This is a genomic window from Pseudonocardia acidicola (assembly GCF_012911935.1).
In the GTDB taxonomy this organism is placed as follows: Bacteria; Actinomycetota; Actinomycetes; order Mycobacteriales; family Pseudonocardiaceae; genus Pseudonocardia; species Pseudonocardia acidicola.
On sequence record NZ_JAAXLA010000060.1, the window covers coordinates 1 to 43,242 of the forward strand.

Sequence of the window (43,242 nt, forward strand, 5' to 3'; positions counted from 1 at the left end):
GCGGGTAGCAGCGGGAGCTGGTCGGTGCGGGTCACCCGATCACCTTGCCCGGGTTGAGGATGTCGTACGGATCCAGGGCCGCCTTGATGGCCCGCTGCATGGCCAGCGCGCCCGGCCCGAGCTCGCGTTCGCCGACCTTCGGGTTCACCGGGACTGCGGGAACCCCGGCGGCGAGGGCGGCGACCACCCCGACCGCCGTGTGCAGGCTCGGGGTCGCCCACACCGCGACGCGGGTCCGCCCGGCGAGCTCGGCGGCCAGCGCACCGGCGACGGAGGCGAGCTCGCGGTAGGTCAGCCGGTCGCCGGCGAAGTCCAGCGCGGGGCGGTCGGTGGGGTCGCGCAGGGCGGGTAGCAGCGGGAGCTGGTCGGTGCGGGTCACCCGATCACCTTGCCCGGGTTGAGGATGTCGTACGGATCCAGGGCCGCCTTGATGGCCCGCTGCATGGCCAGCGCGCCCGGCCCGAGCTCGCGGCGCATGCCGGACCGCTTGAGCAGTCCGACGCCGTGCTCCCCGGTCACGGTGCCGCCGAGCGCGATCGCGGCGGCGACGATCTCGTCGAAGGCGGCCTGCGCGCGGGCCTTCGCCTCCTCGTCACCGTGCGGGACGATGATCAACGGGTGCAGATTGCCGTCACCGGCGTGCGCGAGGTTCGCGATCAGCGTCCGGTGCCGGGTGGCGATGTCCTCGACCTGCTCCAGCATCTCGGCCAGCCGCCCGCGGGGCAGGCAGACGTCCTCGGTCAGCACCGCGTCGCCGCGCTGCTCGATCGCGGGGTAGGCGAGCCGGCGGGCGTCGAACAGCGCCTCGGCCTCCACCGGGTCGGTGGACATCATCGCGTCCTTCGCGCCGGCCGCCACGAACTCGGCGTGGATCGCCTCGGCCTCGGCCGACGCCGCGGGTTCGGGCAGGTCGGTCTGCGCGAGCAGCAGCGCGGCCGCGCCCTCGGGCAGACCGGCGCGCTTCCACTCGTTCACCGCGCGCAGGCAGTGCCGGTCGATCAGCTCGAACGCGGCGGGCTGCAGGCCCCGCGCGGTGACGGCGGCGACCGCGGCCCCGCACTCGGCGAGGGTGTCGAAGAACCCGACGACGGTGCGCGGCGGCGTGGTGCGCAGCGGCCGCAGCTTCACGGTGATCTCGGTGATGACGCCGAGGGTGCCCTCGGAGCCGACCATCAGCCCGGCCAGGTCGTACCCGGCGACCCCCTTGGCCGTGCGCCGGCCGACCCGGACGACCTCGCCGGTCGCGGTGACGACCTCGAGGGCCAGCACATAGTCGCGGGTCACGCCGTACTTCACGCAGCACAGCCCGCCGGCGTTGGTGGCGACGTTGCCGCCGATGGTCGACCACGGCGCGCTGGCCGGGTCCGGCGGATACCACAGGCCGTGGCCGGCGACGGCGGCGCGCAGGTCGTCGTTGACGACCCCGGGCTGGACGACGGCGAGCCGCTCACCGGGATTGATCTCGACGATCTCGCGCATCCGCTCGGTGCACAGCAGCACGCAGCCGTCGATGGCGTTGGCCCCGCCGGACAGGCCGGTCCCGGCACCGCGGGTGACGACGGCGACCCGGTGCCGGGCGCACGCCGCGACGACGGCGGCGACCTCGGCGGTGCTGTGCGGGCGGACCACGGCGACGGGGCGGCCGTGCTCGGCCCACTCCGCCTCGTCGCGCACGTAGGGCGCGACGGTGTCGGGATCGATGAGCACCCGGTCGGCCGGCAGCGCCGTGACCAGCTCGGCCAGCACCGCGTCCGCGGCGGGGTCGGGCGCGACGGCCGCGGCCACCTCGGGCGGCGGCCCCCCGAACGGGCGGGCGGTACGCACGTCAACGGGCTCCACCATGCCGGCGACGCTATCCGGCGACGCGCCTGCGGGCCACCTCCCGGCCGAGCAGGGTTCCGGACCGCCAGGCCGTCTCGATGCGCGAGCTGCCCCAGCTGTCCCCGGCCAGGCCGATCCCGTCGGTGGTGAGCAGGAACGGCCGGTCCCGGTCGGACTCCGGGGCGGCGAACGTCCACCGGTGGGTGCGGGTCCACACCGGGCGCCGGTGCAGGTCGAGCAGTTCGCGCATGGCGGCGACGACCTCGGGCACCGCACGGTCCGGGTCCGCGAGGTGCCGGCGGGCGACCTCCCCGGTGGTGTGCGCGACGAGCACCGGGGCACCGTCGCCCCGACGGTCCCCGTCGTCGGCGATCAGCGACAGCACCGGATGGTCGTTGACGAACGCTGCGGGCAGCTCCCCCCACTCCCGTGCCGGGAAGCGGGCGGTGACGGCCAGCACCGGACGCCAGGCCCGGCCGGTGACCGCCGCGGCGGCACCCGAGTTCAGGTCGAGCAGTTGCCGGGCCTGTGGATCGGGCATCGCGAGCACCACGACGTCGACCGACCGGCCGTCGATCACCGGGCCGGGGCCCACGTGCCGCACCTCGTGCCCCAGCTCCACGTCCAGGCCGTCGGCCAGGTCGGCGACCAGGCTGCGCAGCCCGTGCGGGGTGGCCCAGCGCATCGGGCCGGGCGAGCGCCCCCGGCCTTCCGGCCCGAGAACGGCGAGTTCACAGGTCCACGGCCGGGCCAGGCCGGCGGTGCGCCAGCGGGCGACGACCTCGGCGAACTCCGGATCGCGCACCGTGAAGTACGCGGCCCCGTAGTCGACCGCGCGGCCCTCCATCATCGCCGTGGCCATCCGGCCGCCCACGGTGTGCGCCCGGTCGAGCACGCGCACAGGCACCCCTGCCGCCGCCAGCTCGACGGCGCAGGCGACCCCGGCAAGGCCGGCGCCCACGACCACAACGGACATGATGAGGTCAGCCTAGGCGCCCGGCCTGGGCACACGCCCCTCGATCACCCGGCGGGGGGAGCGCTGAGCCGGGCGGAGACCCGCGCGAACCGCTCGATCCACCAGCGCGTCCGCTCCGGGTCTGCGGCGACCTCCGTGCGGCGGACCGGCTCCGGCGCGGTCCGGAGTACCGGCAGCCAGCCGTCGACCGGGCGCAGCTCGTCGGCCGTGGCCACCACGTCGGCCCGCAGCAGCGCACCGGTGCCCAGCCCGCACGCGAAGTCGAGCTGCGGCAGCGCCGCGGCCAGGGCGATCTCGGCGGCGAGCCCGACGCTGGTCTCCAGCGCCGAGGACACGATGCACGGCAGCCCGCACGCCTGCGCCACGGCCAGCGCCCGGCGCACCCCGCCCAGCGGCGCGCATTTGAGCACCGCGACGTCGGCCGCCTCGGCGACGGCCACCCGCAGCGGGTCCTCGGCGCGGCGGATCGACTCGTCGGCGGCGATCCGCACGTCGACGCGGCGGCGTACGGCGGCCAGCTCGTCGACCGTGACACACGGCTGTTCGACGTACTCCAGCCCGCCCGCCGCCCGGTCCAGCGCGCGGATCGCCGTCACCGCCTCGTCGACGGCCCAGCGCGCGTTGGCGTCGACCCGCACGGCACCGCCGGGCCCGAGCGCGTCCCGGACCGCCGCGACCCGTTCCAGGTCGGCGGGCAGCGATCCCGGCTCGTCGGCGACCTTGACCTTCGCGGTGCTGCACCCGGACGCGGCCACGAGGGCGCGTGCGCGCTCCGGGCCGACAGCGGGGACGATGCAGTTCACCGGCACCCGCTCACGCACCGGCGCCGGCCAGCCCTCGTTCGCCGCCTCCAGCGCCGCGGCCAGCCACGGCGCGGCCTCGGCGTCGTCGTACTCGGTGAAGGGACAGAACTCGCCCCAGCCGGCCGGGCCCGCGAACACCAGCCCTTCGCGCACGGTGATGCCGCGGAACCGGGTGGTCATGCCGATCGCGTAGACGTCCGGGGTCACGACGGGACAACCTACGCGCGCGGCTCAGACCAGCAGCTCGTGGTCCGCCGGGTCGATCTTCTGCGTCCGCTTGCGGAAGTTGAACGTGTAGTCCGGCCAGAGCGTCCGGTTCTTGCCGTGCTCGTCGAGATACCAGCTCGCGCAGCCGCCCTGGGTCCATACGGACTTGTCGAGCTTGCGCTGGATCTCGGCGTTGAAGGCGTCCTGCCGATCGCGGATCGTGTCGATGGCCCGCGCCCGGTGCCGATCGGTCACCCGCATGGCGTCGACGATGTAGTTCACCTGGGACTCGATCATGTAGACCATCGAGCTGTGGCCGAGGCCGGTGTTCGGGCCGACGATGAGGAACAGATTCGGGAAACCGGCCACGGTGGTGCCGAGCAGCGCCTCCATGCCCTCGCGCCAGACGTCGCCCAGCTTGACGCCGTCGCGCCCGGTCACGGTGACCTGGCTCATCCCGTCGGCGACCTTGAACCCGGTACCGAAGATGATCGTGTCGACCTCGTGCTCCCGGCCGTCGGCGGTGACCACGCCGGTCTCGGTGATCCGGACGATCTTGTCGGTCTCGACCGCCACGTTGTCCCGGCGCAGCGCCGGGTAGTAGTCGTTGGACATCAGGATGCGCTTGCAGCCGATGGTGAAGTCCGGCGTGACCTTGGCCTTGAGCTGCGGGTCGCCGGCGAACTTGCGGTCGAGGTAGCTGCGGCCGAACCGCTCGACCAGCCTCATGACCTTCGGGTTGAGGAACCCGACGACCAGGGCCTCGTGCCGCCAGTACAGCGCCGTGCGATTGAGCTTCTGCAGCAGCGGGAACCGGGCGTAGAGCTCGCGGGCGCGCGCGCTGATGGGGCGATCGGGCTTGGGCAGCACCCACGGCGCGGTGCGCTGGAACAGCGTCAGCGAGGCGACCTCGGGGGCGATCGCCGGCACGAACTGGATGGCGCTGGCGCCGGTCCCGATGACCGCGACGCGCTTGCCCGCGAGATCGTGGGAGTGGTCCCACTGTGCGGAGTGGAAGGCCGTGCCGGTGAAGCGGTCCAGGCCCTCGATCTCGGGGATCGACGGCTCGTGCAGCGCGCCGGTACCCCAGATGAGGAACCGGGCGCGGATGGCCGACCCGTCGGCGAGGTGGACGTCCCAGTGCGTGCCGTCCCACTCCGCGCCGGTGACCGTGACCCCGAACCGGATCCGGTCGCGCAGCCGGTAGTGGTCGGCGACGTCCTCCAGGTAGGCCCGGATCTCCGGCTGGCGAGCGAAGGTGCGCGTCCAGTTGGGGTTCTGCCGGAACGAGAACGAGTACAGGTGCGACTCGATGTCGCAGGCGCAGCCGGGATAGGTGTTGTCGCGCCAGGTACCGCCGAGGGTGTCGCCCTTCTCCAGGACGACGAAGTCGCGGCGCCCCGCCTCGTCCAGCTTCACGGCGGCACCGAGCCCGGCGAAACCGCTCCCGACGATGGCGACCTCGACAGCCGCCGGGACCTGGTCGGTCATCTCGCGCTCCTCCCGATCTGGTTACCGACGGTAAGTTACCACGAGTAACTTACCTACGGTAGGGTCTTCTCGTGGAGACCAGCACGCCGCGCCGCAGGCTCGGTCGCGCCGAGCGCGAGCGGCAGATCCTCGACGCCGCCGTCGCCGTGTTCTCCGAGCGCGGGTATCAGACCGCGTCGATGGACGCGGTGGCCGAGCGGGTCGGCGTCACCAAGCCCGTGCTCTACACGCACTTCGGCTCCAAGGAGGGCCTGCTGCTGGCCTGCATCGCGCGGGCCCGCACCGAACTGCTCGAGGTCACCGCGGCCGCCGCGGCCGCCGCCGAAGGGCCCGAGGAGATGCTGCGACAGGGCACCAAGGCGTTCTTCGACTACCTCGACAGCCAGCGCCCCACTTGGACGCTGCTCTATTCCGAGGCTGCGATCTCGGCCGGCGCCGCGTCCGCGCTCGAGGAGATCCGGGCCCAGCAGACCGACTTCATCGCGGCGCTGCTCGCGACCCAGGCTCCCGATACCGACCCGCAGCGCCTGGCCGGCTGGGCGCAAGTGATCGTCGGCGCGTGCGAGCGGTTGGCGCTGTGGCGCGGGACGGGGGGCGGTGAGCCTGCGGTGAGCAGTGAGCAGGCCACCGAGTATCTGATGGACCTGGCCTGGACGGGGCTGGCGAACCTGCGGTGAGCCGGTGACCGGCACAATGTCGGTCGATGACGACGACGGCACCACGGCTGCTGCAGGTCCGGCGCAGCGAGCAGATCACCCCGCGGATGATCCGCGTGACCCTGGGCGGCGACGAACTCGCCGGCTTCCCCGGCGAGGGCCCGGACCGCCGGGTGAAGATGTTCTTCCCCGTCGAGGGCCAGGAACGCCCGGCGATCCCGCGCGCCAGCACCGGCGGCCCGGTCTGGCCCGCCGGGGAGCCCCGGCCGGCGATCCGCACCTACACCGTGCGTCGCTTCGACGCCGAGGCCGGTGAGCTCGACGTCGACTTCGTGCTGCACACCGGCCACGGCCCGGCCGCCGCGTGGGCGCGTGCGGCGGCGCCCGGGGCCTGGGTCGGCGTGTCCGAGCCGGGCGGGCGCTACGTCCCCGACCCGGCGGCCGCGTTTCACGTCGTGATCGGTGACGAGTCGGCGCTGCCGGCCGTGGCCACCGTGCTGGAGGCGCTGCCCCCCGGGGCACCGGCCATCGCGTTCCTCGAGGTGGCCGATGCCGAGGAGGAACAGCCGCTGCCCGGCTCCGCACAGATCCACTGGGTGCACCGCGGCGATCGTGAGGCCGGCACCGCGCTGGTCGAGGCCGTCCGCGACGCCGAGCTGCCCGCCGGCCGCGGGCAGGCCTGGCTGGCCGGGGAGTCCGCGGCCGTGCGCGACCTGCGCAAGCACCTGCTGGACGACCGCAAGCTCGACCGCCGCGCGGTCTACGCCACGGGGTACTGGCGCCTGCGCTGAGACGCGCGACCCGGGTCCGATCAGATCCGGTCGACGACCACGTGCGTGTCGCCGACCGCAACCCGCACCCGGCGCCCGACGACCTCCGAGCCCGCCCCGTTCGCCGGCCCGTCCGCGTAGAGCGACAGGGCCTGCGCGCTCGCCGCGTCGCCGGGGGCGGTCTGCGCGGCGAACCGGGCGCCGTCGGCGGTGCGGGCGATCAGGAACGCCTGTGCCGGGGACCCGTCGCGGCGGTGCTCCACGGTCGCGGTCTCCACCGTCGCGTCGCCGCCGGCCGGCGGGACGACCCGGGGGGCCGGGCCTGCGGTGTCCACCGGAGCCGGATCGCCGATGTAACCGCCCGGGTGCGGTTCGCGCCCCAGCAGGACCGCGTGCTGGTAGGTGAGGTAGCCGCCGTTGGCGTGCACCAGCGCGGTGCCCCTGCCCGCGCGCAGCCGGCCGGCGGCCGCCACCACGGCGTGCAGGCTGTAGCTGCTCAGCGGACCACCGAACGCCGAGTGGCCGCCGGTCACGCTCGGCACCGCGGTGCGCGGCAGCCCGAGGTGCCCGGCGACGAGCTTGGGCACCACCGGGAAGCAGCTGTACACGTCGACGACGTCGAGCGCGTCCGCGGCGACCCCGCCCGCGGCGAGGCAGCGGTCCAGCGTGGACTCCAGCGCCGCGGACCGGCCGTAGCCCGGCCGGGCCAGCACGTCGAGGGCGTCGACGGCGCCGGCGCCACCCCACACGTGCACGATCTGCTCCTCGTCGACCCCGTACTCGCGGGCCGCGGCGAGCGAGGTGACGATCACCGCCGCGGCCTGGTCCACCAGCGGCATCGCGTTCACCGCGAGCGGGTAGGGCTCGCAGACCATCCGATTGCCCGGACCGACCTCGGCGATCTCCGCCGCCGGGCGCACCTCCGGGTTCCACGCCACCGGGTTGTCCGCCGCCACCCGGGAGAACGCGGCGTAGAGCTCCGCGGCCCACGCGGCGGCCTCGGCCGGGGTCTGCCCGAGCCGGTGCCGCAACGCGTTCTCGAACAACGGGTAGACGCGCGTGGGCAGCACCAGACCGGCGGCCTGCATCGCGGGGCTGCCCAGCTCGTCGGGGCTGAACGCGGGCGGGCCGCCCGGCTCGGCACTCCAGCCGAGGTCGGTCGCCGGGTCGACGCCCGCGCGGGCCAGCGCCGCGACGCTCGCCTGCGCCTCGCCGCCGACCACCACCGACACCCGCGACTCCCCGGCCGCCACCCGGGCGGCGGCCCGATCGAGCAGCTCGGCGGGCCGGTGTCCCCCGACCGGGGCCCCGAACGTGTGCGGCGGCCGGGCGGCCACCCGCTCGGCGAGCATCCCGGCCAGATCGTGATAGCCCCAGCTCGCCACGTGCACGACGTCGATCGCGTCGACCTCGCGGAGCAGCCGGCATCCGCCGGAGCCGGCGGCGTCCGACGCCGCGGCGCTGAGCGCGTCGAGGATCAGCCGAATCGGTTCCCGGGCACCCGCGACCGTCCGGTCCCGGTTGCCCCGCACCTGACCCACTCCGACAAGCACGGGAAGTCGATTCTCGTCGCGCACCGTGACGACGCTAATACAGAGTGATCATCCTGCGGTGGGTGCCCCGATCACGCTCGAATCACACAGCAGATGCACAGGAAGTGCCCAGAAGTGCCACATCCGCGCGCGCAAGGCTGGCTAGCATGTTTCCGGTGAGTGAACAGGCTCCGGCTCTGCGCCGCGCTGACGGCAGTCCGGTACGCGTCCTGGTCGTCGACGACGAGGCCACACTCTCCGACCTGCTGTCGATGGCCCTGCGCTACGAGGGCTGGGACGTCCGCAGTGCCGGCGATGGCCTCTCCGCGGTCAAGCTGGCCCGCGAGTTCCGGCCCGACGCCGTGGTGCTCGACATCATGCTGCCCGACCTCGACGGCCTCGAGGTGCTGCGCCGGATGCGCGCCGACACCCCCGAGGTACCCGTGCTGTTCCTCACCGCGAAGGACGCCGTCGAGGACCGGGTCGCAGGGCTGACCGCGGGCGGCGACGACTACGTGACCAAGCCGTTCAGCCTGGAGGAGCTCGTCGCGCGGCTGCGCGGGCTGCTACGCCGGGCCGGGATGGCCGCCGCCCGGCAGGGCTCCGAACTCGCCGTCGGCGATCTGGTGCTCGACGAGGACAGCCACGAGGTGCGCCGCGGCGACACCGACATCGAGCTCACCGCCACCGAGTTCGAGTTGCTGCGCTACCTGATGCGCAACCCGCGCCGCGTGCTGAGCAAGGCGCAGATCCTCGACCGGGTGTGGCACTACGACTTCGGCGGCCAGTCCAATGTGGTGGAGCTGTACGTGTCCTACCTGCGTAAGAAGATCGATGTCGGCCGCCCACCGATGATCCACACCGTGCGCGGGGCGGGTTACGTGCTCAAACCCGCCACCGGCGAATGAGGGCGCCCGCCCCGGTGCGCAGCCAGGGGCGGACCCTGCGGGCGCGGCTGGTCGCCACCGTGCTGATCCTGCTGGCCCTGGCCTGCGCGGTGATCGGCGTGGTCACCGCGCTGGCGCTGCGCCAATCCCTGATCGGCCAGCTCGACGACGACCTGCGCTCGGCGACCCAGCGCTTCGCCCACTCCGCGATGCAGCACCCGCCGGGAAGCCAGCCGCCGCCACCGAGCGGTGACTACCTCGGCCCGGGCCAGGTCCTGGGGACACTGGGCGCCAGGATCCAGGACGGCCAGGTCGTAGGAGCCCGGGTCAGCAACCGCGGCGGGGAGTACCAGGCGCTCGACCCGATGGACTATCCCGCGCTGCTCGCGGTGCGGCCCGGCGCGCACCCGGTCTCGGTGAGCCTGTCCAACCTCGGCTCGTACCGGATGGCCGCGGTGACAGCGCCCGACGGATCCACCCTCGTCGTCGGGTTGCCCGAGGCCCGCAGCCACGACGTGCTCAACGAGCTGGTGACCATCGAGCTCGTCGTCATCGGGCTGACGCTGCTGGGCGCCGGCGTCGCCGGCGCCGTGCTCGTCCGCCGCGAGCTGCGTCCGCTGGAGCGGGTCGCCGAGACCGCCGCCAAGGTGAGCGCCCTGCCGCTGGACCGCGGCGAGGTCGAGCTCGTGGAACGGGTGCCCAACGTGGACCCGGCGACCGAGGTCGGCCAGGTCGGCGCGGCCCTGAACCGGATGCTGGACAACGTGGGCGGGGCGCTCGAGGCGCGCCAGGAGAGCGAGATGCGGCTGCGGCAGTTCATCGCCGACGCCAGTCACGAGCTGCGCACTCCCCTTGCAGCCATCCGCGGCTACGCCGAGCTGACCCGGCGTGACGGCCCGGCCGTTCCGCGCGACACCGCGTACGCGCTGATCCGGATCTCGTCGCAGGCCGAGCGGATGACCACGCTCGTCGAGGACCTGCTGCTGCTGGCCCGGCTCGACGCCGGCCGGCCGCTGGAACGCGCGCCGGTCGACCTGACCCGGCTCGTACTCGACGCCGTCAGCGACGCGCACGCGGCCGGCCCCGGACACCGCTGGCAGCTCGCGCTGCCCGACGAGCCGGTGACCATCCTCGGCGACGGGTCGCGGCTGGCTCAGGTGCTGGCCAACCTGCTGGCGAACGCGCGCACCCACACCCCGCCTGGGACGTCGGTCACCGTCGGGCTCGCGCAGGAGACGGACAACGGCGGCGGCGCCGTCCTCACCGTCAGCGACACCGGCCCCGGCATCCCCGCCGCGCTGCTGCCGCACATCTTCGAGCGCTTCGCGCGCGGCGAGAAGTCCCGGTCGCGGGCCCAGGGCAGCACCGGCCTCGGGCTCGCGATCGTGCACGCGGTGGTCGCGGCGCATCGCGGCGCCGTCGGCGTACGCAGCGTCCCGGGCCTGACCGAGTTCACCGTCCGGCTGCCGGGCGGCGGCCTCGGCGCCGCGGACGCCCCGGACCACGCCGCGCCGGCGGGCACCCCCGTCTGACCGGCCCGGCCGTCAACGCGTCGGGCTCGCCGCACTCACAGCAGACGCACAGGTGACGCACCGGGCCGGCACAGCCGGGCTGGCCACGGTGGGGTGGCGTGACCACGACCATGCCCACGAACTCCCCCGATCCGCCGCGGGCGGTGCACCGGTGGCCGGCGGGGTACGGCCTGCGTGCGGGCGCGGCGCCGTGATGACCGACTCACCCGATCGCGGTGGTCGCACAGGCCGCGCACAGGATCGCCACAACGACCCGACAGCGCGGTCCCCGATGGTCGTGCCCATGAGCGTCGACATCGCTGAACCAGAGCGGTTGGCCCCGCCGGGGGGGCGTCCCGACCGGACCGTCCTGGACGTCGTCGTCCCTGTCTACAACGAGGAGATCGACCTCGAACCCTCGGTACGACGGCTTCACACCTACCTCAACGCCCAGTTCCCTTACACCTTCCGCATCACGATCGCGGACAACGCCAGCACCGACACCACTCCGGTGATCGCGGCCCGGCTCGCCGCCGAGCTGCCGGCGGTCCAGAACGTCCGGCTGGAGCAGAAGGGCCGCGGCCGGGCGCTGCGGGCGGTGTGGTCGGCGTCGGACGCGCAGGTACTGGCCTACTGCGACGTCGATCTGTCCACCGACCTCGCGGCGCTGCTGCCGCTGGTCGCCCCGCTCATCTCGGGGCACTCCGACCTGGCCATCGGCACCCGCCTCGGGCGTGGTTCACGGGTGGTCCGCGGGGCCAAGCGCGAGATCATCTCCCGCTGCTACAACCTGCTCCTGCGCGGCACGCTCAGCGCCGGGTTCTCCGACGCGCAGTGCGGGTTCAAGGCCATCCGCTCCGACGTGGCACGGCGGCTGCTGCCGCTGGTCGAGGACACCGGCTGGTTCTTCGACACCGAACTGCTCGTACTCGCCGAGCGCTCCGGGCTGCGCATCCACGAGGTGCCGGTCGACTGGATCGACGACCCGGACAGCCGCGTCGACATCGTCGCCACCGCGCTGGCCGACCTGCGCGGCATCGTGCGGGTGGGCCGGGCGCTGGCCACCGGTGCGCTGCCGGTCAGCGAGCTGCGCGCCCAGCTCGGCCGCGAACCCCTGGAGCCGCCCGTGGCCGGAGTGCCGAGGGGCATGACCGGCCAGCTGGCCCGGTTCGCCGCGATCGGCGTCGCCAGCACCGTCGCGCACCTGCTGCTGTTCGTCCTGCTGCGCGCGGCGATGGGCGCGATCGCCGCCAACGTGATCGCACTGCTGATCACCTCGGTGGCCAACACCGCGGCCAACCGCCGGCTCACCTTCGGCGTGCGCGGCCGCACCGGCGCCGCACGGCACCAGTTCCAGGGTCTGATCGTGTTCGGCCTCGGGCTCGGGCTGACCACCGGTGCGCTGGCACTGGTCGGGATCTGGCTGCCGGGCGCCGGGCGGATCGCCGAGCTGACGGCGCTGGTCGTCGCGAACGGGCTGGCCACCGTCCTGCGGTTCGTGCTGTTCCGCGCCTGGATCTTCCGCGGCGCGCAGGCCCGCCGCTCCCCCGCCACCGACGCTTCCCAGGAGATCACCGCATGACCGCCACCCTCGATTCCGGGCCGGCCCGCCAGCCGGCGGACGGCTCCGGACTGCGCGAGGCCACCCCCGCCCCGCCGGACCGGCCCCGCTGGGAACGGCCCACCCTGCTCCTGCTGCTCGTCGGCACCGCCGTGCTCTACCTGTGGAACCTGAGCATCAACGGCTTCGGCAACGCCTACTACGCCGCCGCCGTGCAGGCCGGCACGAAGAGCTGGACGGCGCTGTTGTTCGGCTCCCTCGATCCGAGCAACTTCATCACCGTCGACAAGCCGCCGGTCTCATTGTGGGTGATGGCGCTGTCCGGACGGATCTTCGGCTTCTCCTCGTGGAGCATGCTGGTGCCGAACGCGCTGATGGGCGTGGCGACGGTGTGGCTGCTCTACGCCGGGGTGCGCCGGGTCACGGGCCCGGGGGCCGCGCTGCTGGCCGGGGCCGCGCTCGCGCTGACCCCGGTCGCGGTGCTGATGTTCCGGTTCAACAACCCCGACGCCGCGCTCGTGCTCCTGGTGGTGGCCGCCGGGTACTGCACGGTCCGGGCGATCGAGAACGCCAGCACGCGCTGGCTGCTGGTGGCCGGGGTGCTCCTCGGGTTCGGCTTCCTCGCCAAGATGTTGCAGGCGTTCGTCGTCGTGCCCGGCCTCGGGCTGGCCTACCTCGTCGCCGCGCCGGCCGGTCTCGGCCGGCGGATCCGCCAACTGGTCGCGGCGGGTGTGGCGATCGTGGTCGCCGCGGGCTGGTGGCTGGTCGTCGAATGGCTCTGGCCGGTGACGGACCGGCCCTACATCGCCGGGTCGACGAACAACAACTCGCTGCAGCTCGCCTTCGGTTACAACGGGCTCAGCCGGATCCTCGGCGGCGGCGGGAACCACATCGGTGGCGGCGGCGCGGCCCGCGCCGCCGACGCCGGGGGTGCCGCGGGTGCCGTGCCCTTCGCACCGCCCGGTGGTTTCGGCGGCTTCGCCGGCTTCGGCGGTCAGGCCGGGCCGACCCGACTGTTCACGGCCGCCATCGGCGGTCAGGTGACGTGGCTGCTGCCGGCAGCGATCCTGCTGCTCGTCGCCGGACTCTGGACGACGCGCCGGGCTCCGCGGACCGACCGCACCCGGGCGTCGCTGCTGCTCTGGGGTGGCTGGGCGGTCGTCTGCGCGATCGTGTTCAGCTTCATGCAGGGGATCTTCCATCCGTACTACACGGTCGAGATGGCCCCGGCACTCGCCGCCCTGGTGGGGATCGGCGGGCACGAACTGTGGAAGCACCGCGGGTCGGCAGCCGGCCGGATCAGCATGGCGGCGACCGTCGCGCTGACGGCGGCCTGGGCGTGGATCCTGCTGGACCGCACCCCCACCTTCGTGCCCTGGCTGCGCTGGGTCGTCGTCGTGCTGGCCCTGATCGCCGTGATCGGGCTGCTGATCCCGTCCGGGGTGCGCCGCGCGGCGGCGATCGTGACCGGAATCGCGCTGCTGTCCGGCCTGGCCGGCCCGGCCGCCTACGCGGCGCAGACGGTGGGGACCGGCCACGCCGGCGGCATGGTCAATGCCGGCCCGGCGGCGCAGGGCGCCGACGGTTTCCGGGGTGGGCGCCGGTTCGGGGCCGGGGGCCGGCCAGCCCTGGCCGGGACGGCTCCGGGCGGCGGCGCGAACGCTGCAGGCCGTGGGACTGCGGGCTTCGGCGGCGCGGCCGCGGGCTTCGGCCCCGGCGGGCCGGGCGGTATGCACGGCTTCGGTGAGGCCGAGGCGACCGATCCCGCGCTGGTCAACCTGCTGAAGTCCACCGGGACCCGGTGGTCGGCGGCGACCATCGCCGCTCAGGGCGCGTCGTCGCTCGAGCTCGCCGGAGCCGGGCCGATCATGGCCATCGGCGGGTTCTCCGGCACCGATCCGGTACCGACGCTGGCTCAGTTCGAGGCCTACGTCACCGGCGGCCAGGTCCGGTACTTCCTGCCCGGCAACCGGATGGGCGGCTGGGGCGGGCGCGGCGGCCGCGGCGTCGGCGGCGAGATCACGACCTGGGTACAGCAGCACTACACCGCGACGACCGTCGGCGGGCAGACCGTCTACGACCTGAGCCGGCCCACCGGCTGACCCGGGAACGACGATCGCCGCCCGGGCGGGAGGACTCCCCGCCCGGGCGGCGATCGCGTTCTCCGGGTTCGGTCAGTCGTGGACCCGCGTGATGCGGGGGTGGGTGCAGCGGGCGCAGTCACGCCCGGGGCGCAGGTGCTCCTGGACCGCACGCTCGGCGCCGCAGCGGCACGTCGTGGCGACCGGACCGCGGCGCGATGCGCGGCGCGCGGGCCGGGTGGCGGCGGTCGCGCGCCCGCGGCGCGGCAGGACAGAGGCGCTGTAGAGCAGCATGAAGATCCCCGGACGATGTCGTGGATGAACGGCGCGGCGAACCCGGGCCCACCCCCGACGTCGTCATCTGGTCGCCCCATGTTGCAGGTGCTGGCGGTGACGTTGCACACAGCGACTGTCCCGGTGCTCGCTCCGCGGGGTCGGTTACCCCTATTCGGTCGTATCCGACTTATCGCCGGTGGATCTACCGTCCCGCGCAGCCGGGCGCATCCAGCGCGGACGTCGACTCAGCGGAGAGACCGATGACCACAGCTCCACCTCAGGACAGCGGGAAGCTCGACGAACGATCGATCCGCAAGATCGCCGGCCTGAGCCTGGTCGGGGCCAGCGTCGAATGGTTCGACTTCTTCCTCTTCGGCACCGCCGCCGCGCTGGTCTTCCCGCGGCTGTTCTTCCCCGCGGACGCCGACCCGTTCCTCGCCACGCTGTCCTCGTTCGCCGTGCTCGGTGTGGGCTTCGTGGCCCGCCCGGTCGGCGGCATCGTCTGGGGGCACTTCGGCGACAAACTCGGCCGCAAGAAGGCGTTCCTGACGGCGCTGATGACGATGGCCGTGGCGAGCGTCCTGATCGGGGTCCTGCCGACGTACGCGGCGATCGGGATCGCGGCGCCGATCCTGCTCACCGTGCTCCGCTTCGCCCAGGGCCTGGCGGTCGGCGGACAGTGGGGCGGCGCGGTGCTGCTGGCCACCGAGTTCGCACCGAAGAGCAAGCGCGGGTTCTACGGCAGCTTCGCCCAGATCGGCGTGCCGATCGGCGTCCTGCTGGGCGTGGTCGCCTTCTTCCTGATCGGGACGACGATGGACCAGGCGACGTTCGACAGCTACGGCTGGCGTATCCCGTTCATCGCCAGCGTCCTGCTGGTCGCCGTCGCGGTCTACGCCAAGAACCGGCTCGAGGACACCCCGGCGTTCACGCAGCTGCAGCGGCTGGCCGCGGAGGACCCGGCGGCGCAGAAGTCCCCGGTGCTGGAGGTGCTGCGCCACCACTGGGGCCGCATCCTGCTCGCGGGTGGCGCGTTCACGGTCGTCAACACCACGTTCTACATCTACATCACCTTCATGCTGACCTACGGCACGAAGACCGTGCGGGTCTCCTCCGGCACGATGCTGATCGCCATCGCGATCGCGTCGATGGTGCAGATCCCGGCGCTGGCCGGGTTCGCCGCGATGTCGGACCGGGTCGGGCGCCGCACGATGTACCTGGCCGGGTCGGTGGCCACCGCGGTCTGGGCGTTCCCACTGTTCTGGCTGGTCGACCTGGGCGCGACGTGGAGCATCGCGCTGTCGCTGATCGTCGCCCAGCTCGCGCTGTCGATGATGTACGGGCCGTTGGCGGCGTTCTTCTCCGAGATGTTCAGCGCGAAGCTGCGCTACAGCGGGGCCTCGCTGGGCTACCAGCTCGGGGCGCTGCTCGGCGGGGCGATCGCGCCGCTGCTGTCCGTCGCGCTGCAGCAGGCGACCGGGGGGACCGCCGCGATCTCGATCTACATCATCGTCGTGTCGGTGATCGCCATCGGCTGCACGCTGGCGCTCACCGAGACCTACCAGAACGAGATGGAGGACGCTCCGGCCGGCGCCCGCCCCTGAGACGCCGAGGGCGTCCGGCGCGTGGCGCGTCCCACCCTCGCTCCGGGAGCCGCGCTGCCAGACTGGAGCCCGTGATCGACGCACTCCGCTCGGCCGCAGGCTCCGCCTTCGAGAAGACCACCGGTACGGTGCGCGCTCTCGGCGCGCTGACCCGCTCCGGGGTGGTCCGCCCCGTCCGCCCGGACCGCCTGGTCGGACTGGCCGGTGGGCTCCTGCGCTACGGGCTGAGCGTGACCGGTGGGTACGCCGTCGGCGCGGCCCGGCACCCCGCCCGCACCGCGATCGTCGACGACGCGGGCGCGCTGAGCTACGCCGAGGTGCACCGGCGGACCGATCGGCTGGCCCGGGCGCTGGCCGATGCCGGAGTGGGTACGGGCACCGCCGTCGGGGTGCTGTGCCGCAATCACCGCGGGCCGATCGAGGTGATGGTCGCCGTGGGCAAGCTGGGCGCCGACATCGTCCTGCTCAACACCGGGCTGTCGGCCGGACAGCTCGCCGCGGTGGCCGCCGAACTCGATCTACACACCGTGGCGGCCGACGCGGAGTTCGTCGAGTCCGGGGTACTCGCCGAACTGCCCGAGGGCTGCACCGTGATCACCTCGTGGGGGCAGGCCCAGGACGGCGCGACGACGCTGGCGGACCTGATCGCCCGCGGCGGGAACTCGGCCCTGCCCGTGCGGCCAGCCGGCGGCCGCACGATCGTGCTCACCTCCGGCACCACGGGCACACCCAAGGGCGCCCGCCGACCGCACCCGTCCAGCCTTGCTCCGGCCGCCTCGATCCTGTCGGAGATCCCGCTGCGGGCGGGCGAGACGGTGTTCATCGCCGCGCCGCTGTTCCACACCTGGGGCAACGCAGGCCTGCTGCTCGCCGTGCTGCACGGCACGACCGTCGTGCTGCGCCGCCGGTTCACCCCCACGGCCATGCTGGCGGCGGTCGACGAGCACCGCTGCGACGTCGTGTTCGCGGTGCCGGTGATGCTGCAACGCGCGATGGATGCCGACGGCGTCGACGGCTGGCGCGGCAGCCACCGGCCGCGGGTCGTCGCGGTCAGCGGCTCGGCGCTGCCCGGCGGGCTCGCCGTCGCGTTCATGGACCGCTTCGGGGACCTGCTCTACAACCTCTACGGCTCCACCGAGGTGTCCTGGGTGTCCATCGCCGGCCCGGCCGACCTGCGGGACGCGCCGGGCACGGCCGGTCGCGCGCCGGCCGGCACCAGGCTGATGATCCTCGACGACGACGGCCGCCCGGTCCCGCCCGGCACCGAGGGGCGGGTGTTCGTCGGCAACGACCTGCCGTTCGACGGGTACACCAGCAACGGCGTCGAGGTCGAGGAGCACGACGGGTTGCTGGGCACCGGCGACATCGGCCGGCTCGACGACCGCGGCCGGCTGCACCTCACCGGCCGCGCCGACGACATGATCGTCTCGGGCGGGGAGAACGTGCACCCGGGCCCGGTCGAGGACCTGATCGCGCAGCGGGACGAGGTGCGCGAGGTGGCCGTGATCGGGGTGCCCGACGAGCAGTTCGGGCAGCGACTCGCCGCCTACGTGGTGCTGGCAGCTGGCGCGTCGCTGGACGCCGACACGGTGCGCGACCTCGTCCGCGGCAAGCTGGCCCGGTTCGCGGTCCCCCGCGACGTCGTCTTCGTCGACGAGCTGCCGCGCAACAGCACGGGCAAGGTCGTGGCGCGGGAGTTGCCGCGGCCGGAGTGAATCCACCCAAGCCGGGCTGAGACCGGCCGGGTGACTGCGCCGGAACAGCGCCGGAGTGAGCCGGGCGCGGCTGTGCCGGGCTGAGCAGCCCCGCACGGCGGCGGGCGTCGAATCCGGCTCCCGGTCTCCCTCGTGCGCGGTCGCGTAGCGTCGTCAACCGTGCCGTCCCCCGTCGAGGAGCTGTTCGCCCCGCCGCCTGCGATCGCCGAGCATCCTGCGGTCCGCGCCGCGGCCCGCCTCGCCGACGACGTGCTGGCCCCGCACGCCGCGGCGGCCGACGACCCCGCCCGCGGTGTCGACCCGGGCCACGTCGCGCGGCTCGTCGACGCCGGATTGCTGAGCGTCAAGATTCCCCGCGACGAGGGCGGTCACGGTGCCGACGACCGGATCGACGCCGAGACCGTCGAGCTGACCAGCGGCGCCTGTGGCGCGACCTGGTTCGTCACCACCCAGCACCGCACGCCGCAGGGCATGTCACGTGGTCGGCTCACCGGCCTGCCGGACGAGGCCGTGATCATCGGTCTGGCGGCGGAGCGGCACCGGGCCGGGCTGGCCACGGCGAAGACGCTGGCGGGCATCGCGGTCGCGCACCTGCGCCGGCCCGGCACCCCGGCGGTGCGGGCCGAGCCGGCGCCGGGTGGGGGCTGGCGGTTCACCGGGCACGCCGACTGGTGCACCGGCTGGGGGATGACCGACCAGGTGATGATCGGCGCCACCGCCCCCGACGACCGGTACGTCTTCGTACTGCTGCCCGCGGTCGACCAGCCCGGGCTGCGCGCCGGCGCCGCGATCCCGCTGGCCGTGATGGCCGGCACCCGGACCGTCGCCCTCGAACTCGACGCCCTGCAGATCGCCGGGGACGACGTCCTCTTCGACGTCGACGGCCCGACCTGGCGCTGGCATGACCTGGCCCGCACCGCCAACACCACCCCCGCCTCGCTGGGCCTGCTGCGACGGGTCCTGGTCGAGCTGGAACGCGTCGGGGTGCGCCGCGACCGGCCGGAGGCCGTCGAGCTCGCCGGGCAGCTCGCCGAGCTCGCCGCGAAGCGCCGATCGGAGGCGTACGCGCTGCTGACCGAGGTGCCGCTGGGAGCCCGCACCGCCGAGCGGACGGCGCTGCGCGGTGAGATCACCGAGCTGGCCGTGCGCTCGGCGAACGCCCTGATCGCGGCCCGATCCGGCAGCGCGATGCTGCTGGCCAGTCCCGAGCAGCGCTGGGCTCGGGAGGCGTCGTTCCATCTGATCCAGGCCCAGACCGCGGCGATCCGGGTCGCCCAGCTCGACGCCTTCGGAGCAGCCGCGAGCAGCGGCCGGCCGATCGAGGGGATCGACACCCCCGCGTGACGCGGGGCGGGGTCCTCCGACGGCTGAGACGATGCCCCCGTGAACGCCCCACTGGCCGCGACGGCCGCCGAGCTGGCCCCCGGACTGATCGAGCTGCGTCGCGCGCTGCACGCCGAACCCGAGCTCGGCCTGCACCTGCCACGCACCCAGGAGAAGGTGCTCGCCGCGCTCGACGGGCTCGACCTGGAGATCACCACCGGGATCCGGGCCAGCTCCGTCGTCGCCGTGCTCCGTGGCGGCCGGCCCGGACCGGCGGTGCTGCTGCGCGGGGACATGGACGGGCTGCCGATCACCGAACGGACCGGGCTGCCGTACGCGTCGGCCAACGGTGCGATGCACGCCTGCGGCCACGACCTGCACACCGCAGGCCTGGTCGGCGCCGCCCGCCTGCTCGCGGGCGTGCGCACCGACCTGCCCGGCGACGTGATCTTCATGTTCCAGCCCGGCGAGGAGGGCTACGACGGCGCCGGGGTGATGATCGCCGAAGGCGTGCTCGACGCGGCGGGCGCGCCGCCGGTGGCCGCCTACGGCGTGCACGTCGCCGCCGACCTGCCGCGCGGCCTGTTCGCGACCCGGCCGGGCCGGCTGATGGCCGCCTACGGGGTCTTCGACGTGACCGTGCGCGGCGCGGGCGGGCACGGCTCGCGCCCGCACCGGGCCCTCGACCCGATCCAGGTCGCCGCCGAGATCGTGACCGCGCTGCAGGTGTTCGTCACCCGCCGCTTCGACGTCTTCGACCCCGTCGTGATCACCGTCGGCGAGTTCAGCGGCGGCACCGCGCACAACGTGATCCCGGAGACCGCCCGGTTCCGGGCCGGCGTGCGCTCGTTCAGCGCGGCGACGTCCGACCGGCTGGCCGCCGAACTCCCCGAACTGGCCCGGCACATCGCGATCGGCCACGGGCTCACCGCCGACGCCACCTTCGAGACGATGTACCCCGCCACGGTCAACGACCCGGCGGAGGCACAGGCCTACGCCGCGACCGCGATCGAACTGTTCGGCGCGAACCGGTTCGAGGAACTGGCCGAGCCACGGACGGGGTCGGAGGACTTCTCCCGGGTGCTGCAGCAGGTGCCCGGCAGTTACGGCTTCCTCGGTGCCGCGCCACCCGAGCTGGACCAGGACGCGCTGCCCGGCAACCACTCGCCGCTGGCCCTGTTCGACGACGCGATCCTCGGCGACCAGGCGCTGCTGCTGGCCGAACTCGCCATCCGGCGGCTGCGCGCGCGCTGACGCCCGGCGCTGTTGCCCGGACGCCGCTGGCATGCCAGGTTGACCGGCGAGGCGCTTGCGAAAGGGGACCGATGAGGGTCGAGACGCACCTGCCACTGGGCAAGGTGGATCCGGGCATCCGGGCGGCGGAGATCAGTCTTGACCTGCCCACCGTCGGGGCGCAGGCCGAGCTCGTCGAACGGCTCGGGTTCGACGGGCTCGTGCTCACCGAGACCAAGGAGGACCCCTTCGTCGTCATGGCCGTCGGCGCCGACCGCACCGAGCGGCTGCGGCTGACCACCGCCGTGGCGATCGCGTTCCCGCGCAGCCCCACCGTCACCGCGATGACGGCGTGGACGCTGGCCCGGCTCTCCCGGGGCCGGTTCACCCTCGGCCTGGGCACCCAGGTCAAGGGGCACATCGAGCGGCGCTACGGGATGCACTGGTCGGCACCTGGCCCGTGGATCCGGGAGTACGTCGACGCCGTGCGTGCGGTCTGGCGGACCTGGCAGGAGGGTGTCCCGCTCGACCATCACGGCGAGCACTACCGGCTCTGCCTGATGAATCCGCTGTTCGACCCGGGCCCCATCGAGCATCCCGACATCCCGGTGCACCTCGCCGCGGTCCGGCCCGGGATGGCGCGGATCGGCGGGCAGGTCGCCGACGGGGTGCGCCCGCACCCGATCTGCACCCGGGCCTACCTCGTGGACGTACTGCGTCCCGCCGTCGACGACGGCGCCCGCAGCCGCGACCGCGACCCCGCCCGGATCGAGGTGGTCGCCAGCCCGCTGATCGTCACCGCACCGAACGAGGCGGAGCTGGCCAAGAAGGTGAGTGACGTCCGGGCGCGCATCTCCTTCTATGCCTCCACCCGCACCTATCGGCCGGTGTTCTCCCACCATGGCTGGGACGACATCGCCGAGCAGCTCTCCGCACTGTCGCGCGAGCAGCGCTGGGACGAGATGGAGGCCCTGGTCACCGACGAGATGGTGCACACGATCGGGGTCGTCGGAACCTACGACGAGATCGCCGAGAAAGTGTGGCGGCGCTACGAAGGCGTGTGCTCGGCGGTCGAATTCAGCCTGCCGGTGCACGGGCCGGAGGACCATGAGCGGCTGGCCGAGGCGATCCGGGCGGTGCAGCGCGGGTTCTGACGCCGTGCGCAACGCATCGAACGGCCCCATCCGCTCTTCCACTCGGAGCATTGAGTAACCGTCCGTGCACCGTTAGCATCGATCTTTACTGCTCCCCGCATTCACTGCCCATTCGCCTCGGAGAATGCGGAGAGCTCAATGGCGTACGGTCCGAGAAATGGCCGCTTCGATATCGGCGAGGCGATCGGCAGCGGCGGCTACGGAACCGTCTACCGCGCCATCGACGATGTACTCGGCCGAACCGTCGCGCTCAAGTGCGTTCAAGCCACACCCGGGCTGAGCTCGGACGAGGCCGACGCCATCATGGGCCGGGCCCGTCGCGAGGCGAAAGCGCTCGCCGCCGTTGCGCACCCGCACATCGCGACTCTCTACGACTCCTTCGATGACGAGTCCGGCCGGCTCTGGTTGGTGATGCAATTCGTCGAAGGCGAGTCGCTGGCCACGACCCTGGCCCGCGACACGCGCATCCCGATAGACCGGGTGGCGGAGATCGGCGGCCAGCTCGCGGACGCCCTCGCCGAGGTTCACGCCCAGAAGATCGTGCACCGCGATGTCAAGCCCGCCAACGTCATCCTCGGGGCCGGGGCGAGCGCCGACCTCGGTGACGACAATGCCGTGCTCGTCGACTTCGGGATCTCCCGGCGAGAAGGGGAGACCTCGCTGACCCCGGCCCATTCCCTGGTGGGCACCCGCGGATACCTGGCCCCCGAACTGGCGTCGGGGCAGACGGGTCCACCGGCGGACGTCTTCGCTCTCGGGGTCACGCTCTACCTGGCCTGCGAGGGTGTTCTCCCCTTCGACGTGGCGACCGTGGCAGCGCAGATACGCGCCGCCGACGCCGGTGACTTCCGGCGCCCGAAGCGGGCCGGCGGCCTGACCGATGTGCTGGTGGGCATGCTCTCGCCCGACCCGGCCGCGCGGCCGTCCGCCGCCGAGCTGGCCAGGTCCCTGCCCCGGCAGGTCGGCGCACACCGGACGGGGCCCCCGCCGGCGACGAACCGGGCCGGTCGCTCCGCCCGTCTGCCGGTCTACACGGGGTCGACAGCGGTGCTGGCAGCCCTGGTCACCGGCATCGGGGTCCTCGCCCTGTTCTCCGGCGACGACCGGACCGTGTCCCCGCACCCGCAGGCCACGGCGACGGCGGCAGCGCCGCCAGGGGCACCGCTGCGCGACGGACCCGCTCCGGCGCCGGCATCTCCCGGGCCGCAGGCCGCACCCGCGGCCGGCCCACCCCCCGCGCCTGCGCCGACACCCGGCCCAGCCGCTGCACCCGCGCACGGCCCTGCACCCACAGCCGCGCCCGGCCCCGCGGCCACGCCCGGACCAGCGCCCGCCGCGGACGGCGTGAACGCCCGGTGGGCGGCGCACTGGGCGAGCACCCCCTACCACCCGTTCGCGTTGTTCCGCGCCGTCTACAACACCTCGACGGTCGACGAGAGATTCCCCTTCGGAATGCTCGTGTTCGCGGTGCGCCTCGTCGTCGCGCTCGTGGTGCTCGTGCCCGACGTGCTGTTCAGCACCGTCGTCTTCGCCGGCGGCATCGCGTTCGCACTGTTCGGCGAGACCGGTCGCACCGCGGTCTACGCGATCTCGGCGCTGCCGGTCCTCGTCGTCCTTCTCCGGTTCACCGGGTGGCTGCGCGCTGTGACCGGCTTGTGAGGTCACCCGGCCGGGCGTGACGAATGACCGCGCGCGGACAACGCCGTTCGGCAGAGTGGAGACATGCAGATCGCATCGCCGCCGGCCGTCCCGTCACCGGAGCCTCCGGGTGCCACGGTGCCGCCGCTGCGTCCGCCCGCACACCGGGTCAGCCCGCGGGCGGTGCGCTGGTGGCGGCTGCAATCGCTGATCCTGGTGGCGGTGCTGCTGGCGCCTCAGCTGGTGGCCCTCGTCGTGCTGGGCGACGACCCGCCCGCGGTGTTGTTCGCGACGGCGCTGGCGACGCTGCTGATCGGCGCCGGATACGTGGCGATCATGCCGACATGGCGCTACCGGGTGCACCGCTGGGAGGTCACACCGCAGGCCGTCTACACGCTGTCGGGCTGGGTGAACCGGGAGTGGCGGATCGCCCCGATCTCCCGGATCCAAACCGTGGACACCGAGCACGGGCCGCTGCAGCAGCTGCTCAAGCTGGCCAGCGTGACGGTGACGACGGCGTCGGCCCGCGGGCCGGTCACGATCGACGGCCTGGACGCCGCGGACGCCGTCGAGCTGGCCCGGACCCTGACCGAGACCACCCAGGCCACGCCTGGGGACGCCACGTGACGGTGGAGCAGACCGCCGTCGACGACCCGGTGCAGACCGGCTGGCGGCGCCTCGACGGCCGGATGCTCGTCGTCGGCCCGGCGCACAGCCTGGTCCGGCTGCTCCCGGTGATCGTCGTGCTGCTGGTCAGCGGACGCGGCGACGTCAACCGGCTGTGGATCGCGCTGGGCATCTCGGCGCTGCTGGTGGTGTTCGGGGTCGTCCGCTGGCGCACCACGCAGTACCGGATCACCCCGGACCGGGTGGAACTGCACCACGGCTGGTTGCGCCGGCAGCGCCGTTCCGTGCCGCGGGACCGGATCCGCACCGTCGACCTGACGTCCAAGCTGCTGCACCGGATGTTCGGGCTCAGCGTGGTGCACGTCGGGGCCGGAGCCCGTTCGGCCACCGAGAGATCCGGGCGGCTGGTCCTGGACGCGGTCAGCACCGGGGAGGCCGAACGGTTGCGGCTGGCTCTGCTCGACCACAGCCCGGCGCGGGTGGACTCCCACGCCGCCGCATCCAGGCCGAGCGCCCCGCCGGAGCCCGCCGGCGTGGAGCTGGCCCGGCTGAACCGGGCCTGGATCCGCTATGCCCCGCTGACGTTCTCGGCGCTCGCGGGCGTGGGTGCGGTGTTCGCCGCGGTGCACAACCTGGTCGACGACCTGGGCGTCGACCCACGCCGGATCCGGGCCGTGAACGAGGCCACCGACCAGCTGGCCGCGGCCCCCTTGTGGGCCGCGATCGCGGTGGTCCTGGTCGTGCTCGTGGTGATCGCGATGATCGGTTCGACGGTGCTGTGGGCCGAACGCTGGTGGGGTTACCGGCTCTCCCGCGAACCCGACGGCACCCTGCTCATGCGCCGTGGCCTGCTCACCCGGCGGTCACTGTCGGTCGCGCAGCACCGGTTGCGCGGCGCCGAGCTGACCGAGCCGCTGCTGCTGCGTCTCGGCCGGGCCGCGCAGAGCCGGGCGCTCACCACCGGCCTGAGCAAAGAGGCCCAGGGCGGCGCGGTCGCCCCGCCGACCCCGCGCTCGGCGGCCCACCGCGTCGTCGCGGAGGTGCTGCGTGCGCCCGCCGCGCAGAGCACGGCGGCGCCGCTGCTGCGCCATCCGCGGGCGGCCGTGGCCCGCCGGCTGACCCGGGCGCTGGGGCCGGCCGCGCTGCTCGCCGCGGCCGGGTGGCTGCTCGCCGACGGGGTGCCGGCGCTGTCCTGGCTGCGGCCCGCCGCGCTCGTCCTGGTGCCGCTGGCGCTGCTGCTCGGGCTGGACCGGGCCCGCAACCTCGGGCACGCCCTGACCGGCCGTTTCCTCGTCACCCGGCAGGGGTCGCTGGTGCGCCGCACCGTCGCGCTGGAGCGCGACGGGGTGATCGGCTGGCAGGTCCGGCAGAGCGTGTTCCAGCGCCGGTCCGGGCTGGTCACCCTGGAGGCGGTGACCGCGGCCGGCCGGGGCGGCTACCACGTGCTCGACGTCGATGCGGCGCACGCGCGGGAGCTGATCGAACAGGTCGGCCCCGGGCTGCTCAGCGCCGGCGCGTCCCGAACATCCCGCGGGTGATCTCCCGGCCCAACGCGCTGGCCGCCGACCGGAGGAACGACTTCACCACCGGCGAGCCGAGCACCTCGGCGATCATGCCGGGCGCCTCGCGCTCGGGCCGGCGCTCGGGTTCGGGGGCGGGGGGCGCCGCCTCCGGGGCGGGCGCCGCGGCGATCTTGGCGGTGAGCTTCTCGTAGGCCGACTCGCGGTCGATCGTCTCGCCGTACTTCGCGTAGAGCGGGGACGCGTGCGCCGCCGCGGTCACCGCGTCGTTCCCGATCGCCGCCATCAGCGAGCGCGGCGCCCGCATCCGGGCCCACGCGACCGGCGTCGGCGCGCCGCGCTCGGAGAGCACGGTGATGATCGCCTCGCCGGTGCCGAGCGAGGTCAGCGCCTCGGAGAGCCGGTAGTTCTTCGTGGTCGGGTAGGTCTTGACCGTCTTGGCCAGCGCCGCCTGGTCCTCAGGGGTGAACGCGCGCAACGCATGCTGGATCCGGGCGCCGAGCTGGGAGAGCACCGCGTTGGGCACGTCGGTGGGCAGCTGGGTGCAGAAGAAGACACCCACGCCCTTGGACCGGATGAGCTTCACCGTCTGCTCGATGCGCTCCAGGAACGCCTTGGACGCACCGTCGAACAGCAGGTGCGCCTCGTCGAAGAAGAACACCAGCTTCGGCTTGTCCAGGTCGCCGGCCTCGGGAAGCTCCTCGAACAGCTCGGCCAGCAGCCACATCAGGAACGTCGAGAACAGCCGCGGGTTGGCCTGCTGGTCGGTCAGCTCGAGCAGCGTGACGACGCCTTTGCCGTCGATCTGACGCAGAAGGTCGGCCGGTTCGAACTCGGGCTCGCCGAAGAACTCGGTGCCGCCCTGGGCCTCCAGGTTGACCAGCGCCCGCAGGATGACCCCGGCGGTCGCCGACGAGACCCCGCCGATGCCCTTGAGGTCGGCCTTGCCCTCGTCGGAGGTCAGGTGCTGGATGACCGCGCGCAGGTCCTTGGTGTCCAGCAGTGGCAACCCCTGCTGGTCGGCCCAGTGGAAGATCAGGCCGAGGGTCGACTCCTGGGTGTCGTTCAGGTCGAGCACCTTCGACAGCAGGACCGGCCCGAACTGGGTGATCGTCGCCCGGATCGGCACCGCCGGGCTGCCACCGCCCAGGGACAGGAACTCCACCGGGTAGGCGGTGGGGGCCCAGTCGTCGCCGGTGTCCTTCGCCCGGGACTCGATCTTCGCGTTGGATTCACCCGGCCGGGCGAGGCCGGACAGGTCCCCCTTGACGTCGGCCAGCAGCACCGGGACGCCCGCTGCGGAGAGCTGCTCGGCCAGGCCCTGCAGCGTCTTGGTCTTGCCGGTGCCGGTGGCGCCCGCGACGAGACCGTGCCGGTTCAGCGTCCCGAACGGGATGCGGACCCGGGCCTGCGGGTCCACCGCACCGTCGATCAGGACGGTGCCCAGCTCGAGCGCGTCACCCTCGGTGGCGTATCCGGCGGCGATCTCCTGCGCTGCGGTGATGTCCCCCACGGCGGTGGAGCCTAGCGAATAAGCTGACCAGGTGAACGACCGTCTTGTGTGGATCGACTGCGAGATGACCGGGCTCGACCTCAATCGGGACGCCCTCATCGAAATCGCCGTTCTGGTGACCGACGGCGAGCTGAACGTGCTGGGTGAGGGCGTCGACGTGGTCATCCACGCCGACGAGTCGGCGCTGTCGGGGATGCCCGACGTGGTCCGCGAGATGCACGAGCGCTCCGGGCTGACCGAGGAGGTGCGCGCGTCGACGGTCCGGCTGGCCGAGGCCGAGCAACTCGCCCTGGCCTACATCCGCGAGCACGTGCCCGAGGCCGGGAGCGCCCCGCTGGCCGGCAACTCGATCGCGACCGACCGGGGCTTCCTGGCCCGCGACATGCCCGAACTCGACGCCTACCTGCACTACCGGATGGTGGATGTGAGTTCGATCAAGGAGCTCGCCCGGCGCTGGTACCCACGCGTGTTCTACGCCAAGCCGGAGAAGGGCCTCGCCCACCGCGCCCTGGCCGACATCAAGGAGTCCATCCGCGAGCTGTCGTACTACCGGCGGACGCTGTTCGTCGCCCCGCCCGGACCGAGCTCCGACGAGGCGCAGGCCGTCGCCGCATCCCTGGCCCCACCTGCGGACTAGCCCCGGCGCCGAACCCGTTTTCCGACTCCGGAAACGGGGCGCTACGATCGTTCCCGTCACCGACTCCGGCCGGTGGCGATGGTGGGTGTAGCTCAGCTGGTAGAGCACCTGGTTGTGGTCCAGGAAGTCGCGGGTTCGAGTCCCGTCACTCACCCCAGTCGCGGACCCCCACCGCGAGGCGCCTGAAGGACGCGTGATAGCGTTCCGCAGGCGCCGAGCGGTAGGGCGCAGCGACGAAGCAAGGCAAGCGCCGCTAGCTCAATTGGCAGAGCAGCTGGCTCTTAACCAGCGGGTTCGGGGTTCGAGTCCCTGGCGGCGCACCGCACGAAACGGTCCCCGTCTGCTCCGGCAGACGGGGACCGTTTCGCTTCCCCGGACCACCCGACCGCGATCAACTCGACACGCCCGGCCGGCCTGCCGTAAGCCGCCGAGTGCACCCTCACGGCAGTTCGATCACGAGCTCGCAGCATTGAGGTAGCACTCGGGCCGAGTGACTCCAAGGGCGGTCGACCGCCCCGGCTCGACGTGGCCCTGCTCGCCCCCGCGCCGTGCTGACCGCGCCGCGGCGTAGCGTCGCCGTACGTGACCATCGACGAAACAGCCGTGCCGATCGCGCACGTCGTGCGCGGCGGCGTGGTCGAGTCGGTGCACCACGGGCTCGTGGTCGGCCTCGACCCCGCCGGCTCGGTCGCCGTCCGGCAGGGTGACCCGGCCACGGTGATCTTCCCCCGGTCGGCGCTGAAGCCGGTGCAGGCCGTCGCCATGCTCCGCGTCGGCCTCGACCTCGACGGCGAGCTGCTCGCGCTGGCGAGTTCGAGCCACTCCGGAGAGGAGGCCCACCGCGAGGGAGCCCGCCGGCTGCTCGCCGGCGCCGGGCTCGCCGAACACCACCTGCAGAACACGCTGGGTCTGCCACGGGACGCGGCCGCGGCCCTCGCCTGGCAGGGCGCCGGGCACCCGCCGGCGCCGCTCGCGCAGAACTGCTCGGGCAAGCATGCCGCGATGCTCGCCACCTGCGTGGCCGCGGGCTGGGACACCGCGACCTACCGGGATCCCACCCATCCGCTGCAGCGTGCCATCCGGGCCACCGTCGCCGAGCTGACCGGCGACGACGTCACCCATGTGACCGTCGACGGCTGCGGCGCCCCGCTGTTCTCCTGCACCCTCGGCGGCCTCGCCCGCGCGTTCGCCCGGATCGCCACCGCAGACCCGCGCACACCGGCGGGCCGGGTCGCCGCGGCGCTGCGCAGCCACCCGTGGTGGCTCGGTGGCACCGGGCGCCCGGTCACCCGGTTCATCGAGGGCGTTCCCGGCCTGATCGGCAAGGATGGCGCCGAGGGCGTGTTCGCCGCGGCGCTAGCGGACGGGCGAGCGGCCGCGGTCAAGGTCCTCGACGGCGCCGCCCGGCCGGTGCCGGCCGTGGTGGCCGCGACGCTCCGCGCGCTCGGGGTGGACGCCCCGGCGCTCGACGAGATCGGCCGGGTCGACGTCCTGGGGCACGGCAGGCCCGTCGGTGCCGTCGTGGCGCTCGACTACTGCTCCTCGGCGTAACGCTCCACCAGCCGCGCGGTCCGCCGCTTCACGACCCAGCCGACCGCCAGCCCGGCCCCCAGTCCGACGGCGAGGCCGATCCAGGAGAACCGAGACAGCCACTTCTCCGCGGCCACGCCGAGGTAGTACACCGCCGCCGTCGTCCCGCCCGCCCACACGATGCCGCCGAGTGCGTTCGCGATCAGGAACCGCGGGTAGGGCATCCGCAGCGCACCGGCCAGCGGCCCGGCCAGGATCCGCAGCAGCGCGATGAACCGGCCGAAGAACACCGCCCACATCCCCCAGCGGGCGAACACGCGCTCGGCCGCCGTGACGTGCGCCGGCCCGAAGTGCTTCGGGAACCGGCGCGCGGCCCACCCGAACAACGACGCACCGTATCGCCGGCCCAGCGCGTAACCGATCGAATCGCCCACGACGGCCCCGGTCGCGGCCGCGACCCCGATCCACAGCGGGGACACCGCCAGTTCCTGCCGCGACGACAGCAACGCGGCGCTGACCAGCACGATCTCGCCGGGCAGCGGCACCCCCAAGCTCTCGATGCCGACCACCAGACCCGCGATGAGATACACCATCAGCGGCGGGATCGTCTGCAACAGGTGGTCGACCGACATGCCTCCAGTGTGGCCGAGTCCGCGGCAGCGCGACGTCGCGCGCCGGAACGCGACCGGCGGCCGGTGGTCGGCTAGGTTCGCCGGCATGACCGATCCCAGGACCGACCCGATCGTCACCACCGGCGCGGGCCGGGTCCGGGGGCGGTTCGTCGACGGTGTCGCCCGGTTCCGTTCCGTTCCCTACGCGGCCGCCCCGGTCGGCGCGCTGCGGTTCGCCGCACCCGCTCCGGCCAGACCGTGGGACGGTGTCCGCGAGGCGGGCGAGCCGGGCCCCAACGCGCCCCAGGTCTCCCGCGGCATCGCCGGGATCGACCTGGCCCCCGTCATCGGTACCGGTTGGCAGCGGGGCGACGAGTACCTGACGGTCGACGTGTGGACCCCGGACCCGACCGCCGCCGGGCTACCGGTGATGGTCTTCGTCCACGGCGGTGCGTTCGTCGCCGGGTCGGGCAGCGCGGCGGCCTACGACGGGACCGCGTTCGCCCGTTCCGGGGTCGTCCTCGTGACCGTGAACTACCGGCTCGGCGCCGAGGGCTTCCTGCCCGTCCCGGGTGGCGCCACCAATGTCGGGCTGCGCGACCAGATCGCCGCCCTGGAGTGGGTGCAGCGCAACGCAGCCTCGTTCGGTGGCGACGCCGGCAACGTCACGGTGTTCGGCGAGTCCGCCGGCGCGATGAGCATCGCCGACCTGCTCGCCTCGCCGCCGGCGCGGGGACTCTTCCGGCGGGCCGTCCTGCAGAGCGGTCACGCGGAGATGGTGCGCACGCCCGGCCCGGCCGCCCGGCTGGTCGAACAGGTCGCGGAGCTCCTCGGGGTGCGCCCGGACGTGGCGGACTTCCGGGCCCGCAGCATCGACGATCTGCTCGCCGTGCAGGCCACGGTGTCCGACCCGCAGCGCCGCGTCGACCTGCGCGAGGACGACGGCTCGGACCCGGGCTACGGGCTGGGCGCGTTCCTCCCGATCGTGGGCGACGACGTGCTGCCCGAGCATCCGCTCACCGCGCTGCGCGGCGGGGCGAGCGGCGCGATCGACCTGCTGATCGGGACGAACAGCGAGGAGATGAACCTCTACCTCGTGCCGAGCGGGGTCGTCGACGTCCTCACCGCCGAGCAGGCCGGCGCCGCCGTCCGCGCCGTCCGGGCCGACGCGGACGACCTGCTGCAACGCTACGGACTCGGAACGGACGGCGGCCGTCCGGGCACGGTGTTCAGCGCGGCGATGACCGATCTGGTCTTCCGCGCGCCCGCGCAGCGGGTGGCTCAGGCCCACGCCGGACGCACCCACGTCTACGAGTTCGCATGGCGGTCCCCGGCCTTCGACGGCCGGCTCGGCGCCTGCCACGCCGTGGAGTTGCCGTTCGTCTTCGACACGCTCGCCGCGGCGGGCGGCCGCAACGGGCTGGTCGGCGCCGCGCCCCCGCAGGAGGTCGCCACGCTGATGCACCGGGCCTGGGTCGGGTTCGCGACCGGCGGCGACCCGGGCTGGCCGGAGCACACCGCCGACCGGCCCGAGGTGTTGCGCATCGACACCGGCCCCACGGTCGTGCGGGCCGGCTCGGCGTCCGGGGCACAGGCGTGAGCGCCGTCAAGGACCAGCTGTTCAAAGCCCTCACCGCCGTGCACCGCACCGCCTTCCGGGCCTCCCGGGGACGGGTCCTCGGCCGCGCGGGCGGCATGCCGGTCGTGGAGCTGATCACGACCGGCCGGCGCTCGGGCGCGCGCCGGTCGACCATGCTCACCGCGCCGCTCGTCGAGGGGGACGACATCGTCCTCGTGGCGTCCTACGGCGGCGACGACCGGCACCCGGCCTGGTACCTCAACCTGCGGGCGCATTCCGAGGTGGAGCTGACCACGACCGGGTCGACGCGGCGGATGGTGGCGCGCACCGCCACCGGTGACGAGCGCGACCGGCTGTGGGCCCGGATCATCGCCGACCACGCGAACTACGCCGGCTATCAGCGCCGGACCGACCGCGTGATCCCGGTCGTGGTGCTGGAGCCCGCGTAGTCCCCGGCCCCCGGGGCCGGGCCGGGCAGGGCCTGGGCTCTACGGTCGGTACATGACGCAGGGCGTGGGACGGATCGGCCGGTACGTGCGGATGGTGGCCCAGCCGGGGCAGGGCTCCGCGCTGGCCGAGCAGCTGATGCGGGTGGCCGACGGGCTGCGCGACGCCCCGGGCTGCGAGCTGTACATCATCAACCGCACCCCGGACGAGCCCGACACCGTGTGGGTGACCGAGGTGTGGGCCGACGCGGCCGCCTCGGACGCGGCGCTGTCCCGGGACATGGGCGAGGCCGGGATCGGCGAGGTACTGGCCCTGCTCGCCGGGCCGCCCGAGTTCGTCGATCTCGCCCCGGTCGGCGGCCCCGGGCTGCGCTGAGCCCGCCGCCCTCACAGAGCGTCGACGCCCACCACCGACGGCAGCCGGGCCAGCCGGCTGACCAGCAGCGACGCCTCCTCGTCGGTGAGTGAGACGGTGCAGCGGACGGTGCTGAGCCCGGCACCCTCACGGACGTCGACGCTCAGGTTCCGCACCCGGTAACCGCGGCCGCGCAGCAGCGTGACGACGCGAAGCACGCCGTCGAGGCCGTCGGTGGTGCGGACTTCGTGGCAGCGGTGCGCCCGGAGGGCGGCGAGCGTGGCTTCGGGGAGGGTCGCGGTGTTCATCGCCGCAGCTCCTGCCTGTCGACGCGGAAGCATCCGGCCGAGCCAGGTCTCGGGCGGGGCGGTCACACCCCCGAGCTGAGCGGTTGCACCATCGGCAAACGCGGAACGCGCGCCGGGAACCTGGCTCAGCCGGCGCGCCGCCCAATGATGATCCTGCGGACCACGCATCGACGGTACGCCCGCGACCGAAGGGTCACCACCCCTCCGGCGCGTCCGGTCATCCCTTCGGCGCGTCGGCATCCCGCTTCGTGCGGGCCCGCAGCGACCCGGCGTGCGCCTTCGCCTCCGGGTCCTTGCGGGTCTTGGCCAGGCTGGCCACCGTGACCACGGCCAGCACCACGACGATGACACCCAGGCTGATCGGCGTCGAGATCTCCGGGACCGAGGTGCTGATGTCCTCGTGGGCCCAGTGCAGGATCAGCTTCACGCCGATGAACGCGAGGATCAGCGCGAGCCCGGCGGACAGGTAGACCAGCCGGTCGAGCAGGCCCTTGACCAGGAAGTACAGCGCCCGCAGTCCGAGCAGCGCGAAGGCGTTGGCGGTGAGGACGATGTAGGGCTCGGCGGTCACGCCGAACACCGCGGGGATCGAGTCGAGCGCGAAGAGCAGGTCGGCGCTGCCGATCGCGATCAGCACGATCAGCAGCGGGGTGACCATCCGCTTGCCGTCGACCTTCGTGACCAGCTTGCCCTCGACGAAGTCCTCGGTGACCGGCAGCACCCGGCGCGACACCCGGACCACGGCGTTGTCCGGATCCGGGTCCTCGTCGCGGTGGCGGAACAACTGCACGGCCGTGAAGACCAGCAGCAACCCGAAGATCAGGAACATGAACGAGAACAGGCTGAGCAGGGTCGCGCCGACCACGATGAAGATCGCGCGCATGATCAGCGCCAGGATGATGCCGAAGGTCAGCACCTTGTGCTGATGCTTCTCGGGCACGGCGAACGTGGTCATGATGATCACGAAGACGAACAGGTTGTCGACCGACAGGCTCTTCTCGACGATGTAGCCCGCGAAGTACTCGGTGCCGAACTCGCCGCCGGCGATCATCGTGAACACGACGCCGAACACGATGGCGACGAGGATGTAGAACACCGACCAGGCGACGGCCTCTTTGAACCCGACCCGGTGCGGCCGCACCGCCGCCAGCGTCAGATCCAGCGCGAGCAGACCGACGATCACCCCGATCGTCACCGCCCAGCCCAGTCCGCTGACCTCCAGCACCCCGCGACCTCCGTCGTCTCGTCAGCACCACCCGTACACGCACCAGCCTAGGCAGATATCCCCATAGGGGCCCTATCGGATGAACAGCGCATTCAACCCAGGCTTCTGACCAGCGGGTTCCGCCGCGAAGATCCTCTCCGAGACAGGGAGCCGCCGTCGACACGCGCCACCCGATGGTGCCGTCCCGCCCGGCCGTAACGCCGCCGGGCGGGCGCCCGACAACCCCGGCATCGTGCCCCCCTCCGACCCGGCCTGCGCGGACCGCGGCCACCCGGGAGATCCCCGGACGGCGCTGCGGGCCGAGATCGGCGCGCCGGTCCACACGGTGCTGCAACTCGGCGAGCTCGCCCTGCGGCTGAGGCGTGGCCGGCAGCCGCCGCGACCCGCGGAGCTGCCGCCGCGGCCGACGGGGTTCGTCGGCCGCGCCCGGGAGATCGCAACGATCGCGCACGCCGCCGCACCCGCGTCCGGGACGACCGGGGTGCTGCTCACCGGGCGACCGGGCGCGGGCAAGACCGCGCTCGCCGTCGAGGCCGGGCACCGGCTCGGCGAGCTCTTCCCGGACGGCGCGCTCGGTGTCGAGCTGCGCGACGGGCGTTCGGTGTACGAGGTGACCGGGCGGCTGCTCCGCTCGCTCGGGGTGCCCTCCGCCGACCTGCCCGACCGCCCCGGACCGCGGCTCGCCGCCTACCACCGGGCACTGGCCGAGCGCCGGGTGCTGGTGCTCCTCGACGACGTCGCCGCCACGGCTCAGGTCGCTCCGCTGCTCCCGGTCGGCGGCGGGTCGTTCGCCCTGCTCACCTCCCGGCACACCCTGCCCATGCTGCCCCCCGGGCTCGTCCGGCTGCGCATCGGCGACCTCGACGCCGCGGACGCGCGCCGGTTGCTCGAGGTCGCCGTCGGCGACGATCTGGACGGGCCGGCCGAGCTGATCCGGCTCTGCGCCGGGTTGCCCCTGGCGCTGCGCATCGTCGCCGCCCGGCTGGCCGGCGAGTCCGATCTCTCCCCGGCCCGGCTCGCCCACCTGCTGGGCAGGCGCCGGGGCATGCTGGGCGAGCTGCGCGCCGGAGAGCAGACCGTCGAGGCGGCGTTCGCACTGTCCTATGAGGCGCTCGCTCCCGCGCAGCGCTCGGTCTTCCGCCGCCTCGCGGCGGCCCCGCTGCGCGACCTGACCCCGGGCGCCGCGGCCGCGCTGGCCGGCAGGCCCGAGGAGCTGGTCGGCCCGCTGCTGCGCGGGCTGCACGGCGCGCATCTGCTCGACCTGCGCCCGCCTGCCGACTCCGACGCGGGCCCGGCCCGGTACGAGCTGCACGCCCTGCTGCGCCGCTACGCCGAGCAGCGCCTGTCCGACAGCGAACCCCCGGGCACGACGCAGGCCGCGCAGGACCGCCTCACCCGGCACTACCTGGCGCTGCTCGACCGGTGTCCGGAACGCGCCTGGTTCACCGCGGAACGGGACAACCTGCCGGTGGTCGCCGACCTGCTGGCCCGGTCCGACCCGGCCGGGTCCGACCGGCTCGCCGCCGCCCTCGCCCGACGCTGCTCACCGCGCGCCCCCCGGGCGCGGTGGCGGTAGACCCGGCTCCCCGCCACGGCGCGCGGCCGAGCGGCCCCGCCCCCGCGGTGGCCGCTGCCGCTCACCAGGAGCCGAGGCGACTCCCACCGGGTCCGTAGATGCGGCCGTCGCTGGCGAACCAGCAGTGGGCGATACCGCGATACATCCCGGTTCGCCCGCACATCCGCAGCCCGTCCGGCACGCTCCCGCGGCGTGATCGCGGCCCGTCGGCAGGCCGGACGAGCCGCTCTCCCGGCGCGTCGTCGCTCCCCGGGGCGTCCACGGTGCCGGCCCACCAGGAGGTCGGGGCGGCGGCCCCGTCGTGCCCCAGCAGCGCGAGCAGGTCGGCCAGGTCCTCCTCGTCGCCGAATCCGGCAGCGCGCAGCGCCGGTTCCTGGTCGCGGTGCGCCGACGGGTCTTCGGGTTCGGGAGCAGCCCCCGGATCCGGTGAGCGATCGGTCATGCGTCGCGGTCCTCTCTCGGGTGGGGTTCGGTGTCGGGGACTGGTGGTGCGACGCCGTGCGAGCCGTCCCGGGCCGAGCGGGCAACCTGCTGGCACAGCTCGCGGGCGGCCCGGGCGTGACGGCCCAGCCGATCGGAGACATCGGCGGACTCCCAGGCCGCCCACTGCTCGGCAGCCCGCCGCGCAGCCGCGGCGACCCGAGCCGGCTCGGTGTCCGGAGCCAGCCCGAGACAGCCGGCGGCGTCCACGCCGGTGGCCAGCGCCTCGATCGCCGCCGCCTCCGCAGCCGGCAGCACCCAACGACCGCTGAGCAGGTCGGTGAGCGCGTCGCTCAGCCGGACCTGCGCCAGCTCCGGGCGGTTCCGGTAGGCGGTGAGCTCGTCGCCGAGCGCGGCGATCCCGGGCTGGTGGTCGGCCCCCGCGTCACGGACCGCGCGTTCGGCCGCCGCCAGGACCCGGGTGCAGCGGAGCCGGTCCGCGGCGGCCAGCAGCGGGCCGCTGATCCGGCCCAGCAGCGTGTCGACGCCCGACCGGTCCCGCAACACGGTGCGCTGCGCGGACAGGTCGTGGGCTCCGGCGGCGGCCACCAGCTCACGGATGCCGTGCATGCCGATCACGTCCGCGAGTTGCAGTCGCTGCTCGCGGGTCAGCGGTCCGTCGGTCCAGTCACGGAACTCCCACTCGTCGGTCAGCGCCATGGCCAACCGGTCCGGGTCGGCGGCGCGCAGCACCCGCACCGCCCGGGCGTGCCCCTCGGTGAACCCGCCGGGCAGGGCGGCCGCGCCGAGCAGCCCCGCCACCGGGACGGGATCGGCCACCAGACCGCGCAATCCCGCCGCGTACGCGCCGGCCCCCCGGTGCATGTCAGGCCACGGGTCCTCCCCCGCCATCCCGAAGCGTTCCGGCCGGCTCAGCACCCCGACGGTGTTGGCCGCGGTCAGCCCGGCGGCCACCGCGAACCGCCGGATCGCCTCGATCGCCTCCGCCGGCTCCGGACCTGGCTCGGGGAGCACCAGCAGCACGGCGTCGGCCTCGGCGAGGGCTGCAGGCGGCCAGGTCCGGCAGTGCCGCACCCCCGGCAGATCGAGCACCGTCCAGTGCCGCAGCGCCTCGATGGGTGCACGCAGCACGAGGCGGTCGACCTCCTCCACCTTCAGGCCCAGTCCGGCGAGATCGGCGGGGATGTACGGACCGTCCTCGCAGCAGGCCGCGCGGGGGTCGCCGTCACGGACGATCGCCAGTAGGACCGCGGGCTCGCCGTAGCGGAACCAGCAGGCGACGGCGGCAGTGGGGACCCGCCCGACCGGAGTGGCCCGGGCCCCGAGGATGACGTCGACCAGCGTCGAGGCCCCGTCGCCGTGCTCACCGACGACCGCGAGCCGTGGAGCCGGTTCGGCCAGCGCCGCAAGGCCGGCACGCAACCGCTCACCGGCCGGCCCCCGCCCCACATGATCGATCCGGGCGGCCAACAGGTCGGCCAGACCCGCACACAGCGGACCGGTCATGTGACGAAGTGCCTCGAATCGCTGGAGGAGCGAGCCCCGCTCGGGCCGACGGACAGCCCAGATGGTCGGGGACATCACGCTTGCGGATGTTGCACCGATGCCACATCAACCAGCCCGGCTTCGCCACCCGCCCGGCGGCGCAACCGCTGCTCGTCGAGGAGCCTCAGCCGCCGTGGCGTGGACCGGTATCCGGTGTCGACGAGACCCTCGCGCACCAGCGCACTGAGTTCCTGGCCGACGATCCGCGGCCGGGCCCGCACCAGGTCGGCGATGCGGGCCTGGGACAACGGGACGTCGATGACAGTCGAGGAACCGTCCGGTCCCGGACGGCCGAACTCCTGTGCGTGGTCGAGCAGCACCCAGGTGATGCGGTCGGCGAGCCGGCCCTGCGCGTAGCGGATCCGCTGGTCGACGGTCCGGCGCATCTTGCCGATCACCACGTTCGTCACCGCACGGTGCACGTCCGGGTGGCGGGCCAGGAACCGGTCCAGCGTCGGGTGGTGGAACACCCGGCACCGGGTCGGCAGGACCGCGCGCACCGTCGCGGAGCGCGGCTGCCGGTCGAGGCAGCCGAACTCCCCCAGCAGGTCCCCGGTGCCGCGGAACGCCAGGAAGACGTCCTGCCCGCCGTCGTCGGACACGGTGACCGCGGTGAGGCCCGCCTCCATCAGCAGCATCGTCTCCGACGGCGAGCCCTGCAGCAGGATCGTCTCGCCGGCCGGGTAGCTCACCACGTGTCCCAGCTCGCGCAGTTCGGCCCAGGCTGCCGGGGACAAGCCGGCCAGCAGCGCGGGTGTCGTCGTCACCGGACAGCCCCTCTCCACCGCGGTGCACGTCGCTCCGGCAAACCTATCCCTCCCCGTGGCCTTCTCGTAGGGTTCGGCTGGTGTTGAGCTGCGAGCACCGGGCGGGGACACGGGGGCGGGTGACCAGCACGCGGCTCCTGTGCGTGGCCGTCGACCTCGAGGGCTTCAGCCGGCGCTCGCTCGCCGAGCAGGAAAGCGCCCAGGACCGCATCGCCGACCTCCTCGACGCGGCGTGGCTCGCCGGCGATGTGCCCGCCGACGCGATCACCCGGCGACAAACCGGGGACGGGGAACTGACCCTGCTCGACGTCGCCGGCGCCGAGTCGGAGGTACTGGCCGCGTTCATCGGCGCGCTGCGTGCCGGCCTCACCGCGGCGAACGGGGCCGCCGGACCGTGCCACCGCATGCGACTGCGGGTCGCGGCGCACGCGGGCAGCGCGGTGGCGGGTCCGAACGGCTTCGCCGGGCACGCGGTGATCCGCACGTGCCGGCTCGTCGACTGCGCCCCGCTGCATGCGCTGCTCGCCGAGAATCCCGACGCGGACCTCGGGTTGATCGTGTCCGACTCGCTGTTCGAGGACGTGGTGAGTGTGGGTACGGGCGGAGCGCTGGCGGCGCGGGAGTTCCAGCCCGTGCTCGTGGTCGACGCGGCGAAGCGGTTCTCCGCGCATGCCTGGCTGCACATCGGCGGGCCCGCGAACGGTGCGACCTGCGCGGTCCACGCCCGCGAACCCGCCGAGCCCGCGCGGTTGCGCATCGACATCGCCGACGGCGGGCACGTCGGCACGATCCTCCAGGTCGGGGAGGTCCACGGCGGGCTGTCTCTGGGCCATGTCCCCCGGTCGCCGCGGCCGTGACCGGTCCGGCGCCCGACGTCGATCTGTCGTTGCGGATCGACGCCCCGGTCGAGGTCGCCGTCCAGATCGGCCGGCTCGTGCTGGAGCCCGGCGTGCCCGCCCCTTCCCCGCCCGCACCGGTGACGGGACCGTTGATCGGGCGTGCGGCCGCGCTCGCGGCGCTCGACGCGCTCGCGGCGGCCGACCGTCGTCCGCCCGGGGTGCTGCTCTACGGACCGGCCGGCATCGGGGCGTCGTCACTGGTGCTCGGGTTCGCCGCCCGCCACGGCCCCACGTTTCCGGGCGGGGTACTGCTCGCCCACCTCGACGACGCCGGTGCGGACCCGGGGCCGCCCCTGCGCCGGCTGCTGCTCGACCTCGGGCTGACCGACGCCGACATCCCGGCCCGCACGACCGACCGCACGGCGCTGTACCGGTCGCTGCTCGCGGCCCGTCCCGCCCTGGTGCTGCTGGAGGACGCCCGCTCGGCGGAGCAGGTGCGGGCGTTGCTGCCCGGTGGCGGCTCCTTCGCGATCACCACGGCCCGCCGCGCGCTACCCGGGCTGGCCGTGGACGACGTCGCGAGCCAGCCGGTGCACGGGCTCCACCACTGCTCGGCGACGGATCTGCTGGGCTCGCACGCAGACCGGCCGGCCTGGCGCGATCCGGACCGGTTCGCCGCTGTGGTGCGGCGTTGCCAGGGCTCGCCGCTGGCGCTGCTGCTGATCGCCTGCGGACCGGCCACCACCGCCTCGCCCGAGGAGGTGCTCGCCGCGCTGGGCCCGGCCGGGCCGGTCGATCCGGCGCGCGCCGCGGTCACGGCGGCCCGTGTGGCGCTGGCGGCCACACCGCCGCAGGCCCGGGACCTGCTGGGGGTCGCCGTCGCGGCCGGGCTCGTGGACCTCGGCGCCCGGACGCTGGCCGCGCTGACCGAGCGTGAGCCCGCGGCCACGGGCGAGCTGCTCGAGGAGCTGGCCCGGCGCCGGTTGCTGACCCCGGTACCCGGGGCCGCGGGCCGCTTCACCGTGCCCGACCCGGTGCGCCGGGCGCTGCCGGCGGCCGGGTCCGGTGCAGCGCAGCGGTACCTGGATCTGACCACTGCCCGGTCCGCGGCGGACCCGACCGGATGGTTCGACGCCGAGCAGCGCAACCTGCTCGCTCGCGCCACGGCGGCGGCGCGGGCCCAGGACCGCGACACTCTGGGCGCGCTCGCCGGGGCCGCGGCGGCGCCGGCCGACGTGGCCTGGATCGTGGCTCGCGCCGCCGCGGAGACCGCCGCAGCCGGGGACGATGCGAGCGAGGCGGCGATCCGGCTACGCGCGGCGTCGATACACCGCCGCGGCGGCGCCTGGGGCGACGCACTGCGGGAGGCGGCGCGCGCTCTCGAACTGGCCGAGCGGCTCGGCGATCGGCGGATCGGCGGGCACGCGACGCGGATCGTCGCCGATGTGCTCGCCGGGCGCGGCGAGCCGGCCGCCGCCGAACGGATGTACCTGACCGCCCGCGACCTGCTCGCCGGCTGCGATCCCGAGCAGCACGCGCACGCCGTGCGCGGTCTGGGCCAGGTCCACCGCCGGCAGGGCCGGATCGCGGAGGCGCTGGTCGACCTGCGCGCAGCGCTCACCGCCTACCGCCGGCTCGGGCACCGCTCCGGCCTCGCGGCGACCTGGCAGGACGTCGCGGAGGCCGAGTGGGAGCGTGGCCACCGGCCCGAAGCGATCGCCGGCTACCGGGCGGCGCTGGCGAGCCTGGCCGGGGACGGTGACCGGCTGGCGCAGCGCTGGGCGACGCTGGCCGGCGGCGGCCGTCTCCAGGTCGGCGCCGGGCCCGGGGAAGCGGCGGCGGAGCTCGCCGGGCGGGCGCTGGCCGGGGCCGTCGGCGACGGGGCGGCCGCGCGCGCGATCCGGGCCCTCGCCGCGCTCGGCGAGGGCCCGGCGGACCGGTCCGGGACCCAGTTGCTGGCCCTGTGCGCACTGGCCGCGGAATCCGGACCGGGCCCGGCCCCGGGCTGAGCGCGCCCCGTGCCCGGGCTCCGGCCAGCCGGCGCCGTCGCGATCACCGCGCGGCGAACACCCCGTCCGGGAAACAGCCCGCCGCGACCAGCGTCCGGACCAGCACGCCACCGAGCTCGGCGAGACGACCGGCGTCGTCGGCACCCAGGTGGGACCAGGGTCCCGCACCGAGCCGGTCGGTGTCGCCCTCGAGCCGGCGCCGCAGCGCGTCGCCCTCGGCGGTGAGCCCGAGGCCATCCGGGCCCGAGCCGTCACCGTCGCCGAGCAGGCCCCGTGAGCGCAGCGCGGCGACGGCGCCGTCCCACTGCGCGTCGGACCAGCCACGGCTGGCCTTGGCGAATGGCACGACGAAGCCCTTGCCGGTCGCGGTGGCCGTCACCAGCGCCTCGATCCCGGTCAGCCCGGCGTCGAGGAGCAGCGCGATGTGCCCGTCGCCGCGGTGCTCACGCAGGATCGACAGCGCGTGCCAGAGCACCAGGTGCGGCTCGACGGGCCACTCCAGGTCCAGATGCCCGGCGGCCAGCGGGCGGCCCTGCGGGTCGCACGCCTCGGCCGCTCGCCGGGCGAGGCCCGCGGCCTCGGCGACCGCGGGCGAGGCGACGGTCTCGTCGCCGAGCAGCCGGCGCAGCGCCGCGTCCGCGGCGGCGAACCGGGCCGCGACGAGCGTCGCTGGATCGGCCAGCTCCCACGCGGCCGGGATGTGCCGGGCGACCAGGTCGGGGTTGAAGTTGTAGAAGGTCGCCGCGACCACGGAGGCCGACACCGCGCCCATCGGAGCGGCCCGGCCGGCGAAGTAGGTCATCCGGCCCGGCTCGAGTCCGGCACCGGTCAGGAGCCGCTCGGTCTCGGGGGCGAAGTAGACCATCGCGTGCAACGGCTCGAGGCCGCGCGCGATGCGGCCGGAGGCTTGGGGATCCACGGGCGCGGACCGTACCGTGATCGCCCGGCGAGCCGCAGCGGCTCAGGTCTCCCCGGCCTCGCGGCGGCTGCGCCGGGACGGGGCGAACACGCTCAGGTCCAGCAGGCCCGGCGCATCGCTGACCCCCGGCCCGCCGGCCCGGACCCAGGCGACGACCTCGTCGACGGCACCGGGGTCGAGCACCCCGGACAGCCACACCGGCCGGGCCCCGGCCGCCCGTCCGGCGGGCGACGGCCCGACGACGACCACATTGGATTCCGTGCAGGCGTCCAGGCAGTCGCTGATCCGGACCCGCCCCGCGGTCCCGACGCCGGCGCGCAGAACGGCGAGCTGGGCGGCGTGATCGACACCGGGGTGCTTGCGCGCGGTGCCGCAACAGCAGCCGCGGCACACCGTGATCGTGCAGCCGGCCGCATCGCTCGCATGGCGTTGCGCGACACGACGGCTCACTGTCCACTCACTCCTGACCCGCCGGCCGAGCGCCCGTCGGATCAACCCGGTCGGCTGCATTGACGGTGATGCAGGATGCATTTTAGATTGCGCCGCAGGTCACAGCACCGGGAGCCCGGCGGTGCGCGCCATCCGGACCCGACGACGAGATGGACCATGGCCCTGGACGATGCAACCGCCGGCTTCCTGGCGCAGCCGGCCGAGAGCGGGGCCAAGCCCTTGCACGAGATGACTCCCGAGGAGGCACGCAGCCTCGGCGGCATGCTGCGCGAGCTCTACGGGCCCGGTCCCGAGCTGCCCCGGGTGTCCGACGAGCAGGTGTCCACCTCGGGCGGATCGTCCTTCGGCGTCCGTGTGCTGGTGCCGAACGACTCTCCTCGCGCTGTGATCGTCTACTACCACGGCGGCGGCTGGGTGATCGGCGCGATCGACGAGTTCGACACGCTCGGCCGGCGACTCGCCGAGCGAACCGGTGCCGCCGCTGCTCGTCGCGGGGGACAGCGCCGGCGGCAACCTCTCGGCGATCATGGCGCAGCGGGCGGCCGGCACCTGAGCACGCAGGCCTCCCCGGCCTGACCGCACCTTCCCTTCAGAACAGGCACGCCCCAACACGCTCCCCCCAGCACTGCGACGGCGCAGGAGACCGGTGTCCCACCGGGCCCGGTTGAGCAGGTGCTCCCATCCCGTCCGGGCTGGGTTCACCGGCGTGCTCGGCGGTGCTCCAGCAGGTCTTGCGGGGCAGCTCGGCGAGCATCCCGCGCGGGAACCGGGTGAAGCGTTGCCGGGTCTCGACCCGCCCGAACCGGGCCGCGACCCGATCGAGGAGTTGACCTTCCACGACCGACCACAGGCCGGCCTCTACGCTGTGGCCCGCGGCCACCGCATCGTCTGGAGTCCACACAACCCCGGATGATCATGCGGTGGCCGCGCCGCGTTCCCGGCGCCCCCACAGACAACATCACGCAGTCCGGCTGGAGTACTAGAACAGGTGGTTCTTGCCGCCGAAGACCTCGCTGACCGAGTCGTCGGTGAAGATCCGGCGGATGGAGTCGGCGAGCAGCGGGGCGCAGGATACGACGTCGATCGTCGACGGCGCGCCCGGCTGC

At 74.1% G+C, this 43,242-nt stretch carries 39 protein-coding genes and 2 tRNA genes; 25 read left to right on the plus strand and 16 right to left on the minus strand.

Going from position 1 to position 43,242, the window contains the following annotated elements; all coding sequences use genetic code 11:
• Positions 1 to 31: 31 nt before the first annotated feature.
• Genes HF526_RS25195 through HF526_RS25215 form a run of 5 tightly spaced genes read right to left on the minus strand, consistent with a single transcriptional unit; the run spans position 32 to position 5,298 of the window.
• A complete protein-coding gene (locus tag HF526_RS25195) occupies positions 32 to 355 on the minus strand; it encodes an AMP-binding protein (RefSeq protein WP_211177783.1) in 324 nt (107 codons plus the stop codon).
• A gap of 20 nt (positions 356 to 375) precedes the next feature.
• Complete coding sequence (locus HF526_RS25200; RefSeq protein ID WP_169384052.1) at positions 376 to 1,842, minus strand: FAD-binding oxidoreductase; 1,467 nt, start codon at positions 1,840 to 1,842, stop codon at positions 376 to 378.
• A gap of 10 nt (positions 1,843 to 1,852) precedes the next feature.
• On the minus strand, positions 1,853 to 2,797 hold the full coding sequence (locus HF526_RS25205) for an NAD(P)/FAD-dependent oxidoreductase (protein ID WP_169384053.1): 945 nt from the start codon (positions 2,795 to 2,797) through the stop codon (positions 1,853 to 1,855).
• Positions 2,798 to 2,841: 44 nt separating this feature from the next.
• The gene (locus HF526_RS25210) at positions 2,842 to 3,780 is read right to left on the minus strand and encodes an o-succinylbenzoate synthase (RefSeq protein ID WP_169384082.1); all 939 of its coding nucleotides are present in this window, start codon (positions 3,778 to 3,780) and stop codon (positions 2,842 to 2,844) included.
• A 51-nt stretch (positions 3,781 to 3,831) separates the two neighbouring features.
• The gene (locus HF526_RS25215; protein ID WP_169384054.1) at positions 3,832 to 5,298 is read right to left on the minus strand and encodes a flavin-containing monooxygenase; all 1,467 of its coding nucleotides are present in this window, start codon (positions 5,296 to 5,298) and stop codon (positions 3,832 to 3,834) included.
• Between the two features lie 71 nt (positions 5,299 to 5,369).
• Between HF526_RS25215 and HF526_RS25220 the strand changes: the two genes are divergently transcribed.
• Positions 5,370 to 5,975, plus strand: coding sequence for a TetR family transcriptional regulator (locus tag HF526_RS25220; protein ID WP_169384055.1), 606 nt, complete (start codon positions 5,370 to 5,372; stop codon positions 5,973 to 5,975).
• A 26-nt stretch (positions 5,976 to 6,001) separates the two neighbouring features.
• Positions 6,002 to 6,745: a siderophore-interacting protein gene (locus HF526_RS25225; RefSeq protein WP_169384056.1), complete on the plus strand. Its 744-nt coding sequence runs from the start codon at positions 6,002 to 6,004 to the stop codon at positions 6,743 to 6,745.
• 20 nt (positions 6,746 to 6,765) lie between these two features.
• Here the strand turns inward: HF526_RS25225 and HF526_RS37090 are convergent, their stop codons facing one another.
• Positions 6,766 to 8,301, minus strand: coding sequence for an acetyl-CoA acetyltransferase (locus HF526_RS37090; protein ID WP_338051730.1), 1,536 nt, complete (start codon positions 8,299 to 8,301; stop codon positions 6,766 to 6,768).
• A 122-nt stretch (positions 8,302 to 8,423) separates the two neighbouring features.
• On the opposite strand from HF526_RS37090, the gene HF526_RS25235 reads away from it, so the two are divergent.
• The 12 genes from HF526_RS25235 (at position 8,424) to HF526_RS25290 (ending at position 25,404) form a co-directional block, all read left to right on the plus strand.
• Positions 8,424 to 9,164: a response regulator transcription factor gene (locus HF526_RS25235; protein ID WP_169384057.1), complete on the plus strand. Its 741-nt coding sequence runs from the start codon at positions 8,424 to 8,426 to the stop codon at positions 9,162 to 9,164.
• Positions 9,161 to 10,675 (plus strand): sensor histidine kinase, encoded by a 1,515-nt coding sequence (locus HF526_RS25240; RefSeq protein ID WP_169384058.1) that lies wholly within the window; start codon positions 9,161 to 9,163, stop codon positions 10,673 to 10,675. The genes HF526_RS25235 and HF526_RS25240 overlap by 4 nt, the downstream gene beginning before the upstream one ends.
• A gap of 283 nt (positions 10,676 to 10,958) precedes the next feature.
• Positions 10,959 to 12,236, plus strand: coding sequence for a bifunctional glycosyltransferase family 2/GtrA family protein (locus tag HF526_RS25245; RefSeq protein ID WP_169384059.1), 1,278 nt, complete (start codon positions 10,959 to 10,961; stop codon positions 12,234 to 12,236).
• Positions 12,233 to 14,317: an ArnT family glycosyltransferase gene (locus HF526_RS25250; RefSeq protein ID WP_169384060.1), complete on the plus strand. Its 2,085-nt coding sequence runs from the start codon at positions 12,233 to 12,235 to the stop codon at positions 14,315 to 14,317. The genes HF526_RS25245 and HF526_RS25250 overlap by 4 nt, the downstream gene beginning before the upstream one ends.
• 515 nt (positions 14,318 to 14,832) lie before the next feature.
• Positions 14,833 to 16,176: an MFS transporter gene (locus HF526_RS25255; protein ID WP_169384061.1), complete on the plus strand. Its 1,344-nt coding sequence runs from the start codon at positions 14,833 to 14,835 to the stop codon at positions 16,174 to 16,176.
• 71 nt (positions 16,177 to 16,247) lie between these two features.
• The gene (locus tag HF526_RS25260) at positions 16,248 to 17,891 is read left to right on the plus strand and encodes an AMP-binding protein (RefSeq protein ID WP_338051731.1); all 1,644 of its coding nucleotides are present in this window, start codon (positions 16,248 to 16,250) and stop codon (positions 17,889 to 17,891) included.
• 159 nt (positions 17,892 to 18,050) lie between these two features.
• A complete protein-coding gene (locus HF526_RS25265; protein WP_169384062.1) occupies positions 18,051 to 19,235 on the plus strand; it encodes an acyl-CoA dehydrogenase family protein in 1,185 nt (394 codons plus the stop codon).
• Positions 19,236 to 19,274: 39 nt separating this feature from the next.
• Positions 19,275 to 20,468, plus strand: coding sequence for a M20 metallopeptidase family protein (locus tag HF526_RS25270; protein WP_338051732.1), 1,194 nt, complete (start codon positions 19,275 to 19,277; stop codon positions 20,466 to 20,468).
• 71 nt (positions 20,469 to 20,539) lie between these two features.
• Positions 20,540 to 21,601 (plus strand): TIGR03617 family F420-dependent LLM class oxidoreductase, encoded by a 1,062-nt coding sequence (locus HF526_RS25275; protein ID WP_169384063.1) that lies wholly within the window; start codon positions 20,540 to 20,542, stop codon positions 21,599 to 21,601.
• 138 nt (positions 21,602 to 21,739) lie between these two features.
• A complete protein-coding gene (locus HF526_RS25280) occupies positions 21,740 to 23,260 on the plus strand; it encodes a serine/threonine-protein kinase (protein WP_169384064.1) in 1,521 nt (506 codons plus the stop codon).
• Between the two features lie 63 nt (positions 23,261 to 23,323).
• A complete protein-coding gene (locus tag HF526_RS25285; protein ID WP_169384065.1) occupies positions 23,324 to 23,866 on the plus strand; it encodes a PH domain-containing protein in 543 nt (180 codons plus the stop codon).
• Positions 23,863 to 25,404, plus strand: coding sequence for a PH domain-containing protein (locus HF526_RS25290; RefSeq protein WP_169384066.1), 1,542 nt, complete (start codon positions 23,863 to 23,865; stop codon positions 25,402 to 25,404). The genes HF526_RS25285 and HF526_RS25290 overlap by 4 nt, the downstream gene beginning before the upstream one ends.
• Here HF526_RS25290 and HF526_RS25295 read toward each other — a convergent pair.
• Positions 25,370 to 26,899, minus strand: a complete 1,530-nt coding sequence (locus tag HF526_RS25295) for a helicase HerA-like domain-containing protein (protein WP_338051733.1) — start codon at positions 26,897 to 26,899, stop codon at positions 25,370 to 25,372. The two genes, HF526_RS25290 and HF526_RS25295, sit on opposite strands and share 35 nt — an antisense overlap.
• A 31-nt stretch (positions 26,900 to 26,930) precedes the next feature.
• Between HF526_RS25295 and orn the strand changes: the two genes are divergently transcribed.
• The 4 genes from orn (at position 26,931) to HF526_RS25315 (ending at position 29,087) form a co-directional block, all read left to right on the plus strand.
• Entirely contained in the window at positions 26,931 to 27,536 is a 606-nt protein-coding gene (orn, locus tag HF526_RS25300; protein ID WP_169384068.1) for an oligoribonuclease, read from the plus strand.
• Positions 27,537 to 27,617: 81 nt separating this feature from the next.
• A tRNA-His gene (locus tag HF526_RS25305) sits at positions 27,618 to 27,693 on the plus strand.
• A 90-nt stretch (positions 27,694 to 27,783) separates the two neighbouring features.
• Positions 27,784 to 27,856: transfer RNA gene (locus tag HF526_RS25310), tRNA-Lys, on the plus strand.
• A gap of 262 nt (positions 27,857 to 28,118) precedes the next feature.
• Positions 28,119 to 29,087, plus strand: a complete 969-nt coding sequence (locus HF526_RS25315) for an asparaginase (RefSeq protein ID WP_338051734.1) — start codon at positions 28,119 to 28,121, stop codon at positions 29,085 to 29,087.
• On the opposite strand, the gene HF526_RS25320 is transcribed toward HF526_RS25315, so the two are convergent.
• On the minus strand, positions 29,069 to 29,698 hold the full coding sequence (locus HF526_RS25320; RefSeq protein WP_169384069.1) for a DedA family protein: 630 nt from the start codon (positions 29,696 to 29,698) through the stop codon (positions 29,069 to 29,071). The two genes, HF526_RS25315 and HF526_RS25320, sit on opposite strands and share 19 nt — an antisense overlap.
• An 85-nt stretch (positions 29,699 to 29,783) precedes the next feature.
• On the opposite strand from HF526_RS25320, the gene HF526_RS25325 reads away from it, so the two are divergent.
• Genes HF526_RS25325 through HF526_RS25335 form a run of 3 tightly spaced genes read left to right on the plus strand, consistent with a single transcriptional unit; the run spans position 29,784 to position 32,078 of the window.
• Positions 29,784 to 31,277 carry a carboxylesterase/lipase family protein gene (locus HF526_RS25325; protein WP_169384070.1) on the plus strand — a complete coding sequence of 498 codons (1,494 nt, stop codon included), beginning with the start codon at positions 29,784 to 29,786 and terminating at the stop codon, positions 31,275 to 31,277.
• Positions 31,274 to 31,705 (plus strand): nitroreductase/quinone reductase family protein, encoded by a 432-nt coding sequence (locus HF526_RS25330; protein WP_338051735.1) that lies wholly within the window; start codon positions 31,274 to 31,276, stop codon positions 31,703 to 31,705. Before HF526_RS25325 ends, HF526_RS25330 begins: the two co-directional genes overlap by 4 nt.
• Before the next feature lie 52 nt (positions 31,706 to 31,757).
• Complete coding sequence (locus tag HF526_RS25335) at positions 31,758 to 32,078, plus strand: putative quinol monooxygenase (protein WP_169384071.1); 321 nt, start codon at positions 31,758 to 31,760, stop codon at positions 32,076 to 32,078.
• A gap of 11 nt (positions 32,079 to 32,089) precedes the next feature.
• Here HF526_RS25335 and HF526_RS25340 read toward each other — a convergent pair whose 3' ends face one another.
• The gene (locus HF526_RS25340; protein ID WP_169384072.1) at positions 32,090 to 32,365 is read right to left on the minus strand and encodes an ACT domain-containing protein; all 276 of its coding nucleotides are present in this window, start codon (positions 32,363 to 32,365) and stop codon (positions 32,090 to 32,092) included.
• A 217-nt stretch (positions 32,366 to 32,582) separates the two neighbouring features.
• On the minus strand, positions 32,583 to 33,590 hold the full coding sequence (locus HF526_RS25345) for a TerC/Alx family metal homeostasis membrane protein (protein WP_169384073.1): 1,008 nt from the start codon (positions 33,588 to 33,590) through the stop codon (positions 32,583 to 32,585).
• A 232-nt stretch (positions 33,591 to 33,822) separates the two neighbouring features.
• On the opposite strand from HF526_RS25345, the gene HF526_RS25350 reads away from it, so the two are divergent.
• Complete coding sequence (locus HF526_RS25350) at positions 33,823 to 35,166, plus strand: AAA family ATPase (protein ID WP_169384074.1); 1,344 nt, start codon at positions 33,823 to 33,825, stop codon at positions 35,164 to 35,166.
• A gap of 61 nt (positions 35,167 to 35,227) precedes the next feature.
• Here HF526_RS25350 and HF526_RS25355 read toward each other — a convergent pair whose 3' ends face one another.
• The 3 genes from HF526_RS25355 to HF526_RS25365 all read right to left on the minus strand — a co-directional run bounded on the left by HF526_RS25355 (position 35,228) and on the right by HF526_RS25365 (position 37,919).
• Positions 35,228 to 35,608: a hypothetical protein gene (locus HF526_RS25355; protein WP_169384075.1), complete on the minus strand. Its 381-nt coding sequence runs from the start codon at positions 35,606 to 35,608 to the stop codon at positions 35,228 to 35,230.
• Positions 35,605 to 37,113, minus strand: coding sequence for a P-loop NTPase family protein (locus HF526_RS25360; protein WP_169384076.1), 1,509 nt, complete (start codon positions 37,111 to 37,113; stop codon positions 35,605 to 35,607). The genes HF526_RS25355 and HF526_RS25360 overlap by 4 nt, the downstream gene beginning before the upstream one ends.
• A gap of 74 nt (positions 37,114 to 37,187) precedes the next feature.
• Positions 37,188 to 37,919, minus strand: a complete 732-nt coding sequence (locus tag HF526_RS25365) for a cyclic nucleotide-binding domain-containing protein (RefSeq protein WP_169384077.1) — start codon at positions 37,917 to 37,919, stop codon at positions 37,188 to 37,190.
• A 119-nt stretch (positions 37,920 to 38,038) separates the two neighbouring features.
• Between HF526_RS25365 and HF526_RS25370 the strand changes: the two genes are divergently transcribed.
• Together HF526_RS25370 and HF526_RS25375 are read left to right on the plus strand one after the other, a co-directional pair.
• Entirely contained in the window at positions 38,039 to 38,776 is a 738-nt protein-coding gene (locus HF526_RS25370) for a hypothetical protein (RefSeq protein ID WP_169384078.1), read from the plus strand.
• Positions 38,773 to 40,767, plus strand: coding sequence for a tetratricopeptide repeat protein (locus HF526_RS25375; protein WP_169384079.1), 1,995 nt, complete (start codon positions 38,773 to 38,775; stop codon positions 40,765 to 40,767). The genes HF526_RS25370 and HF526_RS25375 overlap by 4 nt, the downstream gene beginning before the upstream one ends.
• 43 nt (positions 40,768 to 40,810) lie before the next feature.
• Here HF526_RS25375 and HF526_RS25380 read toward each other — a convergent pair whose 3' ends face one another.
• Together HF526_RS25380 and HF526_RS25385 are read right to left on the minus strand one after the other, a co-directional pair.
• Positions 40,811 to 41,686: an SCO6745 family protein gene (locus HF526_RS25380; protein ID WP_420821655.1), complete on the minus strand. Its 876-nt coding sequence runs from the start codon at positions 41,684 to 41,686 to the stop codon at positions 40,811 to 40,813.
• 42 nt (positions 41,687 to 41,728) lie between these two features.
• The gene (locus HF526_RS25385) at positions 41,729 to 42,136 is read right to left on the minus strand and encodes a hypothetical protein (protein WP_169384080.1); all 408 of its coding nucleotides are present in this window, start codon (positions 42,134 to 42,136) and stop codon (positions 41,729 to 41,731) included.
• A 156-nt stretch (positions 42,137 to 42,292) separates the two neighbouring features.
• Between HF526_RS25385 and HF526_RS25390 the strand changes: the two genes are divergently transcribed.
• The gene (locus HF526_RS25390) at positions 42,293 to 42,712 is read left to right on the plus strand and encodes an alpha/beta hydrolase fold domain-containing protein (RefSeq protein ID WP_211177782.1); all 420 of its coding nucleotides are present in this window, start codon (positions 42,293 to 42,295) and stop codon (positions 42,710 to 42,712) included.
• Positions 42,713 to 42,725: 13 nt separating this feature from the next.
• Here the strand turns inward: HF526_RS25390 and HF526_RS25395 are convergent, their stop codons facing one another.
• Complete coding sequence (locus tag HF526_RS25395; protein WP_169384081.1) at positions 42,726 to 42,974, minus strand: hypothetical protein; 249 nt, start codon at positions 42,972 to 42,974, stop codon at positions 42,726 to 42,728.
• Between the last annotated feature and the right edge of the window lie 268 nt (positions 42,975 to 43,242).

What these genes read in the sequence shown, in the direction of transcription:
- HF526_RS25250 (WP_169384060.1), top strand. Translation starts at nt 12,233, where the DNA reads ATGACCGCCACCCTCGATTCCGGGCCGGCCCGCCAGCCGGCGGACGGC.
- HF526_RS25205 (WP_169384053.1), bottom strand. Translation starts at nt 2,797, where the DNA reads ATGTCCGTTGTGGTCGTGGGCGCCGGCCTTGCCGGGGTCGCCTGCGCC.
- HF526_RS25240 (WP_169384058.1), top strand. Translation starts at nt 9,161, where the DNA reads ATGAGGGCGCCCGCCCCGGTGCGCAGCCAGGGGCGGACCCTGCGGGCG.
- HF526_RS25360 (WP_169384076.1), bottom strand. Translation starts at nt 37,113, where the DNA reads ATGACCGGTCCGCTGTGTGCGGGTCTGGCCGACCTGTTGGCCGCCCGG.
- HF526_RS25255 (WP_169384061.1), top strand. Translation starts at nt 14,833, where the DNA reads ATGACCACAGCTCCACCTCAGGACAGCGGGAAGCTCGACGAACGATCG.
- HF526_RS25325 (WP_169384070.1), top strand. Translation starts at nt 29,784, where the DNA reads ATGACCGATCCCAGGACCGACCCGATCGTCACCACCGGCGCGGGCCGG.
- HF526_RS25235 (WP_169384057.1), top strand. Translation starts at nt 8,424, where the DNA reads ATGTTTCCGGTGAGTGAACAGGCTCCGGCTCTGCGCCGCGCTGACGGC.
- HF526_RS25200 (WP_169384052.1), bottom strand. Translation starts at nt 1,842, where the DNA reads ATGGTGGAGCCCGTTGACGTGCGTACCGCCCGCCCGTTCGGGGGGCCG.
- HF526_RS25275 (WP_169384063.1), top strand. Translation starts at nt 20,540, where the DNA reads ATGAGGGTCGAGACGCACCTGCCACTGGGCAAGGTGGATCCGGGCATC.
- HF526_RS25280 (WP_169384064.1), top strand. Translation starts at nt 21,740, where the DNA reads ATGGCGTACGGTCCGAGAAATGGCCGCTTCGATATCGGCGAGGCGATC.
- HF526_RS25390 (WP_211177782.1), top strand. Translation starts at nt 42,293, where the DNA reads ATGGCCCTGGACGATGCAACCGCCGGCTTCCTGGCGCAGCCGGCCGAG.
- HF526_RS25215 (WP_169384054.1), bottom strand. Translation starts at nt 5,298, where the DNA reads ATGACCGACCAGGTCCCGGCGGCTGTCGAGGTCGCCATCGTCGGGAGC.
- HF526_RS25335 (WP_169384071.1), top strand. Translation starts at nt 31,758, where the DNA reads ATGACGCAGGGCGTGGGACGGATCGGCCGGTACGTGCGGATGGTGGCC.
- HF526_RS25285 (WP_169384065.1), top strand. Translation starts at nt 23,324, where the DNA reads ATGCAGATCGCATCGCCGCCGGCCGTCCCGTCACCGGAGCCTCCGGGT.
- HF526_RS25210 (WP_169384082.1), bottom strand. Translation starts at nt 3,780, where the DNA reads ATGACCACCCGGTTCCGCGGCATCACCGTGCGCGAAGGGCTGGTGTTC.
- HF526_RS25245 (WP_169384059.1), top strand. Translation starts at nt 10,959, where the DNA reads ATGAGCGTCGACATCGCTGAACCAGAGCGGTTGGCCCCGCCGGGGGGG.
- HF526_RS25340 (WP_169384072.1), bottom strand. Translation starts at nt 32,365, where the DNA reads ATGAACACCGCGACCCTCCCCGAAGCCACGCTCGCCGCCCTCCGGGCG.
- HF526_RS25320 (WP_169384069.1), bottom strand. Translation starts at nt 29,698, where the DNA reads ATGTCGGTCGACCACCTGTTGCAGACGATCCCGCCGCTGATGGTGTAT.
- HF526_RS25355 (WP_169384075.1), bottom strand. Translation starts at nt 35,608, where the DNA reads ATGACCGATCGCTCACCGGATCCGGGGGCTGCTCCCGAACCCGAAGAC.
- HF526_RS25225 (WP_169384056.1), top strand. Translation starts at nt 6,002, where the DNA reads ATGACGACGACGGCACCACGGCTGCTGCAGGTCCGGCGCAGCGAGCAG.